This window comes from Rhizobium sp. R339 (assembly GCF_002211395.1).
Lineage (GTDB): Bacteria > Pseudomonadota > Alphaproteobacteria > Rhizobiales > Rhizobiaceae > Rhizobium.
Genome location: NZ_LOKV01000025.1, coordinates 226,517 through 281,894 on the forward strand (window position 1 = coordinate 226,517; position 55,378 = coordinate 281,894).

Consider the following 55,378-nt stretch of genomic DNA (forward strand, 5'->3'; position numbering starts at 1 on the left):
CTCAAGAACGGCCGCCGCGGCGAATTGCCGATCATCTACAATGTCTGCAATTTCGCCAAGCCCGCCGAAGGCAAGCCGGCGCTGCTGTCACTCGACGATGCGCGCACGCTGTTCCACGAGTTCGGCCATGCGCTGCACGGCATGCTTTCTGATGTCACCTACCCCTCGGTTTCCGGTACCGGCGTCTCGCGCGATTTTGTTGAATTGCCCTCGCAGCTCTACGAACACTGGTTGACTGTGCCCGCCATCCTCAAGGAATATGCCGTGCACTTCGAAACCGGCGAGCCGATGCCCGAGGCTCTGCTCGACAAGGTGCTGGCGGCGCGCACCTTCAATGCGGGCTTCAACACCGTCGAGTTCACCTCGTCGGCATTGGTCGATATGGCGTTTCACACGCGCGAGGCCGTCGAAGACCCGATGGTGGTGCAGGCCGAGGTGCTGGCCGAAATCGGCATGCCGAAATCGATCGTCATGCGCCACGCCACGCCGCACTTCCAGCACATCTTTTCCGGCGGCTATTCGGCCGGCTACTATTCCTACATGTGGTCTGAGGTGCTTGATGCCGATGCCTTCGCCGCCTTCGAGGAGACGGGGGACGCCTTCAACGGCGAGATGGCGCGCAAACTCAAGGAGAATATCTATTCCGTCGGCGGCTCGGTCGATCCGGAGGACGCCTACAAGGCCTTCCGCGGCAAGCTGCCGAGCCCGGATGCGATGCTGGTCAAAAAGGGACTTTCGACCTTCGAGGAATTGACAGGCAGCGACGCCTAAGACAATTTGATGACACGCTTCGATGCGGCATGGCGACGGCCTTGCCGCAGCTTTTGCGCGTTCCCCTCTTTCGCAAACGCAAAAAAAAATGTATGGACGCCCCAAACCAATAGGCGCGTCCTCAAGAGCGTGCGCCGCAGCCTCAGAGATTTCACATATGGCACTTCGCAATATCGCGATCATCGCGCACGTTGACCATGGCAAGACGACCCTGGTGGATGAGCTTCTCAAGCAGTCCGGCTCGTTCCGCGAAAATCAGCGCGTTGCCGAACGCGTGATGGACTCGAACGATCTCGAAAAAGAACGCGGCATCACCATTCTCGCCAAGGCGACTTCGGTTGAGTGGAAGGGTGTTCGCATCAATATCGTCGACACCCCCGGCCACGCCGACTTCGGCGGTGAAGTCGAGCGCATCCTCTCGATGGTGGACGGTGCGATCGTTCTCGTCGATGCCTCGGAAGGCCCAATGCCGCAGACGAAGTTCGTCGTCGGCAAGGCGCTGAAGGTCGGCCTTCGCCCGATCGTCGCGATCAACAAGATCGACCGTCCGGACGGCCGCCACGAAGAAGTCATCAACGAAGTCTTCGATCTCTTCGCCAATCTCGACGCGACCGACGAGCAGCTCGACTTCCCGATCCTTTACGGTTCGGGCCGCGACGGCTGGATGAACGTCAATCCAGAAGGTCCGAAGGATGAGGGCCTTGCGCCGCTTCTCGACCTGGTGCTCAAGCATGTTCCGGAGCCGACCGTCGAGGAAGGCCCGTTCCGCATGATCGGCACGATCCTCGAAGCCAACCCCTTCCTCGGCCGTATCATCACCGGCCGTATCGCCTCGGGCTCGATCAAGCCGAACCAGGCCGTCAAGGTTCTCGGCCAGGACGGCAAGTTGATCGAAACCGGCCGAATCTCCAAGATCCTCGCCTTCCGCGGCATCGAGCGCACGGCGATCGACGAGGCGCATGCGGGCGACATCGTCGCGATCGCCGGCCTCTCCAAGGGTACTGTCGCCGATACTTTCTGCGATCCGGCCGTCTCGGAAGCCATGAAGGCGCAGCCGATCGATCCGCCGACCGTCACCATGTCCTTTATCGTCAACGACAGCCCGCTGGCGGGCACCGAAGGCGACAAGGTGACGAGCCGCGTCATCCGCGACCGTCTCTTCAAGGAAGCTGAAGGCAACGTCGCCCTGAAGATTGAAGAAGCCGAAGGCAAGGATTCGTTCTACGTCTCCGGCCGCGGCGAACTTCAGCTCGCCGTTCTCATCGAAACCATGCGTCGCGAAGGCTTCGAGCTTGCCGTATCGCGTCCGCGCGTCGTCATGCACAAGGATGAAAGCGGCCAGCTTCTGGAGCCGATCGAGGAAGTCGTCGTCGACGTCGATGAAGAACATTCCGGTGTCGTCGTGCAGAAGATGTCGGAGCGCAAGGCCGAAATGGTCGAGCTGCGACCGTCGGGCGGCAATCGTCTTCGCCTGCGCTTCTACGCCCCGACCCGTGGCCTGATCGGCTATCAGTCGGAGCTGCTGACGGATACGCGCGGCACGGCGATCATGAACCGCCTGTTCCACGACTACCAGCCCTACAAGGGTGCGATCGGCGGCCGCGTCAACGGCGTGCTGCTCGCCAACGCTTCCGGCGAAGCCGTCGCCTATGCGATGTTCAACCTAGAGGATCGCGGCCCGATGATCATCGAGCCGGGCGAAAAGGTCTATGCCGGCATGATCATCGGCATCCATTCGCGTGATAACGACCTTGAAGTGAACGTCCTGAAGGGCAAGCAGCTCACCAACATCCGCGCCGCCGGCAAGGATGAAGCGGTGAAGCTGACACCGCCGATCCGCATGACGCTTGACCGCGCTCTCTCCTGGATCCAGGACGACGAGCTGATGGAAGTGACGCCGAAAAATATTCGTCTGCGCAAGATGTATCTCGACGCAAACGACCGCAAGCGTTTCGAAAAAACCAAAGCGGCCCTTTGAGAATTCGGAGATATCCTTTGAGAACCCCGGCCTTCGAGCCGGGGTTTTTTTATTGTGCGCTGCGCTGATTCCGACTTGTGACAATCGTTAAAAAAGCGTTAAAATTTGACCATCGTCCACATGTTAAGTCTGTGGGCAATCGAGCCGAATGCGTCATCGCATATGGTTAATTGCCCCCGGCAGGACCAGAGTAAACGTTATGAAGACGTTGTCGATCGATGTCCGGCGGGCCGAGCCGCATGATGCCCGAGCCATTTCGGAGACCCACAGGCTCGCCTGGCAGCACACTTATGCGGGGATCATTCCGCATCGCGCCCTGACGCAGATGATCGAGCGACGTGGTGAAAACTGGTGGCGCAAGGCCACCCGCGGTCCCGCGACGCTGCTGGTTCTCGATGTCGCCGGCACGGTCGCCGGTTATGCGACGCTCGGCCTCAACCGCGCTCGCGCGCTGCCGCAGGAAGGCGAAATCTACGAGCTTTATCTGCGCCCCGAATATCAGGGCATCGGCCTCGGCAGGATGCTGTTCGGCGAGGCGCGCCGGCTCTTGAAGTCGCTTGGCTGCAACGGCCTGGTCGTCTGGTGCCTCGAGGACAACGAGAATGCCAGCCGGTTCTATCGCAGTCACGGCGGCATGGATTTCTGCGAAGGCATGGAAAATTTCGACCACAAGCAGTTGAAGAAAATCGGCTTCATCTGGAACTGAAACCGCCTGGCGGGCAGTTCGCTCATCTCCTGCTAGAATTTTGATGTGGCGGCGCGCCGATGCATTACGCATTGGTGATGTCAAATGTTGCGTTGCCGCATGAAACTGATTATCTGGCTGCGAGCAATTCAACCTCGCAGGAGTTTCGTATGCGCATCGACGCCGTTTCAATCGGTAAGAATCCCCCTGAAGACGTCAACGTTATTGTCGAGGTTCCGGTCGGCGGTCATCCGATCAAGTATGAAATGGATAAGGAAGCCGGCACGCTCGTCGTCGACCGCTTCCTCTATACGCCGATGACCTATCCGGGCAATTACGGCTTCGTGCCGCATACGCTCTCGGAAGACGGCGACCCGATCGACGTTCTAATCGCCAGCACCCGTCCGCTGGTCCCGGGCTGCGTCATCAACGTGCGCCCGATCGGCGTCCTGAAGATGGAAGACAATTCCGGCAAGGACGAGAAGATCATCGCCGTACCGTCGCCGAAGCTGACGCTGCGCTACGAGAAGGTCAAGGAATACACGGACCTTCCGGAAATCACGCTGAAGCAGATCGAGCACTTCTTCGAGCACTATAAGGATCTGGAGCCCGGCAAGTGGGTGAAGATCTACGGCTGGGGCAGCGCCCAGGAAGCCGGCGCCCTCATCCTCGAAGCCATCGAGCGTGCGAAGACGACGAAGGGCTGATCATTCAGCCGAAAAAGAGGTCTCAAGCTTTCTTGCCAAATCCTCCGGATCGCCATCGATCCGGAGGATTTTTTTACGTGCGGTTTCGCCGGAGACGAGGCTGACGGACGATTTGGGAATATGCAGGGAGTCTGCGACGAGAAGGATGAGAGCCTTGTTGGCCCTGCCTTTCTCAGGCACCGCGGTGACGCGTGCCTTGAGAAGCGTTCCGCCTTCACCATCGGCCTCGATGCCGTCGAGCGAGTCTCGCCCGGCATTCGGCGTCAGCCGAATGGCCAGGCGCAGATGATCAGCGAACAGCCTCCAGGGAGGGCTCAAGAGACCAGCGGGTAAAGCGTGGTCCAAAGGAAGGTGCGCAGGAAGAAGATGATCACCAGCAGGATGATCGGGGAAATGTCGATGCCGCCGAGATTCGGCAGCAGCCGACGGATCGGCTTCAGCGCGGGTTCGGTGACATTGTAGAGGAACATGCCGACCGAATTGACGAACTGGTTGCTGGAATTGATGACGTTGAACGCATAGAGCCAGGAGAAAACGGCACTGGCAATCAGTATCCAGGTGTAAATATTCAAAACCAAATCAATGGTTTGAAACAAGGCAAACATCGTCGTCTCCAATTGGTTGTTGACAGACATGTAGACATTGGCGACTAAACGGGCAAGTGCCGTGTCGAAACGCATGGCAGATCATGTTTAACGGGCGGCTTCGCAGCCATTCCGGCGCCCGCTTCCTCGGACAAGGCTCATGTCGTTTTCGCCCACCGGAGACCGTTTTGCCGCGTTCCGGCATTCGTCTTACACCCGCTTCTTCTTCGCGCGCTTTCTGCTTTCCTTTTCGCAGCAGATCGTCAGCGTCGCCGTCGGCTGGCAGATGTACGATCAGACGGGCAAGGCGATCTATCTCGGCCTGATCGGGCTCGTGCAGTTCCTGCCGTCGCTGCTGCTCATCCTGGTCACCGGCTCGGTGGCCGACCGGCATAATCGTCGGGCCGTTGCCGCGCTGTGCTCGCTGGTGAGCGCGCTCTGCACGCTGGCGCTGCTCGTCATGACGGCGACAGGCACTTTCGCGCCCTGGCCGGTCTTCGCCGTGCTGCTGATCTTCGGCATCGAACGCGCCTTCATGTCGCCGGCGGTGCAGTCTCTCGCGCCCAATCTCGTGCCGGAGCATGCCCTTTCCAACGCGATCGCCTGGAACTCTTCCTCCTGGCAGCTCGCGGCGATCACCGGACCGGTGCTCGGCGGTCTACTTTATGGCATCAGCGCCTCGACGGCCTATACGGTTGCGGTGGTCTTTTCCATCCTCGGCGCAGCCCTTCTCTATATGATCCCGAAGCCGGAACAGAAAACGACAGGCGAGGCGAAGAGTTGGGCGATGATCCTCGGCGGTTTCAGTTTCATCCGCGCCGAGAAAGTCGTGCTCGGCGCGATCTCGCTCGATCTTTTCGCCGTGCTGCTCGGCGGCGCCACCGCGCTGATGCCGATCTTCGCACGCGATATCCTGACGCTCGGGCCCTGGGGCCTCGGATTGCTGCGCGCCGCCCCCGGGCTCGGCGCCATCGTCATGGCGGTCTTCCTGGCCGCCTATCCGCTGAAGCACCGCGCCGGCCTCTATATGTTCATCGGCGTTGCCCTGTTCGGTGTCGGAACCATCATCTTCGGCGTCTCGACCAGCACCGAAGTCTCCATCGCCGCCCTCGCCCTGATGGGGGCGGCCGACATGATATCGGTCTATGTGCGTGAGAGCCTGATCGCGCTGTGGACGCCGGATCATCTGCGCGGCCGGGTCAATGCCGTCAACATGGTCTTCGTCGGTGCCTCGAACGAGCTTGGCGAATTCAGGGCAGGCACGATGGCATCGATATTCGGCGCGGTGCCGGCAGTCGTCATCGGCGGTATCGGAACGCTCGCGGTCGCGGCGATCTGGGCTTCAAGTTTCCCGAAACTACGCCGGATCGATTCCCTCGACGCGCCTAGCGGATCAGCATAACAGTCTGGCCTGCCGGGCCGCGGCGGTCTATGCGGAAAGCGTGATCGGGGAGGCTGCTTTCGCCGTCTTGCCTTCGAAGACGATATCGAGAAATTCGGTCAGCCAGGCTCTCAGCGGCGCGTCGAACAGCATGCGGCCTTCAAGATGTTCGCGGCCCTGCTGGGCGTTCGGCAGGATGAAGCGGTGCGCGCCATGCACGACCCAGCGATGCATCATCACCCGGGTGAGCTCGGCATGGAACTGCAGGCCCCAGGCATTGCCGTCATAGCGGAAGGCCTGGTTCGGATAGGCATCGCCTTCGGCCAGGAGATCGGCGCCATGCGGCAGCTCGAAGCCTTCGCGGTGGAAATGATAGACCATCTTCGGCCAGTGCATCAGCAACCGGCCTCTCTCCGTCGGTCTCAGCGGATACCAACCGATCTCCGTCGAGCCGTCGGCATTCGGCTGCACCTTGCCGCCGAGCTGATGGACCAGCATCTGCGCGCCGAGGCAGATGCCGAGATAGGGGCGCTTTTCCCGCAGCGGAATTTTGATCCAATCGATCTCTTTCTTGATGAAGTCATCAGGATCGTTGGCGCTCATTGGCCCGCCGAAGACGACGACACCGGCATGATCGGCAAGCGTCGCCGGAAGCGGCTCGCCGAGAACCGGGCGACGGATATCAAGACGGTAGCCCTTTTCGACGAGCAACTGGCCGACGCGACCGGGGCTCGACCGCTCCTGATGCAGGACGATGAGGATGGGACGCCGGTCGCGGTTCGGATCTTGCTCAGTCGCTGTCATCTTGCAAAACCTGGACATCGGTCACCCTGGCGGCGGCCTCCTGCCGCTTCTGGATGCGCTCGCGCGAGGAGACGCCGAGCAGGTCGGCGATCCGCCAGATCACATGGTCTTCCATCTCGCTGCGTTCGCCGTCGGCATAGACGATGTCCCAGAGGACGCCGATCAGTTCCAGCCGCTGCTCGGTGTTGAGGTGGCGCTTGAGATCGGAGGTGAAGCGGTAATAGTCGACCGCGGTGCTTTCGGCCTCCAGGCCGGCGGCCATCAGGGCGTCGAGCTGTTTGCCGTCAAGCGCATATTGCTCCTTCAACAGCTTGCGCAGCCGTTTCTTTTCGCTGGCCTTGATCTGGCCGTCGGCTTCCATGACCTGCATGCAAAGCGCGGCCACGGCGATGCGCGGATCGTCAGGGGCAAAGCCCTTCCTGGCGTGATCGGAGGTCAGATTATGGAAGAAGGCCTGGAAGCGTTCGAACATGCGGTTGTCGTTCCATTTCAGAAAAGGCGGAGCCGTGTCCTGGATTCCGGTTCCGTCCTGGGATCGCGAACGCCCGGATCGTCGGGCAATCCACCGAAGAAGGGCTTGGCCTCGCTCGGCACGGGCGCCTTATCGCCGGCCGCCGGTTCGGGCTTCGGTTTCGTCTGCGCCGGCTTGGGCGCCGGCCGGACCGCCTCGGCAATGGTTGCCGCGCGTTCGAGCTCGATGATGCGATGGTCGTTGACCGGGCTTTCCGGCTTGACGTCGCGCAGAGGCGGCAGGGTCTTCAGCGCGGTTTCGATCGAAGCCGGCGCCGAACCGTCTTCAAGCGGACCCTCGATCTGGCCGAAGGGTGCTTTCCATTCGAAAGCGTCGATGCGGCCGGTCACCGGCGATACCGGCAGCCATTTGTCGGAGACGAAGCCGTCGGCCACCCAGGCCGGATCGCGCGGGGCTTTCAGCGCTTGGGCGAGCCAGTGGCGCACGCGGCCCTGGTCGCCGGTTTCGGCTTCCTCAATGTCGGCCAGCAGCAGGAAGGCGGCTTCGCGCGGCTCTATGCGCGCGGCCGCTTCCGCCTTGGCGCGGGCCTTGGCGAATTCCTGCGCGTCGAGAGCGGCCTGCGCGACGACGAGAAGGGATTCGACATTGTTCGGACGCATTCCCTCCAGCCGTTCGGCCCGCTTCAGCCGGTCGAGCGTTGAGTCGCCGCTGCGCGCCTTGACATAGGTGCGGCCGATCTCGGGATGAGGCGCCGATTTCCATGCCTGCTCGAGGATCGAGGCGGCCTTGCGCAAGCCGCCTTCGCGGAAGAGAGCCTTGGCGGCGATGAGGGCGGCCGGGATGAAATCGGCGGCGAGCTTCAGCGCCTGCAGGGCGTCGTCACGGGCGCCGGCCGGGTTGCCTTCCAGCTTCTCGTCTGCGCGCGCCGTCAAGAGGACGGCATGCAGGCGGTTGGCTTCGGCCTTTTCGACGACGCGGGCTGCCTTCTGTTGTTCGAGCAGGCGGATTGCATCGTCCCAGCGGCCGGCCTGGCTGCGATATTCGAGCGTCGCCTGTGCGGCCCAGGGCAGATAAGGCGCGTTGTCGGCAGCCTTCTCGGCATATTGGCGGGCGGCCTCGTTGGCGCCGAGGCGGCGGGCTTCCAGATAGAGGCCGCGCAGTCCGAGTTCGCGCGTCTCGGGGTCGTTGGCCATGGCCTCGAACTTGGCGCGCGCCTCGTCATGGCGGCCTTCGATCAGCGCAGCCTGAGCCTCGAGCAGATTGATCAGCGGTTCCTGATCGGCGCGGATGAGGCCGCGCGAGCGGGCGGCCATCTTGCGTGCGAGCAGCGCGTTGCCGGCGCCGGCGGCAATCAGACCGGTCGACAGCGCCTGATAGCCGCGGTCGCGCTTGCGGGCGCGGAAATAGCGGGTCACGGAATGCGGCGAGGTCCAGATCAGGCGAACGAACCACCAGACGATCATCACGGCGGCGATGAGAGCGATGATCGCGCTGACGGCGACGATCAGCTTCGTCTGATAGATCTGACCCTCCCAGATCAGCGAGATGTCGCCGGGACGATCGGCGAACCAGGAGAAGCCATAGGCGAGAAGCAGCACCAGGACGGCGAAGACGACGAGTCTGATCATGGTCTCACCCCTCCTTGCCGGTGCCGGTGACGGCCTTCGACAGTGCCCCGCCGACCAGTTCCTCGACGCGGATGCGCGCTTCCAGCGACTGCTGGAAGGCGGCGGCGGCTTGCTTGGCGGGAGCGGGCAGATTGTTCCATTCGGAAGACGCACCGGGCAGGTCGCCGTTCTTCACCTTGTCCTCCATGCGGGCGGCGATCGCTTCGACGCTCTCGCCTTCGATATTGCCGACGGGTCGGACGGTCACCAGCGATTTCGCGCTCGCCATCAGGCGGTCCGACCAGCTCTGGTTCGGATCCGGCTGGTTGACGGCTTCGACGATCGCGGTCGCAACGTCGGGGGCCTGACGCATCAGCTCGGCGCGCGAGGGAATGCCGGTCTCGGCAAAGGCGCGCAGGTCGGCGACGGCAGGATCGTCGGGCGCGACGCCGGCGAAAGTATCGAGTTCGGCAAGGAAGGGGCCGCCGCGATCGATCGCCGCCTTGAGCGCGGCGGCCGCGATCGCCCGGGCGACGGCGACATCCTCGCGCGGCTCGTTGAGTTTCTTTTCGGCGTCGGCGAGGCGCTTGGCGATATCGGCGTCGCTGCTCGTCTGCTGGTCGGAAGACTGGGCGAGCATCGAACGCAGCTGATCGACCTGACCGCTGAGTTCCGCAATCTTCTGGTTGAGCGCATCGACATTCGCCCAATCGGCCGGCGCACCGGCTGCGGGGGCCTTAGCCGCCGTTTCCAGCGCGGCGATGCGCTGTTCAAGCGCCGTGTCACCCGGGCTCGCCGGGTTGGCGGCGAGATTGGCGACGGCCTGCTTCAGCCCGTCGATCTCGCCGGAAAGATTGGCAGTTTCCGCCGAGGAGGCCTGTTGCGAGGAAGAACCCGGGAGGTAGCCGGCATATTGAATGGCGCCTGCACCGAGCAGAGCGACGAGGCCACCGAAGATGCCGGCGGCGATGAGGCCCGAGGCGCCGCCCCGCGGAGCCGGCTGTTCGGGAGGGGCCGTGAAGGCAGACTCCGGTGCTGCCGGCTCTTCTTCCCGCGCGTCCATCACGGGCTCGCCTTCATGTTCGGCAGGCGGCACGGGGTCCGTTTCGGGCTGCGCACCCAGATCTGCGGTGGTGCTGTCCGCGTCGCCGGCATCCTTCTCCACCGGCTTTTCGGCATCGTCAGCAGAGGCGAAATCCTGGGATTCGAGGTCGATCGTGACCGGCTCTTCGGCGCTCTTGGAATGGCGTGGCGGATTTCCCGATACCATGAGGTCCTCTTTATCCTGCATTGCAACGAAACTAGACAGTGATGCCAGTTAAGGGAAGAGGTTAGATCAAATTTGGGCGGCTAAAGCATTCAAAGCAGCGACAAAAGACTTTTCTCATCCGGCATCGGCGCAATCGTCGCCTTGTCTTTCAAATCCGCCGGGATGGCTTGCGCCACCACCTCGCTGAGGCAGAGAAGGCGGATTTCTCCAACTTCCGGCAAGGCCGTCCGGAGATCGGGCAGACGAAAAAAATCATCGGCCGTCTGCCGGGAATAAAACAGAATGGCTTCGGGCCGGCCGGCCGAGAAAAGCGCTTCGATCGCGGCGGGGCCGGGAGCGGCCGGCTGCATGCGATAACATTCGGCGACGGAAAAGCGGATGCCGAGATCGCGCAGTCCCTGCTCGAAAGTTTCTGCCCGCGGCAGTCCGGCAAGGTAGAGCAAGCCGTCCGCTTTCTGCGCGGCGATCAGATCCGCGAGATCGCGGCCGTTGCCTAGGGATGAGGAAACCGATCGGAAGCCAAGGCTTTCGGCCTCTTTCGCCGTCGCCTCGCCGACTGCAAAAAGCGGGCGGCCAAGATGAGGACGAAGCGTCTCGCCGAGCGCGGAAACGACCCTGAGGGCTTCGGCGCTGGTCACGGCGATCGGGCCGCTACCGGCTGCAAGCGCGCGCGCGGCGGCGGCACTGTCGTGCAGCGGCTGGCGCAGCGGCAGCAGCAGCGGCTCGTGGCCCATATCGCGCAGACGTTGAGCGGTTTTCTCGGCCGAATGCGCGGGGCGGGTGACGAGCACGCGCATGGCTGCTTCAATGCCAGTCGTCGAAGAAGGCGCTGCCGGCCCTGGCGCGCACGTCCTGGCCGGCGCGGGTGCCGAGGGCGGCCGCATCGCGGCGGTGGCCGTCGATCGTCACGGCATGCTGGCTGCGGCCGTCGGGCGTGATGATGAGGCCGGAAAAGCGGATGAGGTCGCCTTCGCAGACGGCGTAACCGCCGATCGGCGTGCGGCAGGAACCGTCGAGCGCGGCGAGAAAGGCGCGTTCGCAAGAGACGGTGTCGAACGTCGTGATATCGTTGACCGGCGCCAGGAGATCGTCGATCCTGGTGTCGCCGATGCGGCTTTCGATGCAGATCGCTCCTTGGGCCGGCGCCGGCGGGAAGGTGTCTGGATCGAGAATATCGGTCAGCACCTCGACTTTCCCCAGCCGTTTCAGGCCGGCGAGCGCCAGCAGCGTCGCATCCACCTCGCCCTCTTCCAGCTTGCGCAGGCGCGTTTCGACCAGACCGCGAAAGGTGATGACCTTGATGTCGGGCCGCATGCGGCGGATCAGCGCCTGGCGGCGCAGCGACGAGGAGCCGACGGTTGCGCCATGCGGCAAGTCGATCAGCTTGGGCGCGGTGCGACCGATGACGGCGTCGCGGATGTCCTCGCGCGGAAGGTAGGCGGAGAGATGGAGGCCCTCGGGCAGCTTCGTCGGCATGTCCTTGGTGGAGTGCACGGCGAAATCCAGCTCGCCCGCGGCAAGCTTCTGTTCGAGCTCTTCGGTGAAGAGGCCCTTGCCGCCGATCTCGGCGAGCGACCGGTCGGTGATGCGGTCGCCCTTGGTCGTCAGCACGACGATCTCGAACATCTCTTCAGGCAGGTGATGCGCCGCCATCAGCCTGTCGCGGGCCTCATGCACCTGGGCAAGCGCCAGCGGGCTGCCTCGCGTACCGATCCGGAAAGGTTTTGTTTGCATCCGCTCTGTTCCGTTGTTACCGGAGTTCTCGTAAACGGGTTTCGGCCCCATCGCAATCAACGAACAGGCCTTATGGTTCCCTTTCTGCGCATCCTTGGCATCGAAACGAGCTGCGACGAGACCGCCGCGGCGGTCGTCGAGCGCGATGCGGAAGGGCGTTCCAGGATACTCTCCGACGTGGTGCTTTCCCAGCTCGACGAGCACAGCGCCTATGGCGGCGTGGTGCCGGAGATCGCCGCGCGCGCCCATGTCGAGGCGCTGGACGAACTGATAGAGCAGGCCTTGGCGCGCGCCAATGTGTCGCTTGATGATGTCGACGCCATCGCCGCCACATCGGGGCCGGGGCTGATCGGCGGGCTGCTTGTGGGGTTGATGACCGGCAAGGCGATCGCGAGAGCTGCCGGCAAGCCGCTCTATGCGGTCAACCATCTCGAAGGTCACGCGCTGACGGCGCGGCTGACGGACGGTCTCACCTTTCCCTATCTGATGCTGCTCGTTTCCGGCGGCCACACGCAATTGATCCTCGTGCGCGGCGTCGGGCAGTATGAGCGTTGGGGCACGACGATCGACGATGCGCTCGGCGAAGCCTTCGACAAGACGGCAAAGCTGCTCGGCCTGCCCTATCCCGGCGGCCCGGCGGTGGAGCGGATGGCGCGGGACGGCAACCCCGATCGTTTCGCTTTTCCGCGCCCGCTCGTCGGCGAGGCACGGCTCGATTTCTCCTTTTCCGGCTTGAAGACGGCGGTGCGGCAGGCCGCACAGGAGATCGCGCCGCTCAGCGATCAGGATGTCGCGGATATCTGCGCCTCGTTCCAGAAGGCGATTTCGCGCACGCTGAAGGACCGCATCGGCCGCGGCCTGCAGCGGTTCAAGACGGAATTTTCGTTAACCGGCGAGAAGCCGGCGCTCGTCGTTGCCGGCGGTGTCGCCGCCAATCTGGAACTGCGCGGCACGCTGCAGGCGCTCTGCGGCAAGAACGGTTTCCGCTTCATCGCGCCGCCGCTCAGCCTCTGCACCGACAATGCCGTGATGATCGCCTGGGCGGGACTGGAGCGCATGGCGACGGGCGCAGCGCCTGACACACTCGACGTGCAGCCGCGTTCGCGCTGGCCGCTCGATTCCAAGGCGGAGACGCTGATCGGTTTCGGAAAAAGAGGGGCCAAGGCATGAGCGAAAAGATCGCCGTCGTCGGATCAGGGGCTTTCGGCACGGCGCTCGCCGCCGTTATCGCTCTTACCGGGCGAAGCGCGGTGACGCTCGTCGGGCGCGATCCGTCGCTGATCGCCGACCTGAAGGCCGAACGGCTGCATGATGCGGTGCTGCCCGGCATCCCGCTGCCCGAGTCGCTGGAGTTTTCGGCCGAGGCGGATGCGATCACCGGGGCCTCCATCGTGCTCTTTGCCATGCCCTCGCAAGCCCAGGCCGACGCCGCGCACCAATATGGCCCTTATCTCTCCAAGGATGCCGTCGTCGTCAGCTGCGCCAAGGGCATCGAGCGGGCAACCGGCAATCTTCTGACCGACATGCTGGAACGGGAACTGCCCGACCATCCGGTCGCCGTGCTTTCCGGCCCGGGCTTCGCCGCCGATATCGCCAAAGGCCTGCCGACGGCGATGGCGATCGCGGCTGGTGACATGGAGACCGCGGAGCGGCTGGCGCAAGCGATCTCCGGCCGGACCTTTCGGCTCTATGCCTCCGACGACCGGATCGGCGTACAGCTCGGCGGCGCCCTGAAGAACGTTCTGGCGATCGCCTGCGGCATCGTTGAAGGCGGCGGTATCGGCGATTCGGCGCGTGCGGCGCTGATTGCGCGCGGGCTTGCGGAAATGTCGCGCTTCGTCGTCGCCAAGGGCGGGAAGGCGGATACGGTGCGCGGGCTTTCCGGCCTCGGCGATCTGGTGCTGACGGGAACGAGCCATCAATCGCGAAACCTGCGCTTCGGCATCGCGCTCGGGCGCGGCGAAAAGGTCGATCCCCTGCAAGGAGCGCTGGTGGAAGGCGCGCTTGCCGCCTCCGTCGCCTCGCGGCTTGCGGCGGAACTTTCGATCAGCATGCCGATCACCGATGCCGTTTCCGCCATCATCGACGGCAAGCTCGACATATCGGACGCCATCGAGCAGTTGATGACGCGTCCAATCACCACCGAATAGGAGAATAGACATGCTTTTCGCCCTTCTCTGCAAGGATAAGCCGGGACATTTGAACGTCCGCATGGAGACGCGGCCGACGCATCTCGAATATCTGAACGGCCTGAACGCTGCGGGCACGCTGAAAATCGCCGGCCCATTTCTCGATGACGAGGGCAAAGCCTGCGGCAGCCTGATCGTCGTCGAAGCGGAAACGAAGGATGCTGCGCGTGCGCTTGCCGATGCCGATCCTTACGCCAAGGCCGGCCTGTTCGAAAGCGTCGAGGTCAAGGCCTTCAACTGGGTCTTTAACAAGCCGGAGGCGTAAAGCATGGCGCACTGGCTCTATAAATCCGAACCCGCCTCCTGGTCCTGGGAGCAGCAGAAGGCTGCCGGCGAAAAGGGTACGGAATGGACCGGCGTTCGCAACTATCTGGCGCGCAACAACATGCGGGCGATGCAGATCGGCGACAAGGGTTTCTTCTACCACTCCAATGATGGGTTGGAGATCGTCGGCATCGTCGAGGTCTGCGCCTTGTCGCATCCCGATTCCACCGCCAAGGGCGATCCGAAGTGGGATTGCGTCGATATCCGCGCCGTCATGGACATGCCGAAGCCGGTGACGCTGAAGGATGTGAAGGCGAGCGAGAAACTCGCCAAGATGTCGCTCGTCACCTCCATGCGGCTTTCGGTGCAGCCGGTGACCGATGACGAATGGGCCGAGGTCTGCCGCATGGGCGGGCTGGACAATCCGCCGCGTTGAAAACCGATCCCGAAGCCTTCATCCGCGCCAATACCAGCGTCATGGCGCCGCCGCACGTGCCGGAGATTTCACTCCATCTCGCGAGCGAGGCGCATGACCTCTGGCTGAAGACGGAGGAGGAGCTGGAAGCGATCGGCCTGCCGCCGCCATTCTGGGCTTTCGCCTGGGCGGGCGGGCAGGGATTGGCGCGCTATATCCTCGATCATCCGGAAACGGTGCGGGGCAAGCGCGTGCTGGATTTCGCCAGCGGTTCCGGTCTCGTCGGCATTGCGGCGATGATGGCCGGCGCGCGCGAGGTCACGGCGAGCGATATCGATCCCTGGGCGGAGACGGCGATCCGGCTGAATGCGGAGGTCAATCGCGTTCCCCTCGGATTTACCGGGGCCGATCTGATCGGAGAGACGGTCGATACGGATATCCTGCTTGCCGGCGATGTGTTTTACGACCGCGCTTTCGCAGATGCGCTCATCCCCTGGTTCTCGCGGCTCGCGCAGCAGGGCAAACTGGTTCTGGTCGGCGATCCCGGCCGCAGCTACCTGCCGCGTGAGCGGCTGGAATTCTGCGCGGTCTATGAGGTGCCGGTGACACGGGCGCTGGAGGACAGCGAAATCAAGAAGACGACGGTCTGGCGCTTCGCTTGAGATTTCACGGGCGGATGACGCAGACATTGGCCTCGTAGCTGCAGGGATCGTCCTGCACGGCGACGTCGATGATCTTCGCCTTCGGCATCAGCGACTCCGGCCGCGCCCCCGGATAGAAGCCGTAGCCATTGCCGCCGACATAGGTTCCGCCATCGACCTGATAAACATAGGTGGAGCCGGAATAGGTGCCGCCGCCATCCCAACCCGGCGCTTGCGGTGCGAAAATGACGAGACTGCGAGCCGTGCGATGTGTCGTTCCCGACGAGAAACGCGCCAGTGTCGGCATCCTGTTCCTGCCGGGCCGATGGCCGTAAACATGGCCGAAACGGATGCCGCGATCGCGCCAGCTCGCCCGTTCGCCGAGAAACAATCCGTTGTGAAGCGTATGGCGATGGCCGGCAAAGCGATAGTCATGGCGGCGTTCGCCTGCTGTGGCCGGCATTGCGGTCAGCGCGGCAAGCGCAAGCAGGGTGACTGCGGACAGACTGCGGAACATGGGCGCCGAACTCCGGAAATCCAACCGTTAACAAATCGTTAACGCCAGATTGCGCCAAAAGCCGCGGCTTGTCCATTCATCCGGGAGGAGCGGCTTGAATATTGACCGCGAAAGCCCAGTTTCGGTAGCCCGCACCTTCCCGGTAACCCGAATCGATTAAATTAAAAGCAGACAGCGATTGTGCTTGTCGTCGGGCTTTCCGGTGAGTAAACGTCGCAATTGATGCAACGCACACAGAGAATTTTGTCATTCGTGTGGTTGACTGAGCATGCTCCGAAATCCGGAAGCGCAGAGAAGCCGCCGCGAGGTTCTGATGGCGAACGTGACAAATAACCGGCCCCTGTCGCCGCATTTGCAAGTCTACAAACTTATTCCCACCATGGTCATGTCCATCGTCCACCGCATTACCGGCGGTGCGCTCTATGTCGGCACGCTGCTCGTCGCCTGGTGGCTGATCGCGGCGGCAAGCGGCCAAGCGTCGTATGATTGGGCCAACTGGGTGCTCGGCAGCCTTCTCGGCAAGCTCGTGCTGCTCGGCTACACCTGGGCATTGCTGCACCACATGCTCGGCGGTTTCCGCCATCTCATGTGGGACCTCGGCTATGGTTTCGAGAAGGAAGTCTCGACCAAGCTCGCCATCGCCAACGTCATCGGGTCGCTCTGTCTGACCGTACTGGTCTGGGTGATCGGCTTCCTCATTCGTTTCTGAAGGTCCTCTCATGGATATGCGCACCCCCCTCGGCAAGGTTCGCGGGCTCGGCTCCGCCAAGGAAGGCACGAGCCATTTCTGGCGTCAGCGGCTGACCGCCGTCGCCAACATTCCGCTGATCCTCTTCTTCGTCATCTTCATGATCGCCTATGCCGGCGCGCCCTATGCGGATGTGGTTCGCGCCCTGTCGAACCCGTTCGTCGCCGTCGTCATGGGCTTGATGGTGATCTCCGGCGTCATCCATATGAAGCTCGGCATGCAGGTCATCATCGAGGATTACGTGCATGGCGAGTTCGGCAAGATCGCACTCTTGATGCTGAACACGTTCTTCGCGATCGTGATCGCCGGCCTCTGTCTCTTCGCCATTCTGAAAATCGCATTCGTAGGATAAGCTCGCTATGGCACCGACTTCACCCGCCCAGAATGGCAAGGCCTACCAATATGTCGATCACTCCTATGACGTGATCGTCGTCGGCGCCGGCGGCGCCGGTCTGCGCGCCACGCTCGGCATGGCCGAGCAGGGTTTCCGCACAGCCTGCATCACCAAGGTTTTCCCGACCCGCTCGCACACGGTCGCAGCACAGGGCGGCATCGCCGCCTCGCTGCGCAACATGACGCCCGACAGCTGGCAGTGGCATCTTTACGACACCGTCAAGGGCTCCGACTGGCTCGGCGACGTCGACGCCATGCAGTATCTGACCATGGAAGCGCCGAAGGCGGTCTATGAGCTGGAACATTACGGCGTACCGTTCTCGCGCAACGAGGAAGGCAAGATCTACCAGCGCCCGTTCGGCGGCCACATGCAGAATTACGGCGAAGGCCCACCGGTGCAACGCACCTGCGCCGTCGCCGACCGCACCGGCCACGCCATCCTGCACACGCTCTACGGCCAGTCGCTGCGCCACAACGCCGAATTCTTCATCGAGTATTTCGCGCTCGACCTGATCATGTCGGAAGACGGCAGCCGCTGCACCGGCGTCGTCGCCTGGTGCCTCGATGACGGCACGATCCATCGCTTCGCCGCCAAGATGGTAGTGCTGGCGACCGGCGGCTACGGCCGCGCCTATTTCTCGGCGACCTCGGCCCATACCTGCACCGGCGACGGCGGCGGCATGGTGGCGCGCGCGGGCCTGCCGCTGCAGGACATGGAATTCGTGCAGTTCCATCCGACCGGCATCTACGGATCTGGCTGTCTGATCACCGAAGGCGCGCGCGGCGAAGGCGGTTACCTCGTCAACTCCGAGGGCGAACGCTTCATGGAGCGCTACGCACCTTCGGCCAAGGACCTTGCCTCGCGCGACGTCGTTTCGCGCTGCATGACGCTTGAGATCCGCGAAGGCCGCGGCGTCGGCAAGAACAAGGACCATATCTTCCTGCATCTCGACCATCTCGATCCGGCCGTTCTGCATGAACGCCTGCCGGGGATTTCCGAGAGCGCCAAGATCTTCGCCGGCGTCGACGTCACGCGCGAACCGATCCCGGTTCTGCCGACCGTTCACTACAATATGGGCGGCATTCCCACGAATTATTGGGGCGAAGTGCTGAACGCCGACGGCGCCAATCCGGAGCGGATCATCCCCGGCCTGATGGCGGTGGGCGAGGCAGGCTGTGCCTCGGTGCACGGCGCCAACCGCCTCGGCTCCAACTCGCTGATCGACCTCGTGGTCTTCGGCCGCGCCGCCGCGATCCGCGCCGGCGAGGTCATCGACCGTGCGGCGCCGATCCCGCATCTCAACGTCGCGGCCTGCGACAAGATCATGGACCGCTTCGATGGTCTGCGCCACGCCAGCGGCGGCACGCCGACGGCTGACCTGCGCGAGAAGATGCAGCGCGCCATGCAGGAAGACGCGGCCGTGTTCCGCACGCAGGAATCGCTGGAATCCGGCTGCCGGCGCATCTCGGCGATCTGGCAGGAAATGCGTGACATCAAGGTCACCGACCGCTCGATGGTCTGGAATTCGGACCTCGTGGAAACGCTCGAGCTGCAGAACCTGATGGCCAACGCCATCACGACCATCTACGGCGCCGAGGCCCGCAAGGAGAGCCGCGGTTCGCATGCCCGCGAGGATTATACCGAGGGCGCATTCGCCGGCCGCGACGACGTCAACTGGCGCAAGCATACGCTTGCCTGGGTGAACGAGGCGGGCGACGTGAAACTCGACTATCGCCCCGTTCACACCGAGCTGATCGCGGAAGGCATCGATCCGCACAAGATCGAGCCGAAAGCTCGCGTATACTGATTTCAAGAGGAACCTATCATGGTTGAACTCGCTCTCCCCAAGAACTCTCAGATGCGCGAAGGCAAGGTGTGGCCGAAGCCGGCGGGTGCGACGAACACCCGCGAGTTCCGCGTCTACCGCTGGAGCCCGGACGACGGCCAGAACCCGTCGATCGACACTTTCTACATCGATGTCGACGATTGCGGGCCGATGGTGCTCGACGGCCTGCTCTACATCAAGAACAAGATCGATCCGACGCTGACCTTGCGCCGCTCCTGTCGCGAGGGCATCTGCGGTTCCTGCGCGATGAACATCGACGGCACGAACACCCTGGCCTGCACCAAGGGTCTCGACGATATCAAGGGCGCGGTGAAAATCTACCCGCTGCCGCACTTGCCGGTCGTCAAGGATCTAGTTCCGGATCTCACTAACTTCTACGCCCAGCATCGTTCGATCGAGCCCTGGCTGAAGACGGTGTCGCCGGCGCCGGCCAAGGAATGGAAGCAGAGCCATGAGGACCGGCAGAAGCTCGACGGCCTCTATGAATGCATCCTCTGCGCCTGCTGCTCGACCTCCTGTCCGAGCTATTGGTGGAACGGCGACCGTTACCTCGGCCCGGCCGTTCTGCTGCAGGCCTATCGCTGGCTGATCGACAGCCGAGACGAGGCGACCGGCGAGCGCCTCGACAATCTCGAGGATCCGTTCCGCCTCTACCGCTGCCACACGATCATGAACTGTGCGCAGACCTGCCCGAAGGGCCTCAACCCGGCCAAGGCGATCGCCGAGATCAAGAAGATGATGGTCGAACGCCGGGTTTGACCAGCGCGCATGCTGATAATGCGATGGACGGCTTCGACCCGGAAGCCGTCGCGGCGGCGGCACGATCTTTCCGGGACATTGCGGGCGTTCGGCAAGGATCCTTACAGAGATGAACCGCACAACACCTTGCTGACAAATTCTATGTGCAGGAAGTTTTGCAGCGGGACAGTTGAACTGTATCGTTTTTCGATTAGGTGTTGTCATCGGCAATTTATGCTGTGCGACTTGATTAACCAAAGCGAATTACGGTAATCGAACTTGTCTCACGCCCGTTTCTCTGCGGCGATAGCCGAATTCAGGAGTATGATGATGCAGTTGCGATATGCGATGACAGGTCTGGTGTTGGCTCTCGCGCTAGCCGGTTGTGATCGGACGGCATATAATTACAACTCCAACTCAAACTCGGTGCCGACGCCATTGACGGCGCAGCCGGTTCCTTCGGTGCAGGGCGGGCAGCTTCCGCCGCCGAGCGGCAGCTCGCAGTTTCCGGCCGCGCCGGCGTCCGCTTCGCCGATGCCGGGTGCGCAGCCGGGCGCGGTCGCCGCGAATGCGCTCGATGTCACCAAGGAATCGATGGTCGGGAGCTGGCGCGTCAACGGCAGCTGCGACATGTTCCTGACGCTCACCAATCTCGGCAGCGGTTCGCGCGGCGGCACGCGCGGCTGCGTCGGCGAGCTGACGGCGATGGGCTCCTGGGAGGTTGCAGGCAAGCAGGTTCTGCTCAAGGACCGTTCCGGTAACCAGATCGGCAGCATCTACAAGACGGCCGACAACCGCTTTGAGGGACAGACCAGCACAGGCCAGCAGATCAGCCTCAGCCGGTAATCAACCGGCGCGGTAGACGATCCGGCGGATCGCCGCCGATGACTGACAGGCGGATATGCTCTCATGCAGCCAATGCCAGATTATGCGCTCAGCGTCTGCGAACAGCTCAAGTCGCTGACGCTTGCTGGTGCGCTGCAGGTCGATGCCGCCCAGATGGACGTGGCGAGAAGCCTGGACCGGGTGCTGGCCGGGCTGAAGCAGCAGCGGCCGGCGGCAAAATCGAGCGCGCTCGGCTGGCTGTTCGCCTCCAAGAAGAAGGCCGCGGGCGGCATCAAGGGTCTCTATATCCACGGCAGCGTCGGACGCGGCAAGACCATGCTGATGGACATGTTCTTCTCGATGGCGCCGTGCAGGAAGAAGCGGCGAGCGCATTTCCACGAATTCATGGCCGACGTGCACAACCGCATCGCGGCGCACCGGCTGAAGCTCAAGAACGGCGAGACGAAGCAGGCCGACCCGATGCCGCCGGTCGCCGCAGCGCTTTACGAAGAAGCGGAACTGCTCTGTTTCGACGAGTTCACCGTCACCGACATTGCCGATGCGATGATCCTGTCGCGGCTGTTCTCCGAGCTTTTTGCGCGAGGATGCGTGCTGGTGGCGACCTCGAACGTCGAGCCCGACAATCTCTACAGTGACGGTCTCAATCGCGGTCTCTTCCTGCCCTTCGTCGCTTTGCTCAAGCAGCATGTCGACATCGTCACGCTGGATTCGCCGACCGACTACCGGATGGAAAAGCTGAACAGCCAGCCCGTCTATCTCGTGCCGATCAACGAACATAACGACATGGCGATGGAAGCGTCCTGGACGCAGGCGTTGCACGGGCGCAAGGCGCAGCCGTTGGATATCCCGATGAAGGGGCGCTCCATCCACGTGCCGCTCGCCGCCGACCGCATGGCCCGCTTCTCCTTCGCCGATCTCTGCGACAAGCCGCTCGGTGCGGCCGATTTCCTCGCCATCGCCGAGCGTTTCGATACGGTCTTTGTCGATCACGTTCCGTTGCTCGGGCCGGAGAAACGGAACCAGATCAAGCGTTTCATCATTCTGGTCGATACGTTCTACGATCATGCGGTGCGGCTTTACATATCCGCGGCGGCGATGCCCGAGGCGCTGCTCGTCAACCGCCGGGGCACGGAAGGCTTCGAATTCGACCGCACGACATCGCGCCTGTTCGAAATGCGGAGCGCAGAATATCTTGCGCTGCACCATGAAAAACGGGCTGCGGAGTAACAATCCGGTGACGAAATATCTTACGTTTACGTAAGAATTTTGGTATCTAAACGATTGAAAACGCTGCATCAAAATTAATGGATTGCCATTTTTAGGCTTTGGGTCTATGCGATTGCGTCATTGAGCGGTGCCTCAGCGTCGTTCGACGAATTTGATCGCAAAGGAAACAGCGAAATGGCGCGTAACAAGATCGCACTCATTGGTTCTGGCATGATTGGTGGCACGCTGGCGCATCTCGCCGGCCTGAAGGAGCTGGGCGACATCGTCCTCTTCGACATTGCCGACGGCATTCCCCAGGGCAAGGGCCTCGATATCGCACAGTCCTCTCCGGTCGAAGGCTTCGACGCCAATCTGACCGGCGCCAGCGACTATTCCGCAATCGAAGGCGCCGATGTCTGCATCGTCACCGCCGGCGTTCCGCGCAAGCCCGGCATGAGCCGCGACGATCTTCTCGGCATCAACCTCAAGGTCATGGAGCAGGTCGGCGCCGGCATCAAGAAGTATGCGCCGAACGCCTTCGTGATCTGCATCACCAACCCGCTCGACGCCATGGTCTGGGCGCTGCAGAAGTTTTCCGGCCTTCCGGCCAACAAGGTCGTCGGCATGGCCGGCGTTCTCGACTCCTCGCGCTTCCGCCTCTTCCTCGCCAAGGAATTCAACGTCTCCGTCCAGGACGTGACGGCTTTCGTTCTCGGCGGTCACGGCGACACGATGGTGCCGCTCGCCCGCTACTCGACGGTCGGCGGCATTCCGCTCACCGATCTCGTCACCATGGGCTGGGTCACCAAGGAGCGCCTCGAAGAGATCATTCAGCGCACCCGTGACGGCGGCGCCGAAATCGTCGGCCTGCTGAAGACCGGCTCGGCCTATTATGCGCCGGCTGCCTCGGCGATCGAAATGGCCGAATCCTACCTCAAGGACAAGAAGCGCGTCCTGCCTTGCGCTGCCCATCTCACTGGCCAGTACGGCGTCAAGGACATGTATGTCGGTGTTCCCACCGTCATCGGCGCCGGCGGCGTCGAGCGCGTCATCGAGATCGACCTCAACAAGACCGAGAAGGAGGCCTTCGACAAGTCGGTGGCCGCCGTCGCCGGTCTCTGCGAGGCCTGCATCAATATCGCGCCTGCCCTCAAGTAATCGGCGCTGAAGCAATCCAAACAGGGATAGACCCATGAACATTCATGAATATCAGGCCAAGGCTCTGCTGAAGGGCTATGGCGCGCCGGTCGCAGAAGGTGTGGCTATTCTCAAGGCCGAAGAGGCCGAGGCTGCCGCCAAGTCGCTTCCCGGCCCGCTTTACGTGGTCAAGAGCCAGATCCATGCGGGCGGCCGCGGCAAGGGCAAGTTCAAGGAGCTGTCGCCCGAAGCCAAGGGCGGCGTGCGCCTCGCCAAGTCGATCGAGGACGTCGTTGCCAACGTCAAGGAAATGCTCGGCAACACGCTGGTGACCGCGCAGACCGGCGAAGCCGGCAAGCAGGTCAACCGCCTCTACATCGAGGACGGCGCCGACATCGACCGCGAACTCTATTGCTCGCTGCTGGTTGACCGCTCGGTCGGCAAGGTCGCCTTCGTCGTCTCTACGGAAGGCGGCATGGACATCGAGGCCGTCGCCCACGACACGCCCGAGAAGATCCAGACGATCGCCATCGATCCTGAGGCCGGTGTGACGGCTGCCGACGTCGCCAAGATCTCCTCGGCCCTCAAGCTCGAAGGCGCTGCCGCAGAAGACGCCAAGTCGCTCTTCCCGCTGCTCTACAAGGCCTTCAACGAGAAGGACATGTCCCTTCTCGAAATCAATCCGCTGATCGTCATGAAGAATGGCCACCTGCGCGTTCTCGACGCCAAGATGTCCTTCGACGGCAACGCGCTCTTCCGTCACGACGACGTCCGGGCGCTGCGCGACGAGACCGAAGAAGACGCCAAGGAAATCGAGGCTTCCAAGTGGGACCTCGCCTATGTCGCGCTCGACGGCAATATCGGCTGCATGGTCAACGGCGCAGGCCTTGCCATGGCGACGATGGATATCATCAAGCTCTACGGCAAGGAGCCGGCCAACTTCTGCGACGTCGGCGGCGGCGCCGGCAAGGAGAAGGTTGCTGCAGCCTTCAAGATCATCACCGCAGACCCCAAGGTCGAAGGCATTCTCGTCAACATCTTCGGCGGCATCATGAAGTGCGACGTCATCGCCGAGGGCGTCATTGCCGCGGTCAAGGAAGTCGGTCTGAAGGTTCCGCTCGTCGTGCGCCTTGAAGGCACCAATGTCGAGCTCGGCAAGAAGATCCTGAACGAGTCGGGTCTCGCGATCACGGCGGCTGACGACTTGGACGATGCGGCCAAGAAGATCGTCGCGGCGATCAACGGCTAATTGAAGGATCGGAAAGAATGTCTATTCTCGTCAATAAAGACACCAAGGTCCTCGTTCAGGGTCTGACCGGCAAGACCGGCACGTTCCACACCGAACAGGCGCTCGCTTATTACGGCACCCAGATGGTCGGCGGCATCCACCCGAAGAAGGGCGGCGAAACCTGGACCGGCGCCAAGGGCGAAAGCCTGCCGATCTTCGCGACCGTTGCCGAAGGCAAGGAAAAGACCGGCGCCGACGCGACCGTCATCTACGTTCCGCCGGCCGGTGCAGCGGATGCGATCATCGAGGCGATCGACGCCGAGATCCCGTTCATCACCTGCATCACCGAAGGCATTCCCGTCATGGACATGGTCCGCGTCAAGGCTCGCCTCGACCGCTCCAAGTCGCGCCTGCTTGGGCCCAACTGCCCGGGCATCATGACGCCGGAAGAATGCAAGATCGGCATCATGCCGGGCTCGATCTTCCGCAAGGGTTCGGTCGGCATCGTTTCCCGCTCGGGCACGCTCACCTATGAAGCCGTCTTCCAGACCTCCAACGAAGGCCTTGGCCAGACGACGGCCGTCGGCATCGGCGGCGACCCGGTCAAGGGCACCGAATTCATCGACGTGCTCGAGATGTTCCTGGCCGACGAAGCCACGCAGTCGATCATCATGATCGGCGAAATCGGCGGCTCGGCCGAGGAAGACGCCGCCCAGTTCCTGAAGGACGAAGCCAAGAAGGGCCGCAAGAAGCCGATGGCCGGCTTCATCGCAGGCCGCACGGCACCGAAGGGCCGCACCATGGGCCATGCCGGCGCTGTTGTCTCCGGCGGTAAGGGCGACGCGGAATCGAAGATCGCGGCAATGGAATCGGCCGGCATCAAGGTGTCGCCGTCTCCGGCCCGCCTCGGCAAGACGCTGGTTGAAGTCCTCAAGGGCTGAAACCACCTATAACCGGGCGGAGGAACGGCATCTGCGCCTTCCGCCCGGCCTTATACACGAGACCAGCAGATGCGCCGCGGACAGGCGGCAATCGGAAATGCGGCAGCCGGCGATCAAGCCGGCAAATTCATCAAAGTCAGGAGGCGGACGGAAGCGTTCGCATATCACCATGGCACGGCAAGAAGCCAACGAGCAGTTTCAGATCACCTCGTTTCTGGATGGCGCCAACGCAGCCTATATCGAGCAGCTCTATGCGCGCTACGAAGAGGATCCCGCGTCGGTGGACGACCAGTGGCGCACCTTCTTCAAGGCGCTGGAAGACGATCCTGCCGATGTGAAGAAGGCGGCCAAGGGTGCTTCCTGGCGCAAGAAGAACTGGCCTCTGGCAGCCGCCGGCGATCTGGTATCGGCTCTCGACGGCGACTGGGGCATCGTCGAGAAGGTGATCGAGACCAAGGTGAAGGCGAAAGCCGCAGCCGAGGGCAAGCCCGCCGACACCACCGACGTGCTGCAGGCGACACGCGATTCCGTGCGCGCCATCATGATGATCCGCGCCTACCGCATGCGCGGCCACCTGCATGCCAAGCTCGACCCGCTCGGCATCGCCGCTGCCGTCGACGACTATCGCGAGCTGTCGCCGGAGAATTACGGCTTCACATCAGCCGACTACGACCGCAAGATCTTCATCGACAACGTTCTCGGGCTCGAATACGCGACGATCCGCGAGATGATCGAGATCCTCGAGCGCACCTACTGCTCGACCCTCGGCGTCGAATTCATGCATATCTCCAACCCTGAGGAGAAGGCCTGGATTCAGGAACGCATCGAAGGGCCCGACAAGGGCGTCGCCTTCTCCGCTGAAGGCAAGAAGGCGATCCTCGCCAAGCTGATCGAAGCCGAAGGCTACGAGCAGTTCCTCGACGTCAAGTTCAAGGGCACCAAGCGCTTCGGCCTCGACGGCGGTGAATCGCTGATCCCGGCGCTGGAACAGATCCTGAAGCGCGGCGGCCATCTCGGTCTCAAGGAAGCCGTCTTCGGCATGGCCCATCGCGGCCGCCTCAACGTGCTCTCCCAGGTCATGGGCAAGCCGCACCGTGCCATCTTTCACGAGTTCAAGGGCGGCTCCTATGCGCCTGACGAGGTCGAAGGTTCCGGCGACGTCAAGTACCATCTCGGCGCTTCCTCGGACCGCGAATTCGACGGCAACAAGGTGCACGTCTCGCTGACGGCCAACCCCTCGCATCTCGAAATCGTCGATCCGGTCGTCATGGGCAAGGCCCGCGCCAAGCAGGACATGAGCGCGACGGTTTGGGATGGCGACATCATTCCGCTGTCCGAACGCGCAAAGGTTCTGCCGCTGCTGATTCACGGTGACGCCGCCTTCGCCGGCCAGGGCGTCATTGCCGAAATCCTCGGCCTGTCCGGTCTGCGCGGTCACCGTGTCGCCGGCACGATGCACGTCATCATCAACAACCAGATCGGCTTCACCACCAACCCGGCCTTCTCGCGCTCGTCGCCCTATCCGTCCGACGTCGCCAAGATGATCGAGGCGCCGATCCTGCACGTCAACGGCGACGATCCGGAAGCCGTCGTCTATGCGGCCAAGATCGCGACCGAATTCCGCATGAAGTTCCACAAGCCTGTGGTGCTCGACATGTTCTGCTACCGTCGCTACGGCCATAACGAAGGCGATGAACCGTCCTTCACGCAGCCGAAGATGTACAAGGTCATCCGTGGCCACAAGACGGTCCTGCAACTCTACGCGGAACGTCTGGTTCGCGAAGGCCTGCTGACGGACGGCGAAGTCGAAAAGATGAAGGCCGACTGGCGCGCCCATCTCGAGCAGGAATTCGAGGCTGGCCAGCACTACAAGCCGAACAAGGCCGACTGGCTGGACGGCGAATGGTCCGGCCTGCGCACGGCCGACAATCAGGACGAACAGCGCCGCGGCAAGACCGCCGTGCCGATGAAGACGCTGAAGGAGATCGGCCGCAAGCTCTCCGAGATCCCGGCGGGCTTCAACGCCCATCGCACGATCCAGCGCTTCATGGAAAACCGCTCCAACATGATCCAGAGCGGCGAAGGCCTCGACTGGGCGATGGCGGAAGCGCTTGCTTTCGGCTCGCTCGTCGTCGAAGGCCACAAGATCCGTCTGTCCGGACAGGATTGCGAACGCGGCACCTTCTCGCAGCGTCACTCGGTTCTCTACGATCAGGAGACCGAAGAACGCTACATCCCGCTCGCGAACCTGGCGCCGACGCAGGCCCGTTACGAAGTCATCAATTCGATGCTTTCGGAAGAGGCCGTCCTCGGTTTCGAATATGGCTATTCGCTCGCCCGCCCGAATGCGCTGACGCTTTGGGAAGCCCAGTTCGGCGACTTCGCCAACGGCGCGCAGGTGGTCTTCGACCAGTTCATCTCGTCGGGCGAACGCAAGTGGCTGCGCATGTCGGGCCTCGTCTGCCTACTGCCGCACGGCTATGAAGGCCAGGGTCCGGAGCACTCTTCGGCCCGCCTGGAACGCTTCCTGCAGCTCTGTGCGGAAGACAACATGCAGGTCGCCAACGTCACGACGCCGGCGAACTACTTCCACATCCTGCGCCGGCAGCTGAAGCGCGACTTCCGCAAGCCGCTGATCCTGATGACGCCGAAGTCGCTGCTGCGCCACAAGCGGGCGGTCTCGACGCTTGCCGAACTGGCCGGCGAATCCGCCTTCCATCGCCTGCTCTGGGACGACGCCGAGGTGATCAAGGACGGTCCGATCAAGCTGCAGAAGGACAGCAAGATCCGCCGCGTCGTCATGTGCTCCGGCAAGGTTTATTACGATCTGCTGGAAGAGCGTGAAAAGCGTGGCATCGACGACATCTATCTCCTGCGCGTCGAGCAGCTCTATCCGTTCCCGGCAAAGGCGCTCATCAACGAGCTGTCGCGCTTCCGCCACGCCGAGATGGTCTGGTGCCAGGAAGAGCCGAAAAACATGGGCGCATGGTCGTTCATCGACCCGTTCCTCGAATGGGTGCTCGCCCATATCGATGCGAAGTACCAGCGTGTCCGCTACACCGGCCGTCCGGCCGCCGCCTCGCCGGCAACAGGCCTGATGTCCAAGCATCTGTCGCAGCTTTCGGCATTCCTCGAGGATGCGTTGGGCGGCTAAAACAAGGGAGGGCGTGATGGCTTACTTCTTTCTGAGACTGCAGCCGCCGCGCCCCACTTTCCCGCATGACGGGACCGGGGAGGAAATGGCGGCGATGAAACGCCATGTCGAATACTGGCATCGCAACGCCCTTGCGGGATCGGCCGTGACGGTCGGCCCCGTCTTCGAGGGGAAAGGCGCCTGGGGCATGGCGGTCGTCGAGGTCGAGGATCAGGCGGCGGCGCAGGCTCTTGCCGACAACGATCCGATTATCGCTTCCGGCTTCGGTTTCCGCTTCGATATCCTGCCGATGCCCTCGATCATCTTGCGGCCGCCCGCCGTCTGAAACGTTTAAACGAAAACACACGAAATCAGGATTTGAACAATGGCCACAGAAATCCGCGTTCCAACTCTCGGTGAATCCGTCAGCGAGGCAACCGTCGGCACCTGGTTCAAGAAGGTCGGCGACGCCATCAAGGCCGACGAGCCGATTCTGGAGCTTGAAACCGATAAGGTGACCATCGAAGTTCCCGCGCCCACCTCCGGCACGCTTTCCGAAATCGTCGCCGCCGCCGGCGAAACCGTCGGCCTCGGGGCGTTGCTCGGCCAGATCGCCGAAGGCGCAGCTGCCGCCGCCGCGCCTGCTGCTGCCGCTCCTGCTGCTCCGGCACCTGCCGCGCCCGCCGCTGTGGCTGCGGCATCGTCGTCGTCCAGCGCCTCCGTCTCCACCATGCCGCCGGCGCCGGCGGCTTCGAAGATGCTGGCCGAAAACAATCTTTCCGCCGATCAGGTTGACGGCAGCGGCAAACGCGGCCAGGTGCTGAAGGGTGACGTCATCGCCGCCGTCGCCAAGGGCATTTCCGCTCCGGCGGCAGCACCCGCAGCAGCGCCTGCCGCTGCGCGCGGTCCGTCGACGGTCGAGGATGCCTCGCGCGAAGAGCGGGTGAAGATGACGCGCCTGCGCCAGACGATCGCCAAGCGCCTCAAGGACGCGCAGAACACAGCCGCCATGCTGACCACCTATAACGAGGTGGACATGAAGGCGGTCATGGACCTGCGCAACAGATACAAGGACGTCTTCGAGAAGAAGCACGGCGTCAAGCTCGGCTTCATGGGCTTCTTCACCAAGGCCGTGACGCATGCGCTGAAGGAACTGCCGGCTGTCAACGCCGAGATCGACGGCACCGACATCATCTACAAGAACTACTGCCACATCGGCGTCGCCGTCGGCACCGACAAGGGCCTCGTGGTTCCGATCGTGCGCGATGCCGACCAGATGTCGATCGCCGAGATCGAAAAGGAAATCGGCCGCCTCGGCAAGGCAGCCCGCGACGGCCAGCTTTCGATGGCCGACATGCAGGGCGGCACCTTCACCATCTCGAACGGCGGCGTCTACGGTTCGCTGATGTCCTCGCCGATCCTCAATGCACCGCAGTCCGGCATTCTCGGCATGCACAAGATCCAGGAGCGGCCGGTCGCGATCGGCGGCCAGGTGGTCATCCGTCCGATGATGTATCTGGCGCTGTCCTACGATCACCGCATCGTCGACGGCAAGGAAGCGGTCACCTTCCTCGTGCGCGTCAAGGAAAGCCTCGAAGATCCGGAACGTCTGGTTCTTGATCTTTAAGGAGCTTTTCGATGCGGAACCGGATGATGCGAGCGGCACGCCTTCTTCTTTGTGCTGCCACCGCGCATGTCCCGGTTTCCGCGTCGGCGGCCGGTTGGGACGTTACCAAGGCCAGCAGCAATTTCGAGCTGGTGGCGCTTGGCGATGCCGAACTCTCCGGGCGGTCGATCACTGTGATCCATATGGGCAATGCCGAGCTGACCTCGGGGCGCATCGTTGCTGCCGACCCGCTCGCCCAGCCGGATCGGCCGGCGCTCGCCAAGACGGTTGCGCCGGGCGACTATCCTGTCACGCTCTACCGGGCATTCGGGCGCATTGCCGCCGCCAGCATGCGGTTTGCCGAGGGCAAGCCGGATCATTGGGAGCTTGCGGTCCTTCCCGGCCAGGACCCCGCGACGCTGAAAGACGGCGAGATCTTCGGCTATCCCGTCGATGCCGGCCTCGGCTGTTACATGGATGCCGATACGCTCGATCTGATCGGAGAGCGTCAAGCGCAGGTTCAGGCGCAAAAGCCCGACGCGGACATCAATTATTATGACGATGTGCTGGCGTCTGACCTCGATGCCAACAAGGGCGCCTATGCGCTGCACCGGCCGGTCGCCGGCAAGAAGGGCAATGTCGCGGTGTTCTGGAGCGGCTGGGGCGACGGCTTCTATCCGGTTTTCTGGGGGCTCGACAAGGACGGCCATCCGCTGGTGCTGCTGACGGATTTCGGCGTGATCGAGAATGCCGACGGGCGGAGAGAGCAACAAGGACAATGAGCGAGGGGATCGGCATCATAACGGGATGGAAAGGCGTGGCTGCAATTGCGGCCGCCATGCTTTTTGCCGCTCCGGCCGCCGTGTCCGGCGCCGACTGCAAGCAGGAGCGGGCGGTTTATATCGATCGCGACGGCGCCTATGAACTGCGCTTTGCGCCGCTGAATTCTTCGTCGGCTGCCGCCAGCAACCAGTTCAAGGTCAGTGCGCTGAAGACATCCGTCGTGATGGAAGGCTATGTCATGCCGTCGGAAGATCCGGTGCGCGCCATCGGCATCCTGATGTTCAACTGCCCCGAGGGCGACGTGACCGGCGCCGATCTCGATGCCTGCACGGTCTGGCAGGGCGCCGTCTACGGCATGGATGAGAAGGGCGAGATGGACAATCTGCAGCCGGAAGGCGCTGTGGCGGCCGAAAGGCTCGTGCTGCCCGGCCTCGGTCCTGCCATCCGCGAATCCAGCGCCTGGGGTGAGGGCAAGGCTTCCGTGGCGCCCTGGGACGTTCTGACATTCAAGGAATGCGCGACATGAGCCATGCACCTGTCGTTCTCGTGACCGGAGGCAGCAGGGGCATCGGCGCTGCCGCCTCGCGTCTTGCCGCGCGCCAGGGCTGGCGTGTCGCGGTGAACTATGCCTCCAACCGCGCGGCTGCCGATGCCGTCGTCGCGGCAATCGCCGCAAGCGGCGGCGAGGCGATAGCGATCGAGGGCGATGTCGGCAAGGCCGGCGATATCGTCGCGATGTTTGCCGCCGTCGATCGCCATTTCGGCCGGCTCGACGGGCTCGTCAACAATGCCGGCATCGTCGATTATCCGCAGCGGATCGACGAGATGTCTGTGGAGCGCATCGAGCGCATGCTGCGCGTCAATGTGACCGGCTCCCTGCTCTGCGCGGCAGAAGCGGTCCGCCGCATGTCGAGCCGGCATGGCGGGCGGGGCGGGGCGATTGTCAATATCTCGTCGATGGCGGCGGTGCTCGGTTCGCCGGCGCAATATGTCGATTACGCCGCCTCGAAGGCCGCCATCGATACGTTCACTGTCGGACTGGCGCGCGAAGTGGCGGCGGAAGGCATTCGTGTGAACGCCGTCAGGCCGGGCATCATCGAAACCGACATCCATGCTTCGGGCGGGCTGCCGGACCGGCCGCGCGACATGGCGCCGTCGATCCCGATGCAGCGGACCGGCTCGGCCGAAGAGGTGGCGGACGCGATCCTCTATCTTCTCTCTCCATCGGCTTCCTATATAACCGGCGCGATCCTCAACGTCAGCGGCGGCCGCTAGAAGGCAGGGCGAAAGCAGCATGCAATATATTCTCGAATTCATGGGCCTGATGGCCATTTTCTCGATCTTCATCGTCGTGCCGGGCGCCGATTTCGCCGTCATCCTGCGCCAGAGCATCGTGCATGGGCGCCGCGCCGCCATCATGACCGGGATCGGCATGGGCTTTTCGCTGCTCTTCCATATCAGCTACACCATCCTCGGCCTCGGCCTCATCGTGTCGAAATCGCTGATGCTGTTTTCGATGATCAAATGGGCGGGTGTCGCCTATCTGGTCTATCTCGGCATCAAGTCGTTCCGCGAGCCCGGTTTCAACGTGCGGGAGATCGAGGTGACGGCCGAAGACCGCAAGCCGGTCTCGATGCTGAAATGCCTTGGCATGGGCTTCATCACCAATGCGTTGAACCCGAAGCCGGTGCTGTTCTTCCTGTCGCTGTTTTCGACGCTGGTGCATCACGACACACCCGCGCTCATTCAGTTCTCCTATGGCATCAGCATGGCGGGGGCGCTAGTCGCCTGGTTTGCCGGCGTCTCCTATTTCTTCACGGTCAAGGCGATCCGTGACCGCTTCATCGCCAGCGGCAAATGGTTCAACCGCATCACCGGAGCGGCACTCGTCGGCTTCGGCTTCCGCCTCGCTCTGTCGCGCGCGGCCGACTAAACGAAAAATCCAAAGGGAAAAAAGCAATGTCCTACGATGTGATCATTATCGGAACCGGCCCGGGCGGCTATGTCTGCGCCGTCAAGGCGGCCCAGCTCGGCCTCAAGGTCGCCGTCGTCGAAAAGCGCGCGACCTATGGCGGCACTTGCCTGAACGTCGGCTGCATTCCGTCGAAGGCGCTGCTGCATGCTTCCGAGATGTTCCACCAGGCCGGCCACGGGCTGAGCGCTCTCGGCATCGACGTGCCGGCGCCGACGCTCAATCTCGCCAATATGATGGCGCATAAGGATGCGACGGTGAAGTCGAATGTCGACGGCGTCGCCTTCCTGTTCAAGAAGAACAAGATCGACGCCTTCCAGGGCACCGGCAAGGTCGTCTCGGCCGGCAAGGTTTCCGTCACCGCCGAGGATGGCAAGGTGCAGGAGATCGAGGGCAAGAACATCGTCATCGCCACCGGCTCCGACGTCGCGGGCATTCCGGGCGTGCAGGTCGAGGTCGATGAGAAGACCATCATCTCGTCCACCGGCGGCATTGCGCTGGAGAAGGTTCCGGAAACGCTGATCGTCGTCGGCGGCGGCGTCATCGGCCTCGAGCTCGGCTCGGTCTGGTCGCGTCTCGGCGCCAAGGTCACCGTCGTCGAATATCTCGACACCATCCTCGGCGGCATGGACGGCGAAGTCTCCAAGCAGTTTCAGCGCATGCTCGCCAAGCAGGGTATCGATTTCAATCTCGGCGCCAAGGTCACTGGTGTCGAAAAGGGCGGCAAGGGCGCCAAGGTCACCTTCGAGCCGGTCAAGGGCGGTGATACCGTCACGCTCGACGCCGACGTCGTGCTGATCGCCACCGGCCGCAAGCCTTATACGGCAGGCCTCGGCCTCGAAGAGGCTGGCGTTGCGCTCGACAATCGCGGCCGCGTCGAGATCGACGGTCACTTCAGGACCAATGTCGCCGGCATCTATGCGATCGGCGACGTGGTGAAGGGGCCGATGCTGGCACATAAGGCGGAAGACGAGGGCGTGGCGCTTGCCGAAATCCTCGCCGGGCAGCACGGCCACGTCAATTACGAGGTCATTCCGAGCGTCGTCTATACCCAGCCGGAAGTCGCTTCCGTCGGCAAGACCGAGGAAGAGCTGAAGGCGGCAGGCGTGGCCTACAAGGTCGGAAAGTTCCCGTTCACGGCGAACGGCCGCGCCCGCGCGATGCTTGCGACCGATGGCTTCGTCAAGATCCTCGCCGACAAGGAAACCGACCGGGTGCTCGGCGGCCATATCGTCGGCTTCGGCGCCGGCGAGATGATCCACGAGATCGCCGTGCTGATGGAATTCGGCGGTTCGTCGGAAGATCTCGGCCGCACCTGCCATGCGCATCCGACGATGTCGGAAGCGGTGAAGGAAGCGGCGCTCGCGACCTTCTTCAAGCCGATCCACATGTAAGCTTTAAATATTCCTGGCCAAGCGCGCAGCCGCTCGCCGTGAGGCGAGCGGCTGTTTTATTTGTCGCCCATCGGCCGATGCAGCAGGAAGCTTAGTTTACGGCCGTTACGGTAAAACCCTGCTGGCGCAGCAGCTCGATAACGCCGCGCTCGCCCGGCAGATGCAGGGCGCCGACGGCCATGAAGACGTTGCCGCCGTCGAGAATGGGGGCGGCGCGTTCGGCCATCACCTTGTTGCGGTCGAGGATGACGCGCTGTTCGAAGGCGGCGTAATCGCTGTCTTCGCCTTCCTTCTCCGGCGTCACAGTCTTCAGCATCGGCATGGTCATGCCGATATCGCCGGAGAGATAGAGATCGGTCATCGTTTCGACGACATCGTTCATCTTGTCGCCGAGCTCCAGCGTCTCGATCAGCGACTTCATATGGAATTCGACCGGCAGGTCGGCCATGGCCTGGATCTGCTCGGCAAGGGTCTCCAGCCCCTTGACCTGCTTGCCTTCGGCTGCGGCATCGGCGGCGATTTTCTGGTCGAGGAATTTTACGCCTTTCGCCTTGCGGGCAATTTCGCAGGCCGGCAGGGCGACGGCGCTCGAGATCATCCAGGGCCGCATGCGGGAGACGGCGCCGAGCGGAATGCCGCGCTGCTTGAGGCCGGCTTCGAGGCGCTGGTAATCCTCGGAGGAAAGCAGCTTGTCGATCGTCGTGCCGTCCGTGAACATCGTCAGCTCCGGCTTTGCAAGCAGGGCGGCGGTCGCCTTGCGCTCATCGAGAATCTCGTCGGATTCGATGATGATCGTGCTGGCCGCATCATGGGCGGCCTGGGCGCGCGGCGGCAGGGCAAGCACGCGCGGATCTGTGACATGCATGCTGCCGAGCAGCCAGGAAGGCTGGACGCCCGGCTTCTCGATCTTCCAGAAGATACCCTTGCCGTTCGGCGTGGCGTCGGCTTCCTTCTGAGCCTCGGCATAGCGGGCGGGGTCGTTCTGCTGCAGCTCGGCCATCAGGTTGCGGCCGGTGCAGGTCTCATCGCCCGCGGCGGCCGGCCGAGCCGTCAGAAAGGCGACAAAAAGGGCTGCGAGAAGCAGCATGTGAAAGGCTGCGATCAACCAGAGCAGCAGATTGCCCGGCGCGATGAAGTGAAACGTCCGGCGGCCGATTGATGTCGTCATAGGGGTTTTCCCATCACATGCCTTATATCAGTCACGCTCTACGCCCGGCTTGCGCATATTCCTTTAAGAAAATGCGTTAACGAACGGTTGAAGCCTCCTCGTCGCTCAAACCGCTGCACGGTTTGAGGACATGCATCAGGCTCGCGGATGGGCGCGATCATACACCTCCAGCAGCCGCGATGCATCGACGCCGGTATAGACCTGCGTGGTCGACAGGCTGGCATGGCCGAGCAGCTCCTGAATGGTGCGCAGGTCGCCGCCGCCGGCAAGCAGGTGCGTGGCGAAGGAATGGCGCAGCGCGTGGGGTGTGGCGGTCTCCGGCAGGCCGAAGGCGCTACGCAGCTTCTGCATGGCGCGCTGGATGATCGCCGCCTGCAGCTTGCCGCCGCGGGCGCCGCGAAACAGCGGCTCACCGCTTTCCAGATGGTAGGGGCAAAGCGTGCGATATTTCTCGACGGCATCGAACACCACAGGCAGCAGCGGCACCAGCCGCGTCTTGTTGCCCTTGCCGGTGATGCGCAGCGTGGTGGCGCCCTTCTGCAGATCGGCGGGAACGAGATCCAGCGCCTCGGAGATGCGCAGGCCGCAACCGTAAAGCAAGGTCATGACGGCTGCATCGCGCGCGGCGATCCAGGGTTCGTCATGGAGCTGGGCTTCGTCGCTGACGATGGTGATCGCCTGCGTATCGGAGAGCGGCTTGGGCAGCGATTTCGGCTGCTTCGGCGAGCGGATCGCGCCGGCGCCGGCGGCATTGACCAAGCCCTTCTTTTCGAGATGGCGCAGCAGCGAGCGGAGGCCGGCGAGATTGCGGCCGAGCGAGCGGGCACCGGAGCCCTGCTTGCGCCTTGCCGCGAGGAAGGCGCGGAAGTCGGCAGGGCGCAATTCCCTGATATCGGCAAGTGTCGCCGGCCCGGCGAGATGGCCGGTCAGGAAGGTCAGAAACTGGCGGGTATCGCGCTCGTAAGCGTCGAGCGTATGCTCGGAAAGACGGCGCTCGCGGGCGAGGTTTTCGAGCCACGCAGCCCGTTCCGCCATCAGGCGCGGATCGGCGATGATCAACAGTTCATTCACGGGGCAGGGCCTTGAATTTGCCTTCAAGCTCGCCAATTTGAAGTAGGAACGGTTATGGAATTGCTAATGCCGGCCAAACCTTTGTCATCCCTAGATCATATTCTACTGCGATAGCTTTATACCCCATAGACAGGATCTTTCATGGCACGGCGCGATTCCATGACGGCTTTCGGACAGCTCGCGGAAGCGATCGCCCTCGTTTCACATGGAAAACCCGGTCATATCGTTGATACGCTGATTGCCGAACGCGGCCAGAGGATCGTCAAACACCCGCTCTGGCCGGCGATGCGGCCATTTCTCTACACGCTTCTGCGCTACAGCAAGGCAATCGAATTCGCCAATGCGGTTGCCAAGATGCCGGGCTTCCAGTCGTTCGAATATCTGAGCGACGTGCTGAAACTCGATATTGGCATTACTAATGGCGAACGCATTCCCGATAAAGGCGGCTTCATTCTCGTCAGCAATCACCCGACCGGCATTGCCGATGGCGTCGCTGTCTTTGATCTCCTGAAAGCGCGCCGGCCCGACATGATGTTCTTCGCCAACCGGGACGCGATCCGCGTCAATCCGCGCTTTGCCGAGATGATCATTCCCGTCGAATGGCGGGAGGAGCACAAGAGCAAGCTCAAGGCGCGCGAGACGCTGCAGCTGACCAACCATGCGGTCAGGGAAGGCAAGGCGACCGTGCTCTTTCCGTCGGGCCGCATCGCCTATTGGGCGAACGGACGGCTGAACGAGCGCCCATGGAAGACCTCGGCCGTCGGGCTGGCGCGCAAATACAATCTGCCGATCCTTCCCGTCCATATGACGGCGCGCAATTCCGGCCTTTTTTACTGGCTGGCGAAATGGTCGACGGAACTTCGCGACATGACCGTGTTCCACGAGCTCTTGAACAAGCGCGGCGACCGTTTCGATTTCGTCATCGGCAATCTCATTCCGGCCGAACATCTGGACGGCGACCTCAATGATGTGACGAAGGCGCTGGAGAAGCATACGGTGCATGATCTCGCGGCGGATGGTGACGCGGCCTTCGTGCCGGTCGGCCTGCCGGCTGCAGCAGCGTCTGACCGCGACCTGCCGGTTCCTGCGGTTTAGATAGCAGCATCGTTATGATGATCGATATTCGGGTAATACGCGATCGACTGCCGCAGGAGATCGTGGCTCTCGAGAGCGAGGCCCGGTGCGAAGGCCATCTGCATATCACCCGGCTCATTCAAGAATGGTCAGCTGGCGAAGTCAGGTTTGACGATGTTCGCGAAAAGCTGCTCGCCGCTTACGCCGGTCAGGCGCTGGCCGGTATCGGAGGCATGACCGTCGAACATGCCATGGCGGGAGCGTTGCGGATGCGGCGTTTCTACGTCCAACCTGCAATGCGCGGGCACGGCATCGGCCGGATGCTCGCCCAGGCTCTGCTGGACCATGGGCGATCCTTCTGCACGCTCGCCACCGTTCACGCGGGAAATGATCGCGCGGCGAAGTTCTGGGAGTCGTTAGGGTTCCAGCCCCGTGAGCATCACCGTTATACCCATAGTCTTGAGCTGCGTTGATCCGGCCTCATGCGCCGATCTCCCTGAGGCGGATGGCCTGGCGGGCGAGCAGCCGTTCGACATCGGCAATGTCGGGCGCCGAGAGCCGGGCGCCGGGCTTGCGCAGAGCGGCGGACTTGATGACCCCGCGCTTGGCAAGGACGTATTTGCGGCAGGCCAGGCCGATGCCCTGCTGCTGTTCATAGCGGGCGAGCGGCAGATAGGCGTCGAAGATTTCATGGGCACGATCGGGATTTCCGGCGGCATGGGCCTCGACGACGCCGACCATCATCTCGGGATAGCAGAAGCCGGTCATCGCGCCATCGGCGCCGCGACCCATCTCCTCAGGCAGGAAAAGCCCGCCATTGCCGCAAAGGATCGAGATGCGCCGCATGGCGCCGCTGCCGCTGGCGGCGCGAAGCGCGGTGATCTTGGCAAGGCCCGGCCAATCCTCATGCTTGAGCATGACGCAATTGGGCACTTCCCTGACGATGCGCTCGATGACGCCAGCGGCGATCGTCACATTGGTGGTCAGCGGATAGTCCTGCAGCACGAAGGGCGTGTCACCCAACGCCTCGCCGACCGACTGATAAAAGGAGAAAGCCTGATCGTCGGTCCTGACGGTCCAGGGCGGCGCGACCATGACGCCGGCCGCACCCGCGCCCATGACGGTTTCCGCGAGCTCGCGCATCGGTGCGAGCCCTGGCGCCGAGACGCCGACGACGACGGGAAGGCGTCCATCCAGGCGCTTCAGCACACGCTCGACGACGATGCGTGATTCCTCGGCCGTCAGCTTCGGCGCTTCGCCGAGCTGGCCGAGGACCGTCAGACCGGTGACGCCGGCACCCTCGTAGAAATCGACCATGCTGTCGATACTGGCAAGATCCAGCGCGCCGTCGTCGGTGAAGGGTGTTACGGCGATTACATAGACACCCTTGGCATCTTCGGTCAGTCTAGCCATTCGTTCCTCTCCGATTCAGCGGTCGAATAAATCGCCCCGGCAATCTATGCGCTCCATCACGTGCCCAGCAACCCTTATCCACGTCCGTTGCCTGGCGCGGATGTCCGTCTTTGCGGTTCCAATTCCAATGATTTGCGGGCATGGTCTCGCGCGATGAGCACAGATTCGTCCGATCTCTTTGGCGCGCTTTTCGAGGCACCGCCCGCGAACCGCACGGTTCCGGTGCTGGTGCCGATGCCGGCGCCGAAACCCTATTCCTATTCGGTGCCGGAGGGCATGGCGGTCGAGCCCGGCTCGGTCGTGCAGGTGCCGCTCGGGCCGAGGCAGGTGATCGGCGTCGTCTGGGACGGCGGCGAAGATGGCGTCGATCCGAAGAAGCTCCGGCCGATCAGCCATGTCTTCGACTGCCCGCCGCTCTCCCGCGAGATGCGGGATTTCATCGATTGGGTTGCGACCTACACGCTTTCGCCGCCTGGGCTCGTCGCGCGCATGGCGCTCAGGGCGCCGAACGCCTTCGAGCCGGAACCGATGGTGGAAGGGCTGAAGCTCGTCGGCGGCGAGCCGGAGCGGATGACGCCGGCGCGCGCCCGGGTGCTCGATGCCGCCGCGGACGGCTTGTCGTGGACGCGCAGCGGCCTGGCGCATGCTGCGGGTGTCTCGACGAGCGTCGTCGATGGGCTGATCACGCTTGGGATCTTCGAGACGATATTCCTGCCGCCGCCGCCGGTGGTGGCGAAACCCGATCCCGATTTCGCCGCCGCGCGCCTGGAAGGGCCGCAGAGGCAAGCGGCCGAGGAGATCGTCGGCGACGTTTGCAAGGGCGAATTCGCGGTGTCGCTGATCGACGGAGTAACCGGCTCGGGCAAGACGGAGGTTTATTTCGAGGCGATCGCCGAGACGCTGAAGCGCGGCAAACAGGTGTTGATCCTGCTGCCGGAAATTGCGCTGACGGCAAGTTTCCTCGAACGCTTCCAGGACCGTTTCGGTGCAAAGCCCGCCGAATGGCACTCCGATCTGCCGCCGCGCATGCGCGAAAAGGTCTGGCGCCAGGCGGTAACAGGGGAAGTCAGGGTCGTGGCGGGCGCGCGCTCGGCACTCTTCCTGCCCTTTGAAGATCTCGGCCTCATCATCGTCGACGAAGAGCACGATCCTGCCTACAAGCAGGAAGACCGCGTTTTCTACAATGCCCGCGATATGGCAGTGGTGCGCGGTCGCATCGGCGACTTTCCCGTCATCCTGGTGTCGGCGACGCCTTCGGTCGAAAGTCAGGTCAACGGGCAGAGCGGGCGTTACAGCGCCGTCCATCTGCCGACGCGGTTCGGCGATGCCGCACTGCCGGACCTGCATCTCATCGATATGCGCAGGCATGCGCCGGAGCGCGGCGGCTTCCTGTCGCCCGTCTTGATCCGGGCAATCGGCAAGACGGTGGAGAGGCGCGAACAGGCGCTGCTCTTTCTGAACAGGCGCGGCTACGCACCGCTGACGCTCTGCCGGGTGTGCGGCCACCGTTTCCAGTGCCCACAATGTTCGAGCTGGCTGGTGGAGCATCGCTTCCGCAAACAGCTGCAATGCCATCAATGCGGCCATACCGAGCGCACGCCGGAGGCATGCCCGGAATGCGGCACGCTCGACCATCTGGTCGCCTGCGGCCCGGGGGTCGAGCGCATCGCCGAAGAGGTGGAGCGGCATTTCCCCGAGTCCCGCACGATCGTTCTCTCCTCCGATATCATGGGCGGCGTGAAGCGGCTGCGGCTGGAGCTGGAGGCGATCGCCAAGGGGGAGGCCGATATCGTCATCGGCACGCAGCTCGTCGCCAAGGGCCATAATTTTCCGCTGATGACGCTGGTCGGCATCGTCGATGCCGATCTCGGCCTTGCCAATGGCGATCCGCGCGCGGCCGAGCGTACATTCCAGCTGCTGTCGCAGGTGACCGGCAGGGCCGGGCGCACGGGCCTCAAGAGCCATGGGTTGCTGCAGACCTACCAGCCGCAGCATCCGGTGATGCAGGCGATCGTCTCAGGCGATTCTGGCGCCTTCTACGAGCGCGAGATCACCGAGCGCGAACGCGCCGCACTGCCGCCTTTCGGCAGGCTCGCCTCGGTCATCGTTTCGGCCGAAACCCGCCACGACGCCGAAAATCATGCGCGCGGCATGCGCAATGCGGCGCCGCAGGTTTCGGGCATTTCGGTGCTCGGCCCGGCGGAAGCGCCGCTGGCGCTGGTGCGGGGCCGCCACCGCTTCCGCCTTCTGGTGCACGGGCGGCGCAACTCCGACATGCAAGGCTTCCTGCGGGCGATGCTGTCGCAATCGCCGAAGGAGCGCGGATCTGTGCAGGTGCAGCTCGATATCGATCCGCAGAGTTTCCTTTAGCTTGCCGCGGATCGCCCGCCGGCGTTTTCTGGCGCCGCCGCCATTTCATCCTTTTCCGGCCCATGCCATAAAACAGCGATTCGCGAGTGATTTGGGGCTGAAGCATGGAGTTCTATTTTCCGACCGAGCTTGGCGAGCAGCTGGCGTTCTGCTCCGCGGCCTTCACCGCGCTGGCGGGCTTCGTCATGATGTTCGCGCCGGGCCACGCCTTGCGTCTTCTCGGCCTGCAGGCGCGCGAGGGGCGGCCGGAAGGCTATGGCGAGGCGCGCTCGATGGGCGGTTTTTATCTCGGTTTCGGGGTCTCGGCGATCATGCTCGCCCAGGACTGGACCTATATGGCGCTCGGCGCTTCCTTTGTGATGGCTGCCTTTGCCCGTATCATCTCGATCCTGTCCGATAAGGGGAGTAATATCGTCAACTATTTACTTCTGGTTGTGCAGATTGTTTTGGCCGCATTGCCTCTGCTTTATGTTTTCGGCTTCATCCAGGCGTGAATTTCGCCACCTGCGGACGGCCTCTACGGCCTGCCTCCAAGTCATTGCGCAATTTTGCGGACAGAAATTCATGTGAAAGGCGTATTCGGGCATTACGCGTGTTGCGAGTCCGAACATCCTATGTTAGACGGACCCCGAATTTCGGAAGAAGCAAGAGGCTTCTCTTGTGATTTCTGGGGGAAATCAAAACGAATTCAAAGTCATAGGCTCGGCGCCCGCCGAAAGCCGGATTTTGGATTGAAATCAGGGAAATTTGTGCCAGTGGCAGACACGTCCCAGCTTACTTCTGGTGTTGCAGAGCGCTATGCCTCGTCGCTTTTCGAGCTGGCGCTCGAAGAAGGCGCCGTAGACAGGGTAACCGCCGATCTCGACCGTTTTCAGGCGATGCTGGATGAGAGCGATGATCTGAAGCGCTTCATCCTGAGCCCGGTTTTCTCCGCCGAAGACCAGCTGAAGGCGATCGTCGCCGTCAGCGAAAAGGCCGGCATCTCCGGTTTCTTCGCCAATTTCCTGAAGGTCGTGGCGCGCAATCGCCGCCTGTTCGCCCTGCCGGGCATGATCAAGGCCTTCCGGCTGATTGCCGCCAACCATCGCGGCGAAATTTCTGCCGAGGTTACCTCGGCCCATGCTCTGACCGCAGAGCAGGAAAATGAATTGAAGGCGGCGCTGAAGGGCGTCACCGGCAAAGACGTGGCGATTGCCGTCACGGTTGATCCGTCAATTCTTGGTGGTCTGATCGTCAAGGTCGGGTCCCGTCAGATTGATACGTCTCTTCGTACCAAACTCTCTACCCTTAAGCTTGCATTGAAAGAGGTCGGCTGATGGATATCCGCGCCGCGGAAATTTCCGCAATTCTCAAAGACCAGATCAAAAATTTCGGCAAAGAGGCAGAAGTCTCGGAAGTCGGCCAGGTTCTCTCCGTCGGTGACGGTATCGCTCGCGTTTACGGTCTGGACAACGTCCAGGCCGGTGAAATGGTCGAGTTCCCCGGCGGCATCCGCGGCATGGCTCTGAACCTTGAATCCGACAACGTCGGTGTCGTTATTTTCGGCTCCGACCGCGACATCAAGGAAGGCGACACCGTCAAGCGTACGGGCGCCATCGTTGACGTTCCAGTGGGTCCGGAGCTGCTCGGCCGCGTCGTCGATGCGCTCGGCAACCCGATCGACGGCAAGGGTCCGATCAACGCGACCCGCCGTTCGCGTGTCGACGTCAAGGCTCCCGGCATCATTCCGCGCAAGTCGGTTCATGAGCCGATGTCGACCGGCCTCAAGGCCATCGACGCGCTGATCCCGGTCGGCCGCGGCCAGCGCGAGCTCGTCATCGGCGACCGCCAGACCGGCAAGACCGCCATTCTTCTCGATGCCTTCCTCAACCAGAAGGCCATTCACGACAATGGTCCGGAAGGCGAGAAGCTCTACTGCGTCTACGTCGCCGTCGGCCAGAAGCGCTCGACCGTCGCGCAGTTCGTCAAGGTGCTCGAAGAGCGCGGCGCGCTGAAGTACTCGATCATCGTCGCCGCCACCGCTTCCGATCCGGCTCCGATGCAGTTCCTCGCTCCGTTCGCCGGCTGCGCCATGGGCGAATACTTCCGCGACAACGGCATGCATGCGCTGATCGGCTACGACGACCTGTCGAAGCAGGCCGTATCCTACCGCCAGATGTCCCTGCTGCTGCGCCGCCCGCCGGGCCGCGAAGCCTATCCGGGCGACGTTTTCTACCTGCACTCTCGCCTGCTCGAGCGCGCTGCGAAGATGAACGATGACAAGGGCGCCGGTTCGCTGACCGCTCTGCCTGTCATCGAAACGCAGGGCAACGACGTGTCGGCCTTCATTCCGACCAACGTGATCTCGATCACCGACGGCCAGATCTTCCTTGAGACCGACCTGTTCTATCAGGGTATCCGTCCGGCCGTTAACGTCGGTCTGTCGGTTTCCCGCGTCGGTTCCTCGGCTCAGATCAAGGCCATGAAGCAGGTCGCCGGCTCGATCAAGGGCGAGCTCGCCCAGTACCGCGAAATGGCCGCCTTCGCCCAGTTCGGTTCGGACCTCGACGCTGCGACGCAGCGCCTGTTGAACCGCGGCGCACGCCTGACCGAACTCCTGAAGCAGCCGCAGTTCTCGCCGCTGAAGACGGAAGAGCAGGTCGCGGTTATCTTCGCCGGCGTCAACGGCTATCTCGACAAGCTTCCGGTCGCTTCGGTCGGCAAGTTCGAGCAGGGCTTCCTCTCTTATCTGCGTTCGGAAGGCTCCGCCATCCTCGACGCGATCCGCACGGAAAAGGCAATCAGCGACGATACCAGGGGCAAGCTCACCGCTGCTCTCGATAGCTTCGCAAAGTCTTTCTCGTAATCAGGCCCTAAGTTAGGACGGATCACGGATGCCTTCACTTAAGGATCTGAAAAACCGGATCGCCTCCGTCAAGGCGACGCAGAAGATCACCAAGGCGATGAAAATGGTCGCCGCGGCGAAGCTTCGGCGTGCGCAGGAGGCGGCCGAGGCCGCCCGGCCGTATTCGCAGCGCATGGGTGCGGTTCTGGCGAACATCGCCAAGGCCGTCACCGATGCGGATGGCGCGCCGGCGCTGATGACCGGCACCGGCAAGGACCAGGTCCATCTGCTGGTGGTCTGCACGGCGGAGCGCGGTCTTTGCGGCGGTTTCAACTCGCAGATTGCGCGCTTTGCGCGTGACCATGTCCGCAAGCTGCTGGCCGAAGGCAAGACGGTGAAGATCTTCACCGTCGGCAAGAAGGGCTACGACATCCTGCGCCGTGAATATGCGTCGCTGATCATCGAGCGCAAGGAACTGCGCGAAGTCAAGAAGATCGGTTTCGAGAATGCCGACCAGATCGGCAAGCGCATCATCGACATGTTCGCCGCCGGTGAGTTCGACGTCTGCACGCTGTTCTACTCCGAGTTCAAGTCGGTGATCAGCCAGGTTCCGACCGCGCAGCAGCTCATCCCGGCCAAGGCTCCCGAGGCCGTTGCCGAAGATGCGGAACATGCAGGCGCCGTCTACGAATACGAGCCGGATCCGGCGTCGATCCTCGACGATCTGATCCCGCGCAACATCTCCGTCCAGATCTTCCGTGCTCTCCTTGAGAACGTCGCGGGCGAGATGGGCGCCAAGATGAGCGCTATGGACAATGCGACGCGCAATGCCGGTGAGATGATCAACAAGCTGACGCTGAGCTACAACCGTCAGCGTCAGGCTCAGATCACCAAGGAACTGATTGAAATCATTTCGGGCGCGGAAGCGCTCTGAGTTAGGGAAAGAGGGTAAGAATATGGCTGAGGCAGCTACCCGCTCTGTCGGCAAAGTCACCCAGGTTATCGGCGCCGTCGTCGACGTTGCTTTCGAAGGCGAACTGCCGGCGATTTTGAACGCGCTTGAAACCGACAACAACGGCAACCGCCTGGTTCTCGAAGTCGCTCAGCATCTGGGCGAAAACGAAGTCCGCACCATCGCGATGGACTCGAGCGAAGGTCTCGTCCGCGGTCAGCGGGTCGTCGATACCGGCGCTCCGATCTCGGTTCCTGTCGGCGATGAAACGCTCGGCCGCATCATGAACGTCATCGGCGAGCCGGTCGACGAAGCAGGTCCGCTGACCACCGCTCACAGGCGCGCCATCCACCAGGACGCTCCGGCTTATGTCGAGCAGTCCACGGAAGCGCAGATCCTCGTCACCGGCATCAAGGTCGTCGACCTTCTTGCGCCTTACGCAAAGGGCGGCAAGATCGGCCTGTTCGGCGGCGCCGGCGTCGGCAAGACCGTTCTGATCATGGAACTGATCAACAATGTCGCCAAGGCGCACGGTGGTTACTCGGTCTTCGCAGGCGTGGGTGAACGTACCCGCGAAGGCAACGACCTCTACCACGAAATGATCGAATCGGGCGTCAACAAGCATGGCGGCGGCGAAGGCTCCAAGGCTGCGCTCGTTTACGGCCAGATGAACGAACCGCCGGGCGCCCGCGCTCGCGTCGCTCTGACCGGTCTGACCGTCGCAGAACACTTCCGCGACCAAGGCCAGGACGTTCTGTTCTTCGTCGACAACATCTTCCGCTTCACGCAGGCAGGTTCGGAAGTGTCGGCTCTGCTCGGCCGTATTCCTTCGGCCGTGGGCTATCAGCCGACGCTGGCAACCGACATGGGCCAGATGCAGGAGCGCATCACCACGACGACCACGGGTTCGATCACCTCGGTGCAGGCCATCTACGTTCCGGCCGACGACTTGACCGACCCGGCGCCGGCAACCTCGTTCGCCCACTTGGACGCAACGACCGTTCTGTCGCGCTCGATCGCCGAAAAGGGCATCTACCCGGCCGTCGACCCGCTCGACTCCACCTCGCGCATGCTCGACCCGATGGTCGTCGGCGAAGAGCACTATGAAGTCGCTCGTAAGGTGCAGTCGACGTTGCAGCGCTACAAGGCCCTGCAGGACATCATCGCCATCCTTGGCATGGACGAACTGTCCGAAGAGGACAAGATCGCCGTTGCCCGCGCCCGCAAGATCGAGCGCTTCCTGTCGCAGCCGTTCTTCGTCGCCGAAGTCTTCACCGGTTCGCCGGGCAAGCTCGTCGCCCTCGAAGACACGATCAAGGGCTTCAAGGGTCTCGTCAACGGCGAATATGACCACCTGCCGGAAGCCGCCTTCTACATGGTCGGCTCGATGGACGAAGCTGTCGAGAAGGCCAAGAAGCTCGCTGCTGCCTGATGAGCGATGCTCAGGACGAGATATTCTGCTGCGACTCCCTGAAAGGGGTCGTGGCGGAACTTCCGGAACCGGCAGCACCTACCGTCTACCGTGCCGATAACGGCGTGATCATGATGGTCGTGGGGTTGGTTCAGACCGAGGAGGGCCTCGGATATCTCGACCAGGCGATACTGCACTGCCCGTTCTGCGGGACCAAATTGCAAGATGCAAAAGCCATAGCCGAGAAGGTAAGTCACTGATGGCTGACAATTTCAACTTTGAGCTCGTTTCGCCGGAGCGTCTGCTGCTGTCGGAGATGGTGACGGAGGTCGTCATTCCCGCGAACGAGGGCGAAATGACCGTCATGGCGCACCATGCGCCGACGATGACGACGATCAAGCCGGGTGTTGTGAGCGTGCGTTCGGCTTCCGGCAAGAAGCAGGACTATGTCGTGTTCGGCGGCTTTGCCGATATTCTGCCGACCGGCTGTACGCTGCTCGCCGAATCTGCGGTACCAGTGGAAGAGCTCAACAAGGACGAACTGACCCGCCGCATCGAAGCTGCGAAGAAGGAACTCGAGGATGCCGAGCATCACGAGCACAAGTCGAAGCTCGAGCATTTCATCATGGAACTGACGCATCTGCGCGGCATCGTCCAGCAAGACTGATCGCCATCAACGGCATCGATCGAAGGCGGCCTCTACGGCCGCCTTTTTTGTTTCTGCTTTTTTCTCGGATATGGGAACGGCGTCATCGAACGGCTGAAATGAATGAACGGCCATGATGGCCGTTCTGCGGTGGCCGTGATGAGGTCCGTCTTAGAAACCGGTGCCGCCGCGCAGTTCGATGACCAGGGTCTTGAACAGGATCTTCATGTCGAGCAGCAGGCTGAAATGTTTGACGTAGAAGATATCGCAGGCGATGCGGGCGCGGGCTTGCAGCGGCCGCGCCGTCGGGCCGCGCCAGCCGCGTGTCTGCGCAAGACCGGTGATGCCGGGGCGCATGACGTGGCGGTGGTGGTAATCCGGCACGAGCTCCTCGTAGAGCCTGCCGGCCGCCCGCATATTGATGGCATGGCAGCGCGGGCCGACCAGCGACATGTCGCCTTGGAGGACGTTCAGAAGCTGCGGCAATTCATCGATATTGGTCTTGCGGAGGATCGCGCCGATGCCGGTGACCCTGACGTCGCCTTTGACGGTCTGCTGAATGCCGCTGGGATCGCAGGCTTCCGTGCGCATCGACCGGAACTTGAGGACCGTGATCTTCCGGCCGTTCAGCCCCCAACGGATCTGGCGGAAGAACACCGGGCCGCCGTCGTCGAGTTTGATGAAAAGCGCGATTGCCAGAAAAAGGGGCGCCAGCACGATCAGGGCGCTGGCCGATACGATGATGTCGATGAATCGTTTCACGACCAGTCGGAGCACCATCTCTCTTTTCGAATCGGGAAAGCTATCCGGCTGGCGAATATTGGAATTCGCTATAACCAGTGCCTTGATTTTGTCCTGATGCCGAGACGCATCGAAGCGCGCGTTCCTCTTCGAAGGAAAAGCATTCATTACAGAATGTCCACAAGATTATTCTAACACTGAACCGCAGCGAAACAAATACATGCTCAGCTATCGTTTGTCATCGGTATAAATAAGAAATTAGTAAGCATGAAGGCGCCAAAAATGGGAGTATTTCCCGTTAACCTTAATGCCTGTAGTTGAGGTGATGGGGAATTTATACTTTGAAAGGAGTAGCCCGATTGGGTTGGCCGCTCGCAAGCCGGCTGCCAAAATGGATCGCCGGCCTTTCCAGGAGATAGTAGCTGAGGGTCGCAACCAGGAAGAGGAGCACCACCGTCAGCCCGCAAGATTGAAGCCAGCCGGTCACGACGTTTTCGGTGGAAGCACCGAAGGAGCCGGGATCGAGCCTTTGGATCAATATCAGGATGATCTCCTGCCAGATGTAGATGCCGAAGGAGATCTTTGCCGTGTAGCGGACAGGAGCATTGTCGAGCAGCCTGCCCAGGACCAGTGAACGCGTCAATGATACCAAGGCGGTCGCGACCGCGAGCGGGAAGAGCGGAAAGCCGTATGGGATATCGAGCCAGCCGAAGGCTTCCGGCGTGCCGCCGGGCGATATGACCAGCCGGTAGGCGGCAACGACGAGGGCGAGAAGTGCAGTGGCATCGAACCAGGCGGAGCGCTTCAAGGGCAGCATGATCTCGATGCCGGCGGCAAGCGCGCCGATCGCGAAGACGGCGAAAAAGCCGATCGGATTATATTTGGGCATCCATTCCTTCGCTCCGCCCTGCAGGCCGTACTGCCAGCCGCGCCCGATGTCGTCGAGCGCAAAGAAGGTCAGGATCAGCACATGGGCAACAAGCACGCCGCCGATGATGCAAAGCCAGGCGGAGCGGGTGAGCAAGGGGTGCTTTCTCAAGGTCGGGGAACGAAACAGCAGGAAGAAGCAGGCGGGCAGCAGCACATAGCTGGTAACCTCGAAGGGAATGGACCAGAGCGGCCCATCGGCTTCGACGGGAAAAAGGGTTCGCCAATGCCACTGGCTCATGAACAGCATGCCGGAGACGTAGCGGAGCGCAAGCTCCGGCGTCAGCGGCAGGGCAAGCAGCGTCAGGCTGAGGGCGAAGCTGACGGTGGCGGCGACCCAGAAGCCGGGGGCAATACGCGCCGCCCTGCGGATCGCATATTCCCGCAGGTTCGGCATATCGCCGCCCGCGTCGAGCGCGCGCCAGAAGGGACGAGCCAGAAGAAAGCCGCTCAGCACGAAGAAAATGGCAACGCCGAAATTGCCGAAGCGGGCGATATGTGCGGCCGGCGCAAGCTCGTCGGGAATCCTGCGCATATCCAGCCGCAGCACGAGATGGTGGGCAAGCACCAGCAGACAGGCCGTCGCGCGCAGAAAGTCCGCCCCGGCCAGTCTTTCCTCTTGTCTCATCGCGCCCCTCGCCTTGCCCGGCGATTGTGACGTGGAAAGCCGCGCCGGGCAAGGCTGGGATTGGGTTCAGCCAAGGAGTTCGTTGGTATAATAGGCGGAAAAGTCCGGCTTCTCCTTGAGTGCGGCGCCGTTCGCATCGACCAGGATGCCGTTCTCGAGGAGGAAACTGCCGATGGCCTCGGCCTTTGCCGGGTCGAGGTTGCCGATCACGCCGGCCTCCGATTTCAGGAAGTGCCCCTCGATCAAGGCCTTCTGAGAGGCCTTTACCAGTTCCGTATTCATCAGCGCGCCATTGCTGCCGGAGATCAACAGGTCGCAGGCTTCGTCGGGATGGTCGATGGAATAGGCGTAACCCTGGCGCGTCGCCTGGATGAAGGCGCGGGCATGCTCCCGGCTTGCCGCGAGATAGGCGTCGCTAGAGACGATCACCGTCGTCTGTTCGTCGGGAATGCCATAATCGGAATAGTGGAAGCGGCTGATGTTCCGGTTTTCCAATTGGGCGGCGATGCCTTCCCAGGTGTAGATCTCCAGCGTGAAATCGATCGAGCCATTGTCCAGCGCCTCGTAGGCAGAGGTGCCGAGGGTGACGGTCTTGACGTCGCCCTTGCCGCCGTCGTTGCGGATCATCGCGGAGACCAGCGCGCTCTCCCAGGTGCCGCCGAAGCCGCCGTAGGTCTTGCCGTCGAGATCCTTGGGGCTCTTGATGTCGTCGCGTCCGCCCTTGAAGATCAGGCGGGCGGTTTCGGTCTGGACGACGCCGTAGACCATCTTCACGTCGCCGCCGCCGGCGCGCTGCGTGATGGCTTCGATCTCGCTGCTGATGCCGAAATCGGCGACGCCGTTGGACACCAGCGTTCCGGCGCTGGTGTCGGTGAAGGGAAGAATTTCGACATCGAGGCCGGCGGCGGTATAAAAGCCTTTCGCCTTGGCGACATAGATGCCGATATGGTTGGTGTTGGGCGTCCAGTCGAGCGCGATGCGAACCTTTGCCGGCGCCGATTGGGCGAAGGCGACGCGGCCGGCGAGGCTTGTTGCGATGGCGGCGAGGATCGTCTGGCGACGGGTGAGAAGCGGCATGGTGACCTCCTCAGGTCTGTGGAGCGTGAGGCCGAAAAACGTGCGGTTTTTGGACGACATCATGCTCTAACTCTTTAAATTAGAATAGGATTCAGATTTTAGGCCGCCTGGCCTGAAATCATCCTGTTCCAGCGGATGAAGCAGGGTTTGCAGGATTTCAGTCTCGATCGCCTGGGCCGCCGGCGAGCCGAGATCGGCGATGCTTCTCGGGCGGGGCAGGGGAACGCGGAATTCGCGGATGACGTGGGCCGGGCGGGCGGAGAGCACGTAAATGCGGTCGGAAAGAAATACTGCCTCGCGCACATCATGGGTGATCAGCAGCGCCGTCCAGCGGTGCTCGGTCCACATGCCCTGAAGCCACTCCTGGATCTGCGTGCGCGTTAGGGCGTCGAGTGCGCCGAAGGGCTCATCGAGCAGCAGCATGTCCTGGGTCTGGATGACGGTGCGCAGCAGTGCCGCGCGTTGCCGCATGCCGCCGGAAAGCGCGGAGGGATAGTGGTGCTCGAAGCCGGCAAGGCCGAACCGCTCGAACAGCGGCGCGACAGCGGCGCGGGCGGCGCGGCGGCTCATGCCCTTTACCTCCAGGCCGAGCGCGGCATTGTCAATGATCCGGCGCCAGGGCATCAGCGCATCGCGCTGCGGCATGAAGGCGAAGGAATGCAGGGCCTGTTCCAGCGGTACGCCATTGAAAAGCATGGTGCCGGAATCGGGCTGAAGCGCCTGTGTCAGCAATCTCAGCACCGTCGATTTTCCGGAACCGGATGGGCCGACGATCGACACGAACTCACCGTTTGCGACGCTCAGGGAAATATCGCCCAGGACCTTCATGCCGTCGAAGGTCTTCGAGATGTTGCGCAGTTCAAGCATGTCGGTCATCGGCGCCGCTCCCGGGGTGGCTGCCAGGGCATGGCGAGACGCTGGATCATCAGCGTCAGCCCGAAGAGGCAGAGCGTCAGAACGGCGCTGACGATCACGGCTGCGAGCACCAAATCGGGGCGGAAGTTGTTCTTGGCATTGAGGATATAGATGCCAAGGCCGCTCGCGGCGCCGGCATATTCGGCAAAGATCGCGCCGACGACGGCATAGGTGATCGAAATCCTGAGGCCGGCGAAGAAATAGGGCAGGGCGGAGGGGAGCCGGGCGAGTCGGAAAATGCGCCAGCGGCTCGCCTTCATCGAGTTCAGGAGTTCGGCGATGTCGCGGTCGGTCGATTCATAGCCCTGCAGCAGGGCGACCAGCAGGGGGAAGAAGGTTACCAGCGCCACCAGCAGAATCTTCGGCAGCAGGCCGAAGCCGAACCAGAGCACGACGAGGGGTGCGATCGCCACCAGCGGCAGGGTCTGGCTGGCGATGAAGATCGGCAGCAATGCACGGCGCATGAAGGGCACAAAATCCATGAGGATCGAGGAGACGAAGGCGAAGGCCAGCGACAGCGCAAAACCGCCGAGCGTCGCGCTGAGCGTCGGCCAGGTATTGGCGGCCAGCGCTTGCCGGTTCAGCCAACCCTGGATGAGAATGCGGGAGGGGGCCGGCAGGATGGAAGGCTTGATACCGGAAAGATCGACATAGAGTTCCCAGGCCGCCAGGAAGGCGCAGCCGGCGAGCAAGGCGGGCATGCCCCGGTAGAGAGCGGCGCGGAGCGCTGGAAGGCGCCAATCCGATGGTTGCGGCGATGTCGTCACGTTCGATTTCAGGCTTTCGTCGGGCTGTTGGCGGAAATCGTGATGTCGAGGGTCACATGTCCCTCGGGATCGCCGAAGCGATGAAAAGCCTCGCGAATGGTCGCGAAGATAGCGCCGGCATCGCCGCTCAGCCTGGTGCAGAAATTCTTCGAGCGATCGAAGGTTCCGGAGCGCTTCAGGAAGTCGATGCAGCCATAGATCTCATCCATATGGGTTCCGCTTCCCATGACGTAGAGCGAGAATTGGGCGGCGGTCGGCTGACCGGTTTCATCGGCGGCTTCGACGGCGGCCAGTGCAGCGTCTATGCGCCCGGCAAGCGGTTCCGCCTGTTCGGAGGAAGAATTGATGCCGCAGATGGCGTCGTCGGGCTCGCCCGGGCAGCCGCGTGAGACCGCGGCGGAGAGCACGCAATGCTCGCCGGTTTTTGCGGCGGCGACGAACAGATCGCGCATGGCGGAAAAGAGGATGTCGGGCGGGCCGACCAGCAGCGTGGAGATATCGTCGGTCTCGATGCGCAGCCGGTCACGATAGGGATCGAGCGCCTTGACGGCATCAAGGATGATGCCGACGAAATTGCCGGACATCGGATAGAGCGACACTTGTGCGCCGGAAAACATTTGGACCTCGCTCCGCTGGCATTACCCAGATCAGCTTTGAAGGGTCCAGAAGCTTGCGCCTCACATCTCAGCCCCGGCAATACGGAGCTCCCCTGTAATCGGCGCGGAAATTATCACCGGGGGTCTCCTCCCGCAACCGCAAAGTTCGCAACCCGTCCGTGTGGTGGGGATGAGCCGAATGTAAAGGAAAAACACCCGGACGGAGGTCCTGTCCGGGTGTTTCTCGAGGTTCCGTACCTGCCGGGAACGGAACCGAAGCCTGATATTTCGAGGGGCGAGGCAGGCATGCCTCCTTTCGGCGGCCGGGCTTTACGGCTGCAGGAGCAAGATTTATAAAACCTCAACCAATATTGAGGTCAACAGGCGATGGATAGATTTTCTCCGGCCGCGCTCGGCAGGCTGCTCACGGTCGGCGAAGTGGCGGAGCGCAGCGGCCTTGCCGTCTCGGCGCTGCACTTCTACGAGACCAAAGGGCTGATCTCGAGCATTCGCACCCGCGGCAATCAGCGGCGCTACGGCCGCGATGTGCTGCGACGCCTCGGCATCATCAAGGTGGCCCAGCGCGTCGGCATTCCGCTTTCGGAAATCCAGGCGGCGTTCGAATCGCTGCCGCAGGGGCGCACGCCGACAGCCGCCGATTGGCAGACGCTGTCGGGGCTGTGGAAGGACGATCTCGACGAGCGAATCAGGCAATTGAGCCTGCTGCGCGACAGGCTGGCCGGCTGCATCGGCTGCGGCTGTCTGTCGATCGAAAGCTGTCCGCTGCGCAATCCCGGTGACCGGCTCGGCAGGGAAGGACCGGGTGCTCGGCTTCTGGAGGACGAGAGCTAGTTTGCCCGGGGAAGTCTCCCCAGTAAGATTTCTCCCGTGAAGATCGATGCGCGCCTTTCTTTCGGTCTGCGCACTCATATGTTAACAGCGAATGGCGCAACCGGCGGCCATGTCCGCGAGGAGGACGGCTTCGTGTTTCATCCCAGACTGTTTGAAAATCGCAATGTCGTCGTGACCGGCGCCGGTCGCGGCATTGGCCTCGAAGTGGCCCGCCAGTTTCTGGATTGCGGCGCGAAGGTGATCGTCCATACCGGGCGCAAGCCCGGACGGGATCTGCCGGATTTCCTGCTGACGGCCGAATCCGAAAGGCGGGCGCTGTTGCTGAATGCCGATTTCTCGGCTGTCGGCGGCGCGGCGCAGTTTGCCGAAGACGCTCTCGCCTTCTTCGACAAGGTGCATGTGCTCGTCAACAATGCCGGCACCATGCTCGGCCGTTTTCCGGCCGGCACGCTCACCGATGCGGATTATGAGGCGGTCGTGCGACTGAACCAGACATCGGTGGTGGCGCTGACGCGGGCGTTGCTGCCGGCGTTGAAGGCGGCTCAGGGGGCTGCCATCGTCAACACGGTTTCGATTTCGGCGCTGACCGGCGGCAGCCCCGGTTCCTCGATCTATTCGGCTTCGAAAGCTTTCGTGGCGACCTATTCCAAGGCGCTCGCCCGCGAGCTCGCGCCCGACGGAATCCGCGTCAACTGCGTCTCGCCGGGAACGATCGAAACCGATTTCCACGAGCGCTATTCCTCCCGCGAGAAGCTGGAGCAGACCAGAAAATCCATCCCCCTGCAGCGGCTCGGAACGGCGGAGGATTGTGCGCCGGCCTATCTCTTCCTGGCGGCTCCTTCGTTGTCCGGATACATCACCGGCCAGGTGATCGAAATCAACGGCGGTCAGCTTATCTGCTGATTTGTTTGGACCTTTTTTGGCATTTCATCACTTTTGGCCAATTCGCTTCTGCGAATATGCTACTGTACTGATCTACCTCATTGCCTCCTTCCGAGATCTCGAATGCCATTGCCAAAACCGGAGCCGGGGATGACCGGCCAGGAGTTGCATAAGCTCGCTGGAAAAGCCCATGAAGCGAGTGATCTTCTGAAAGCGCTGGCGCACCAGACGCGACTTCTGATCCTCTGTATCTTGTCGACCGAGGAGCGAACGGTAGGCCAGATCGAAAGTATCCTCGGCATCCAGCAGGCAATGGTTTCGCAGCAGCTCGCGCGCTTGAGGCTCGAAGGCCTGGTCAATACGCGCCGCGAGGGCCGGCTGGTCTATTACAGCATCGGCAATGTCAGCGTGCTTGCCTTCCTCGAATCGCTGTTCGATCTCTTTCCAGCTGCGGAAAACAGTTAGCCCCCGCCCTTGCGCAGTACGGCTGCTATGTCGAAGATAAGGGGATGATCGACAAGCTGGAATTCTTTATCGCCCTTGCCAATGAAAAGCATTTCGGCCGCGCCGCGGAAGAGTGCGGGATCTCGCAGCCGACGCTTTCGGCCGCGATCCGGCAGCTCGAAGATCAACTCGGCGTCATGCTGGTGCAGCGCGGCTCCAGGTTCCAGGGGCTGACGCCGGAGGGGCAGCGCGTGCTCGAATGGGCCCGGCGCATCGTCGGCGACACCCGCACCATGCGCGAGGAGATGCGCGCCGCGCGCCGCGGTCTTTCCGGCCACATCCGCCTTGCCGCCATTCCGACGGCGCTGGCCATGCTCTCGCGCATCACCACGCCGTTTCAGGAGCGCCATCCCGGCGTGACCTTCTCGATCGTCTCGCGCAATTCGCTGCAAGTGCTGAGCATGCTCGAAAATCTCGAAATCGATGCCGGCATCACCTATCTCGAAAACGAGCCGCTCGGCCGCGTTACTAGCGTTCCCCTCTATGCCGAACGCTACAATCTGATCACGGCCGCCGGCAGCCCGCTGTCCGACCGCGACAGCGTCACCTGGCGGGAGGTCGGCGATCTT

At 62.5% G+C, this 55,378-nt stretch carries 59 protein-coding genes and 1 riboswitch (2 of these 60 cut by a window edge); of the genes, 41 read left to right on the top strand and 18 right to left on the bottom strand.

Annotated features, from left to right (window positions below):
• The 4 genes from ATY76_RS26090 to ppa all read left to right on the top strand — a co-directional run.
• A protein-coding gene (locus ATY76_RS26090; protein WP_088677712.1) for a M3 family metallopeptidase crosses the window boundary here: on the top strand, positions 1-771 show its 3' portion. It extends 1,317 nt beyond the left edge of the window; only the last 771 of its 2,088 coding nucleotides appear in the window; its start codon lies off the left edge, out of view; the stop codon is at positions 769-771.
• A gap of 157 nt (positions 772-928) precedes the next feature.
• Positions 929-2,749 (top strand): translational GTPase TypA, encoded by a 1,821-nt coding sequence (typA, locus tag ATY76_RS26095; RefSeq protein WP_088677554.1) that lies wholly within the window; start codon positions 929-931, stop codon positions 2,747-2,749.
• 199 nt (positions 2,750-2,948) lie between these two features.
• Complete coding sequence (locus tag ATY76_RS26100) at positions 2,949-3,455, top strand: GNAT family N-acetyltransferase (RefSeq protein WP_088677555.1); 507 nt, start codon at positions 2,949-2,951, stop codon at positions 3,453-3,455.
• A 149-nt stretch (positions 3,456-3,604) separates the two neighbouring features.
• Positions 3,605-4,141 carry an inorganic diphosphatase gene (gene ppa, locus ATY76_RS26105; protein WP_088677556.1) on the top strand — a complete coding sequence of 179 codons (537 nt, stop codon included), beginning with the start codon at positions 3,605-3,607 and terminating at the stop codon, positions 4,139-4,141.
• On the opposite strand, the gene ATY76_RS26110 is transcribed toward ppa, so the two are convergent.
• Together ATY76_RS26110 and ATY76_RS26115 are read right to left on the bottom strand one after the other, a co-directional pair.
• The gene (locus tag ATY76_RS26110) at positions 4,142-4,459 is read right to left on the bottom strand and encodes a DUF167 domain-containing protein (protein WP_088677557.1); all 318 of its coding nucleotides are present in this window, start codon (positions 4,457-4,459) and stop codon (positions 4,142-4,144) included.
• On the bottom strand, positions 4,456-4,746 hold the full coding sequence (locus tag ATY76_RS26115) for a YggT family protein (protein ID WP_088677558.1): 291 nt from the start codon (positions 4,744-4,746) through the stop codon (positions 4,456-4,458). Before ATY76_RS26115 ends, ATY76_RS26110 begins: the two co-directional genes overlap by 4 nt.
• A 139-nt stretch (positions 4,747-4,885) precedes the next feature.
• On the opposite strand from ATY76_RS26115, the gene ATY76_RS26120 reads away from it, so the two are divergent.
• A complete protein-coding gene (locus ATY76_RS26120; RefSeq protein ID WP_088677559.1) occupies positions 4,886-6,127 on the top strand; it encodes an MFS transporter in 1,242 nt (413 codons plus the stop codon).
• 27 nt (positions 6,128-6,154) lie between these two features.
• Here ATY76_RS26120 and ATY76_RS26125 read toward each other — a convergent pair whose 3' ends face one another.
• The 6 genes from ATY76_RS26125 to hemC all read right to left on the bottom strand — a co-directional run bounded on the left by ATY76_RS26125 (position 6,155) and on the right by hemC (position 11,993).
• Entirely contained in the window at positions 6,155-6,910 is a 756-nt protein-coding gene (locus ATY76_RS26125) for a glutamine amidotransferase (RefSeq protein WP_190233736.1), read from the bottom strand.
• Positions 6,897-7,382, bottom strand: coding sequence for a TerB family tellurite resistance protein (locus ATY76_RS26130; RefSeq protein ID WP_088677561.1), 486 nt, complete (start codon positions 7,380-7,382; stop codon positions 6,897-6,899). Before ATY76_RS26130 ends, ATY76_RS26125 begins: the two co-directional genes overlap by 14 nt.
• Positions 7,383-7,399: 17 nt before the next feature.
• Entirely contained in the window at positions 7,400-9,010 is a 1,611-nt protein-coding gene (locus ATY76_RS26135) for a heme biosynthesis protein HemY (protein WP_088677562.1), read from the bottom strand.
• A gap of 4 nt (positions 9,011-9,014) precedes the next feature.
• The gene (locus ATY76_RS26140) at positions 9,015-10,280 is read right to left on the bottom strand and encodes a COG4223 family protein (RefSeq protein WP_190233737.1); all 1,266 of its coding nucleotides are present in this window, start codon (positions 10,278-10,280) and stop codon (positions 9,015-9,017) included.
• A 68-nt stretch (positions 10,281-10,348) separates the two neighbouring features.
• The gene (locus ATY76_RS26145) at positions 10,349-11,056 is read right to left on the bottom strand and encodes a uroporphyrinogen-III synthase (RefSeq protein ID WP_088677564.1); all 708 of its coding nucleotides are present in this window, start codon (positions 11,054-11,056) and stop codon (positions 10,349-10,351) included.
• Positions 11,057-11,063: 7 nt separating this feature from the next.
• Positions 11,064-11,993, bottom strand: a complete 930-nt coding sequence (hemC, locus tag ATY76_RS26150) for a hydroxymethylbilane synthase (protein ID WP_088677565.1) — start codon at positions 11,991-11,993, stop codon at positions 11,064-11,066.
• A gap of 72 nt (positions 11,994-12,065) precedes the next feature.
• Here hemC and tsaD point away from each other — a divergent pair, with 72 nt between their 5' ends.
• The 5 genes from tsaD to ATY76_RS26175 are packed head-to-tail and all read left to right on the top strand — an operon-like array spanning position 12,066 to position 15,523.
• Positions 12,066-13,163 (top strand): tRNA (adenosine(37)-N6)-threonylcarbamoyltransferase complex transferase subunit TsaD, encoded by a 1,098-nt coding sequence (tsaD, locus tag ATY76_RS26155; RefSeq protein WP_088677566.1) that lies wholly within the window; start codon positions 12,066-12,068, stop codon positions 13,161-13,163.
• Positions 13,160-14,143: an NAD(P)H-dependent glycerol-3-phosphate dehydrogenase gene (locus ATY76_RS26160; protein WP_088677567.1), complete on the top strand. Its 984-nt coding sequence runs from the start codon at positions 13,160-13,162 to the stop codon at positions 14,141-14,143. Before tsaD ends, ATY76_RS26160 begins: the two co-directional genes overlap by 4 nt.
• A 10-nt stretch (positions 14,144-14,153) precedes the next feature.
• Entirely contained in the window at positions 14,154-14,447 is a 294-nt protein-coding gene (locus tag ATY76_RS26165; RefSeq protein WP_077992145.1) for a YciI-like protein, read from the top strand.
• Positions 14,448-14,450: 3 nt separating this feature from the next.
• The gene (locus ATY76_RS26170; protein ID WP_064683804.1) at positions 14,451-14,882 is read left to right on the top strand and encodes an EVE domain-containing protein; all 432 of its coding nucleotides are present in this window, start codon (positions 14,451-14,453) and stop codon (positions 14,880-14,882) included.
• Positions 14,879-15,523, top strand: a complete 645-nt coding sequence (locus ATY76_RS26175; RefSeq protein ID WP_088677568.1) for a methyltransferase — start codon at positions 14,879-14,881, stop codon at positions 15,521-15,523. The genes ATY76_RS26170 and ATY76_RS26175 overlap by 4 nt, the downstream gene beginning before the upstream one ends.
• Positions 15,524-15,527: 4 nt before the next feature.
• Here the strand turns inward: ATY76_RS26175 and ATY76_RS26180 are convergent, their stop codons facing one another.
• Entirely contained in the window at positions 15,528-16,019 is a 492-nt protein-coding gene (locus ATY76_RS26180) for a hypothetical protein (RefSeq protein WP_088677569.1), read from the bottom strand.
• A 313-nt stretch (positions 16,020-16,332) separates the two neighbouring features.
• On the opposite strand from ATY76_RS26180, the gene sdhC reads away from it, so the two are divergent.
• From sdhC to lpdA, 17 genes are all read left to right on the top strand, one after another.
• A complete protein-coding gene (gene sdhC / locus ATY76_RS26185; RefSeq protein WP_088677713.1) occupies positions 16,333-16,728 on the top strand; it encodes a succinate dehydrogenase, cytochrome b556 subunit in 396 nt (131 codons plus the stop codon).
• Between the two features lie 10 nt (positions 16,729-16,738).
• A complete protein-coding gene (sdhD, locus tag ATY76_RS26190) occupies positions 16,739-17,119 on the top strand; it encodes a succinate dehydrogenase, hydrophobic membrane anchor protein (protein ID WP_010028649.1) in 381 nt (126 codons plus the stop codon).
• A gap of 7 nt (positions 17,120-17,126) precedes the next feature.
• On the top strand, positions 17,127-18,968 hold the full coding sequence (gene sdhA, locus ATY76_RS26195; protein ID WP_088677570.1) for a succinate dehydrogenase flavoprotein subunit: 1,842 nt from the start codon (positions 17,127-17,129) through the stop codon (positions 18,966-18,968).
• 18 nt (positions 18,969-18,986) lie between these two features.
• Entirely contained in the window at positions 18,987-19,766 is a 780-nt protein-coding gene (locus ATY76_RS26200) for a succinate dehydrogenase iron-sulfur subunit (RefSeq protein ID WP_088677571.1), read from the top strand.
• Between the two features lie 309 nt (positions 19,767-20,075).
• Complete coding sequence (locus tag ATY76_RS26205) at positions 20,076-20,591, top strand: protease inhibitor Inh/omp19 family protein (protein ID WP_088677714.1); 516 nt, start codon at positions 20,076-20,078, stop codon at positions 20,589-20,591.
• Positions 20,592-20,654: 63 nt separating this feature from the next.
• Positions 20,655-21,818 (top strand): cell division protein ZapE, encoded by a 1,164-nt coding sequence (zapE, locus tag ATY76_RS26210; protein WP_088677572.1) that lies wholly within the window; start codon positions 20,655-20,657, stop codon positions 21,816-21,818.
• A gap of 174 nt (positions 21,819-21,992) precedes the next feature.
• Positions 21,993-22,955 (top strand): malate dehydrogenase, encoded by a 963-nt coding sequence (mdh, locus tag ATY76_RS26215; RefSeq protein WP_004679265.1) that lies wholly within the window; start codon positions 21,993-21,995, stop codon positions 22,953-22,955.
• A 34-nt stretch (positions 22,956-22,989) separates the two neighbouring features.
• On the top strand, positions 22,990-24,183 hold the full coding sequence (gene sucC, locus ATY76_RS26220) for an ADP-forming succinate--CoA ligase subunit beta (protein WP_088677573.1): 1,194 nt from the start codon (positions 22,990-22,992) through the stop codon (positions 24,181-24,183).
• Between the two features lie 17 nt (positions 24,184-24,200).
• Positions 24,201-25,103, top strand: coding sequence for a succinate--CoA ligase subunit alpha (sucD, locus tag ATY76_RS26225; protein WP_088677574.1), 903 nt, complete (start codon positions 24,201-24,203; stop codon positions 25,101-25,103).
• Between the two features lie 169 nt (positions 25,104-25,272).
• Positions 25,273-28,257, top strand: coding sequence for a 2-oxoglutarate dehydrogenase E1 component (locus tag ATY76_RS26230; RefSeq protein ID WP_088677715.1), 2,985 nt, complete (start codon positions 25,273-25,275; stop codon positions 28,255-28,257).
• Between the two features lie 16 nt (positions 28,258-28,273).
• Positions 28,274-28,582 carry a YciI family protein gene (locus ATY76_RS26235; RefSeq protein ID WP_088677575.1) on the top strand — a complete coding sequence of 103 codons (309 nt, stop codon included), beginning with the start codon at positions 28,274-28,276 and terminating at the stop codon, positions 28,580-28,582.
• Positions 28,583-28,621: 39 nt separating this feature from the next.
• Positions 28,622-29,863 (top strand): 2-oxoglutarate dehydrogenase complex dihydrolipoyllysine-residue succinyltransferase, encoded by a 1,242-nt coding sequence (odhB, locus tag ATY76_RS26240; RefSeq protein WP_088677576.1) that lies wholly within the window; start codon positions 28,622-28,624, stop codon positions 29,861-29,863.
• An 11-nt stretch (positions 29,864-29,874) separates the two neighbouring features.
• On the top strand, positions 29,875-30,624 hold the full coding sequence (locus tag ATY76_RS26245) for a DUF4241 domain-containing protein (RefSeq protein ID WP_088677577.1): 750 nt from the start codon (positions 29,875-29,877) through the stop codon (positions 30,622-30,624).
• Positions 30,621-31,151, top strand: coding sequence for a hypothetical protein (locus ATY76_RS26250; RefSeq protein ID WP_088677578.1), 531 nt, complete (start codon positions 30,621-30,623; stop codon positions 31,149-31,151). The genes ATY76_RS26245 and ATY76_RS26250 overlap by 4 nt, the downstream gene beginning before the upstream one ends.
• Entirely contained in the window at positions 31,148-31,900 is a 753-nt protein-coding gene (locus ATY76_RS26255) for an SDR family oxidoreductase (protein WP_088677579.1), read from the top strand. Before ATY76_RS26250 ends, ATY76_RS26255 begins: the two co-directional genes overlap by 4 nt.
• 19 nt (positions 31,901-31,919) lie before the next feature.
• A complete protein-coding gene (locus ATY76_RS26260) occupies positions 31,920-32,558 on the top strand; it encodes a LysE family transporter (RefSeq protein ID WP_088677580.1) in 639 nt (212 codons plus the stop codon).
• Positions 32,559-32,584: 26 nt separating this feature from the next.
• Positions 32,585-33,991, top strand: coding sequence for a dihydrolipoyl dehydrogenase (lpdA, locus tag ATY76_RS26265; protein ID WP_088677581.1), 1,407 nt, complete (start codon positions 32,585-32,587; stop codon positions 33,989-33,991).
• A gap of 91 nt (positions 33,992-34,082) precedes the next feature.
• On the opposite strand, the gene ATY76_RS26270 is transcribed toward lpdA, so the two are convergent.
• Both ATY76_RS26270 and ATY76_RS26275 read right to left on the bottom strand, forming a co-directional pair.
• Positions 34,083-35,159 (bottom strand): TraB/GumN family protein, encoded by a 1,077-nt coding sequence (locus ATY76_RS26270; protein ID WP_088677582.1) that lies wholly within the window; start codon positions 35,157-35,159, stop codon positions 34,083-34,085.
• A 135-nt stretch (positions 35,160-35,294) separates the two neighbouring features.
• Complete coding sequence (locus ATY76_RS26275) at positions 35,295-36,230, bottom strand: tyrosine recombinase XerC (RefSeq protein ID WP_088677583.1); 936 nt, start codon at positions 36,228-36,230, stop codon at positions 35,295-35,297.
• A gap of 141 nt (positions 36,231-36,371) precedes the next feature.
• Here ATY76_RS26275 and ATY76_RS26280 point away from each other — a divergent pair, with 141 nt between their 5' ends.
• Together ATY76_RS26280 and ATY76_RS26285 are read left to right on the top strand one after the other, a co-directional pair.
• On the top strand, positions 36,372-37,325 hold the full coding sequence (locus ATY76_RS26280) for a GNAT family N-acetyltransferase (protein WP_088677584.1): 954 nt from the start codon (positions 36,372-36,374) through the stop codon (positions 37,323-37,325).
• Between the two features lie 14 nt (positions 37,326-37,339).
• Positions 37,340-37,777 (top strand): GNAT family N-acetyltransferase, encoded by a 438-nt coding sequence (locus ATY76_RS26285; protein ID WP_088677585.1) that lies wholly within the window; start codon positions 37,340-37,342, stop codon positions 37,775-37,777.
• Positions 37,778-37,784: 7 nt separating this feature from the next.
• Here ATY76_RS26285 and ATY76_RS26290 read toward each other — a convergent pair whose 3' ends face one another.
• Positions 37,785-38,717, bottom strand: coding sequence for a dihydrodipicolinate synthase family protein (locus ATY76_RS26290; RefSeq protein WP_088677586.1), 933 nt, complete (start codon positions 38,715-38,717; stop codon positions 37,785-37,787).
• A gap of 153 nt (positions 38,718-38,870) precedes the next feature.
• On the opposite strand from ATY76_RS26290, the gene ATY76_RS26295 reads away from it, so the two are divergent.
• From ATY76_RS26295 to ATY76_RS26330, 8 genes are all read left to right on the top strand, one after another.
• The gene (locus ATY76_RS26295; RefSeq protein WP_088677587.1) at positions 38,871-41,087 is read left to right on the top strand and encodes a primosomal protein N'; all 2,217 of its coding nucleotides are present in this window, start codon (positions 38,871-38,873) and stop codon (positions 41,085-41,087) included.
• Positions 41,088-41,191: 104 nt separating this feature from the next.
• Entirely contained in the window at positions 41,192-41,581 is a 390-nt protein-coding gene (locus ATY76_RS26300) for a DUF4345 family protein (RefSeq protein ID WP_088677588.1), read from the top strand.
• A 255-nt stretch (positions 41,582-41,836) separates the two neighbouring features.
• Positions 41,837-42,403 (top strand): F0F1 ATP synthase subunit delta, encoded by a 567-nt coding sequence (locus tag ATY76_RS26305; protein WP_088677589.1) that lies wholly within the window; start codon positions 41,837-41,839, stop codon positions 42,401-42,403.
• Complete coding sequence (gene atpA, locus ATY76_RS26310) at positions 42,403-43,932, top strand: F0F1 ATP synthase subunit alpha (RefSeq protein ID WP_088677590.1); 1,530 nt, start codon at positions 42,403-42,405, stop codon at positions 43,930-43,932. The genes ATY76_RS26305 and atpA overlap by 1 nt, the downstream gene beginning before the upstream one ends.
• Positions 43,933-43,960: 28 nt before the next feature.
• Positions 43,961-44,845, top strand: coding sequence for a F0F1 ATP synthase subunit gamma (locus tag ATY76_RS26315; protein WP_088677591.1), 885 nt, complete (start codon positions 43,961-43,963; stop codon positions 44,843-44,845).
• Positions 44,846-44,867: 22 nt separating this feature from the next.
• Positions 44,868-46,295 (top strand): F0F1 ATP synthase subunit beta, encoded by a 1,428-nt coding sequence (gene atpD, locus ATY76_RS26320; RefSeq protein WP_088677592.1) that lies wholly within the window; start codon positions 44,868-44,870, stop codon positions 46,293-46,295.
• A complete protein-coding gene (locus tag ATY76_RS26325; protein WP_004679291.1) occupies positions 46,295-46,534 on the top strand; it encodes a hypothetical protein in 240 nt (79 codons plus the stop codon). Before atpD ends, ATY76_RS26325 begins: the two co-directional genes overlap by 1 nt.
• Positions 46,534-46,941 (top strand): F0F1 ATP synthase subunit epsilon, encoded by a 408-nt coding sequence (locus ATY76_RS26330; RefSeq protein ID WP_088677593.1) that lies wholly within the window; start codon positions 46,534-46,536, stop codon positions 46,939-46,941. The genes ATY76_RS26325 and ATY76_RS26330 overlap by 1 nt, the downstream gene beginning before the upstream one ends.
• A gap of 150 nt (positions 46,942-47,091) precedes the next feature.
• Here the strand turns inward: ATY76_RS26330 and ATY76_RS26335 are convergent, their stop codons facing one another.
• The 6 genes from ATY76_RS26335 to ATY76_RS26360 form a co-directional block, all read right to left on the bottom strand.
• A complete protein-coding gene (locus ATY76_RS26335) occupies positions 47,092-47,829 on the bottom strand; it encodes a sugar transferase (protein WP_088677594.1) in 738 nt (245 codons plus the stop codon).
• A gap of 166 nt (positions 47,830-47,995) precedes the next feature.
• Positions 47,996-49,216, bottom strand: a complete 1,221-nt coding sequence (locus tag ATY76_RS26340; protein WP_088677595.1) for an acyltransferase — start codon at positions 49,214-49,216, stop codon at positions 47,996-47,998.
• 66 nt (positions 49,217-49,282) lie between these two features.
• Complete coding sequence (locus ATY76_RS26345) at positions 49,283-50,293, bottom strand: ABC transporter substrate-binding protein (RefSeq protein WP_088677716.1); 1,011 nt, start codon at positions 50,291-50,293, stop codon at positions 49,283-49,285.
• Positions 50,294-50,359: 66 nt separating this feature from the next.
• On the bottom strand, positions 50,360-51,169 hold the full coding sequence (locus ATY76_RS26350) for an ABC transporter ATP-binding protein (protein ID WP_088677596.1): 810 nt from the start codon (positions 51,167-51,169) through the stop codon (positions 50,360-50,362).
• A complete protein-coding gene (locus tag ATY76_RS26355) occupies positions 51,166-51,975 on the bottom strand; it encodes an ABC transporter permease (protein ID WP_088677597.1) in 810 nt (269 codons plus the stop codon). The genes ATY76_RS26350 and ATY76_RS26355 overlap by 4 nt, the downstream gene beginning before the upstream one ends.
• 8 nt (positions 51,976-51,983) lie before the next feature.
• Positions 51,984-52,592, bottom strand: coding sequence for a YkoF family thiamine/hydroxymethylpyrimidine-binding protein (locus ATY76_RS26360; RefSeq protein ID WP_088677598.1), 609 nt, complete (start codon positions 52,590-52,592; stop codon positions 51,984-51,986).
• Positions 52,583-52,696, bottom strand: a riboswitch (TPP riboswitch). Its footprint overlaps the gene before it by 10 nt.
• A gap of 262 nt (positions 52,697-52,958) precedes the next feature.
• On the opposite strand from ATY76_RS26360, the gene soxR reads away from it, so the two are divergent.
• The 4 genes from soxR to ATY76_RS26380 form a co-directional block, all read left to right on the top strand.
• A complete protein-coding gene (gene soxR / locus ATY76_RS26365; RefSeq protein ID WP_088677599.1) occupies positions 52,959-53,423 on the top strand; it encodes a redox-sensitive transcriptional activator SoxR in 465 nt (154 codons plus the stop codon).
• Positions 53,424-53,555: 132 nt separating this feature from the next.
• Positions 53,556-54,326 carry an SDR family oxidoreductase gene (locus ATY76_RS26370; protein WP_088677717.1) on the top strand — a complete coding sequence of 257 codons (771 nt, stop codon included), beginning with the start codon at positions 53,556-53,558 and terminating at the stop codon, positions 54,324-54,326.
• A 102-nt stretch (positions 54,327-54,428) separates the two neighbouring features.
• Positions 54,429-54,770, top strand: coding sequence for a metalloregulator ArsR/SmtB family transcription factor (locus tag ATY76_RS26375; protein WP_088677600.1), 342 nt, complete (start codon positions 54,429-54,431; stop codon positions 54,768-54,770).
• Between the two features lie 44 nt (positions 54,771-54,814).
• Positions 54,815-55,378, top strand: the 5' portion of a protein-coding gene (locus ATY76_RS26380; RefSeq protein WP_088677601.1) for a LysR family transcriptional regulator. 333 nt of this gene lie beyond the right edge of the window; only the first 564 of its 897 coding nucleotides appear in the window; the start codon lies at positions 54,815-54,817; its stop codon lies off the right edge, out of view.

Bases quoted from the DNA above. Each gene is read 5' to 3' on its own strand.
- ATY76_RS26180 (WP_088677569.1), bottom strand. From the start codon at position 16,019: ATGTTCCGCAGTCTGTCCGCAGTCACCCTGCTTGCGCTTGCCGCGCTG.
- ATY76_RS26375 (WP_088677600.1), top strand. From the start codon at position 54,429: ATGCCATTGCCAAAACCGGAGCCGGGGATGACCGGCCAGGAGTTGCAT.
- ATY76_RS26205 (WP_088677714.1), top strand. From the start codon at position 20,076: ATGCAGTTGCGATATGCGATGACAGGTCTGGTGTTGGCTCTCGCGCTA.
- ATY76_RS26115 (WP_088677558.1), bottom strand. From the start codon at position 4,746: ATGTTTGCCTTGTTTCAAACCATTGATTTGGTTTTGAATATTTACACC.
- ATY76_RS26330 (WP_088677593.1), top strand. From the start codon at position 46,534: ATGGCTGACAATTTCAACTTTGAGCTCGTTTCGCCGGAGCGTCTGCTG.
- sucD (WP_088677574.1), top strand. From the start codon at position 24,201: ATGTCTATTCTCGTCAATAAAGACACCAAGGTCCTCGTTCAGGGTCTG.
- ATY76_RS26235 (WP_088677575.1), top strand. From the start codon at position 28,274: ATGGCTTACTTCTTTCTGAGACTGCAGCCGCCGCGCCCCACTTTCCCG.
- atpD (WP_088677592.1), top strand. From the start codon at position 44,868: ATGGCTGAGGCAGCTACCCGCTCTGTCGGCAAAGTCACCCAGGTTATC.
- ATY76_RS26230 (WP_088677715.1), top strand. From the start codon at position 25,273: ATGGCACGGCAAGAAGCCAACGAGCAGTTTCAGATCACCTCGTTTCTG.
- ATY76_RS26250 (WP_088677578.1), top strand. From the start codon at position 30,621: ATGAGCGAGGGGATCGGCATCATAACGGGATGGAAAGGCGTGGCTGCA.
- ATY76_RS26325 (WP_004679291.1), top strand. From the start codon at position 46,295: ATGAGCGATGCTCAGGACGAGATATTCTGCTGCGACTCCCTGAAAGGG.
- ATY76_RS26300 (WP_088677588.1), top strand. From the start codon at position 41,192: ATGGAGTTCTATTTTCCGACCGAGCTTGGCGAGCAGCTGGCGTTCTGC.
- ATY76_RS26125 (WP_190233736.1), bottom strand. From the start codon at position 6,910: ATGACAGCGACTGAGCAAGATCCGAACCGCGACCGGCGTCCCATCCTC.
- zapE (WP_088677572.1), top strand. From the start codon at position 20,655: ATGCAGCCAATGCCAGATTATGCGCTCAGCGTCTGCGAACAGCTCAAG.
- ATY76_RS26200 (WP_088677571.1), top strand. From the start codon at position 18,987: ATGGTTGAACTCGCTCTCCCCAAGAACTCTCAGATGCGCGAAGGCAAG.
- ATY76_RS26170 (WP_064683804.1), top strand. From the start codon at position 14,451: ATGGCGCACTGGCTCTATAAATCCGAACCCGCCTCCTGGTCCTGGGAG.
- ATY76_RS26280 (WP_088677584.1), top strand. From the start codon at position 36,372: ATGGCACGGCGCGATTCCATGACGGCTTTCGGACAGCTCGCGGAAGCG.
- ATY76_RS26285 (WP_088677585.1), top strand. From the start codon at position 37,340: ATGATGATCGATATTCGGGTAATACGCGATCGACTGCCGCAGGAGATC.
- ATY76_RS26360 (WP_088677598.1), bottom strand. From the start codon at position 52,592: ATGTTTTCCGGCGCACAAGTGTCGCTCTATCCGATGTCCGGCAATTTC.
- atpA (WP_088677590.1), top strand. From the start codon at position 42,403: ATGGATATCCGCGCCGCGGAAATTTCCGCAATTCTCAAAGACCAGATC.
- ATY76_RS26270 (WP_088677582.1), bottom strand. From the start codon at position 35,159: ATGACGACATCAATCGGCCGCCGGACGTTTCACTTCATCGCGCCGGGC.
- typA (WP_088677554.1), top strand. From the start codon at position 929: ATGGCACTTCGCAATATCGCGATCATCGCGCACGTTGACCATGGCAAG.
- ATY76_RS26260 (WP_088677580.1), top strand. From the start codon at position 31,920: ATGCAATATATTCTCGAATTCATGGGCCTGATGGCCATTTTCTCGATC.
- ATY76_RS26245 (WP_088677577.1), top strand. From the start codon at position 29,875: ATGCGGAACCGGATGATGCGAGCGGCACGCCTTCTTCTTTGTGCTGCC.
- ATY76_RS26165 (WP_077992145.1), top strand. From the start codon at position 14,154: ATGCTTTTCGCCCTTCTCTGCAAGGATAAGCCGGGACATTTGAACGTC.
- ATY76_RS26335 (WP_088677594.1), bottom strand. From the start codon at position 47,829: ATGAATGCTTTTCCTTCGAAGAGGAACGCGCGCTTCGATGCGTCTCGG.
- hemC (WP_088677565.1), bottom strand. From the start codon at position 11,993: ATGCAAACAAAACCTTTCCGGATCGGTACGCGAGGCAGCCCGCTGGCG.
- sdhD (WP_010028649.1), top strand. From the start codon at position 16,739: ATGGATATGCGCACCCCCCTCGGCAAGGTTCGCGGGCTCGGCTCCGCC.
- lpdA (WP_088677581.1), top strand. From the start codon at position 32,585: ATGTCCTACGATGTGATCATTATCGGAACCGGCCCGGGCGGCTATGTC.
- ATY76_RS26315 (WP_088677591.1), top strand. From the start codon at position 43,961: ATGCCTTCACTTAAGGATCTGAAAAACCGGATCGCCTCCGTCAAGGCG.
- ATY76_RS26145 (WP_088677564.1), bottom strand. From the start codon at position 11,056: ATGCGCGTGCTCGTCACCCGCCCCGCGCATTCGGCCGAGAAAACCGCT.
- ATY76_RS26130 (WP_088677561.1), bottom strand. From the start codon at position 7,382: ATGTTCGAACGCTTCCAGGCCTTCTTCCATAATCTGACCTCCGATCAC.
- ATY76_RS26160 (WP_088677567.1), top strand. From the start codon at position 13,160: ATGAGCGAAAAGATCGCCGTCGTCGGATCAGGGGCTTTCGGCACGGCG.
- sucC (WP_088677573.1), top strand. From the start codon at position 22,990: ATGAACATTCATGAATATCAGGCCAAGGCTCTGCTGAAGGGCTATGGC.
- ATY76_RS26345 (WP_088677716.1), bottom strand. From the start codon at position 50,293: ATGCCGCTTCTCACCCGTCGCCAGACGATCCTCGCCGCCATCGCAACA.
- mdh (WP_004679265.1), top strand. From the start codon at position 21,993: ATGGCGCGTAACAAGATCGCACTCATTGGTTCTGGCATGATTGGTGGC.
- ppa (WP_088677556.1), top strand. From the start codon at position 3,605: ATGCGCATCGACGCCGTTTCAATCGGTAAGAATCCCCCTGAAGACGTC.
- soxR (WP_088677599.1), top strand. From the start codon at position 52,959: ATGGATAGATTTTCTCCGGCCGCGCTCGGCAGGCTGCTCACGGTCGGC.
- ATY76_RS26340 (WP_088677595.1), bottom strand. From the start codon at position 49,216: ATGAGACAAGAGGAAAGACTGGCCGGGGCGGACTTTCTGCGCGCGACG.
- ATY76_RS26100 (WP_088677555.1), top strand. From the start codon at position 2,949: ATGAAGACGTTGTCGATCGATGTCCGGCGGGCCGAGCCGCATGATGCC.
- ATY76_RS26295 (WP_088677587.1), top strand. From the start codon at position 38,871: ATGAGCACAGATTCGTCCGATCTCTTTGGCGCGCTTTTCGAGGCACCG.
- ATY76_RS26290 (WP_088677586.1), bottom strand. From the start codon at position 38,717: ATGGCTAGACTGACCGAAGATGCCAAGGGTGTCTATGTAATCGCCGTA.
- ATY76_RS26255 (WP_088677579.1), top strand. From the start codon at position 31,148: ATGAGCCATGCACCTGTCGTTCTCGTGACCGGAGGCAGCAGGGGCATC.
- tsaD (WP_088677566.1), top strand. From the start codon at position 12,066: ATGGTTCCCTTTCTGCGCATCCTTGGCATCGAAACGAGCTGCGACGAG.
- ATY76_RS26135 (WP_088677562.1), bottom strand. From the start codon at position 9,010: ATGATCAGACTCGTCGTCTTCGCCGTCCTGGTGCTGCTTCTCGCCTAT.
- sdhA (WP_088677570.1), top strand. From the start codon at position 17,127: ATGGCACCGACTTCACCCGCCCAGAATGGCAAGGCCTACCAATATGTC.
- ATY76_RS26120 (WP_088677559.1), top strand. From the start codon at position 4,886: ATGTCGTTTTCGCCCACCGGAGACCGTTTTGCCGCGTTCCGGCATTCG.
- sdhC (WP_088677713.1), top strand. From the start codon at position 16,333: ATGGCGAACGTGACAAATAACCGGCCCCTGTCGCCGCATTTGCAAGTC.
- odhB (WP_088677576.1), top strand. From the start codon at position 28,622: ATGGCCACAGAAATCCGCGTTCCAACTCTCGGTGAATCCGTCAGCGAG.
- ATY76_RS26350 (WP_088677596.1), bottom strand. From the start codon at position 51,169: ATGACCGACATGCTTGAACTGCGCAACATCTCGAAGACCTTCGACGGC.
- ATY76_RS26140 (WP_190233737.1), bottom strand. From the start codon at position 10,280: ATGCAGGATAAAGAGGACCTCATGGTATCGGGAAATCCGCCACGCCAT.